Below are 57,671 nucleotides of genomic sequence, written 5' to 3' on the forward strand. Positions count from 1 at the left end.
TGGTGATTCTGATGCCCGCGCCGGGCATGCCGGGCGCACAGATTCACGAGTTGTGCGATGTGGTGTTCGCGGCCATCGATAAAGCAATCAGCCTGCAGGTGGCCTGATCAGGGCTTATCAGAGTCGGGGGCGGGTTTGCCGGGCTTATCGGTTGCATCTGAGTCCGCCTGCTCTCCCAGCTGTTTGAGTACCTCGCCGATATCGACGGTCTTGATGTTCTTCAGATCGTCCATCGACATGTCGGGACGTTCCATCAGTTTGGCGGTCTTGCTGCGGGCAAATTCCTGATCGTTGATGGTGAATCGCCAGATCAGAAAAGCGAGGGTGATGCTGATCACCAGGAACAGAACGACGATGTATTTCACGGCCCCGGAAGAGCTGGGAGCTTGTGGCGTCTCGGATGCAGGGAACCAGCGGATCTGGCCTGCAATCAACAGGGGCGCCGTCTGCAGCTTGCCTGCCTGTGAGGGGTAGCCGTACTTCTTGAAGTAATAGCCCGTGATCTGGACGGCAGGCATCTCCTGGAGATCGGCTCCAGTGGGGAGCCCCTCGGGTAACTGCGTGCACAGAAATCGCCAGGGATGGGTGCCCGAATCTTTGGAAAAGAACCAGCCTTCGTAGAGGGTTGTGATGCCGAACTTATTGTCTTCCGGCTTGAGAGGCACCAGGCGTTTGAGTTGTCCTTTGACGGTCATCAGCTCGCCCCGGTATTTACTGGACTCATTCATGACCACGACGAACGGCGGTGCGGGTTCGGCGGAGCGTTCGAGAATGTTCTGCGGAATCGACGCTGCTTTCGCCAGGAGATAATACAGTGCGTTGGCTTCATAAGGGCGAATGCCTGAAACACTGTCGGTGACCTGTTTGAGCAGACGGGGATCGACGCGGACGTCGTATTCGCCGTTCTCCAGCTGCGGATTGACCGACTCGGGGATATCCACTTCGGGTTCCGGCTGAGAGCGGAACTCGCCCGGTCTGAGGCCCGAATCTTCTTTGACGTTGTAATCGACGTCGCGATCGGGGTCGAGCTGTTGCTCTCCCTGACGCTGTTCTGTCGGGGGACCGGTGAGCCAGTACCAGGTTGATTCGCGGGAAGCGTATAGAATCGCCAGCAGGATCACCCCAAGGGCGGCCACCAGGCGAAAGAGCCGGACCTGATCCCGGCGACTGAAGTAAGAGGGCGTTGAAGATCGATTGTGAAATCGCATGCAGAAACGCCCTTTCTTCAGATAGGTTTCCGTTGGCAGGCAGGCATTCGACCGTCAGAGTCTGCAGTGTCGAATGCTGCCCTGTTCGATGTTTACTTTCGTTTCGGTCGGTACATGTGAGTCGCCTGGCCGAGGAAGCTTTCTGCGGCCTCCATCAGGGTTTCCGAGAGAGTCGGGTGAGCGTGAATGCTCTCGGCGACATCTTCGGCGACAGCAGCCATCTCGACGGCCATCACACCTTCGGCGATCAGTTCGCCTGCGCCCAGACCGACAATGCCGACACCGAGTACGCGTCCTTTTTTCTTATCGAAAATGATTTTGGTGAGCCCTTCCGTGCGGGCCAGGGTCTGAGCACGACCGGAGGCGGCCCAGGGGAAGCGGGTGATTTCGACATCCAGTCCCTGATCTTTCGCTTCCTGCTCAGTGACGCCACACCAGGCCAGTTCCGGGTCGGTGAAGACGACCGCGGGAATCGCGATGTTATCGAATTCAGCCGGTTCACCGGCAATGGTTTCCACGGCGACTTTGGCTTCGCGGGTTGCTTTGTGAGCCAGCATCGGTTCGCCGGCGATATCACCGATGGCGAAGATGTGGGATTCGGCGGTCCGCTGATTGGAATCGTTCTTGATGAAACCACGCTCGTCGAGTTCGAGCTTTGTGTGTTCCAGTCCGATGCCTTTGTTGTTCGGACGTCGGCCGATCGAGATCAGCACGCGGTCGAAAGTCTGTTGTGGTTCGACTCCTTCACCACTCAGGTCGGCGACGATGCCGTCATCGGTGGGAGTCAGTTTTTCGACCTTGGTATTCAGGTGAATGGCAGCGAAACTTTCCTGGAGTCGTTTCTGCAACGGTTTGACCAGATCGCGGTCGGCACCGGGGAGCAGGCCGCCTGTCATTTCGACGACTGTGACTTCTGAACCCAGGGCGGCGTAGACGCTGCCCATTTCCAGGCCGATGTAGCCGCCGCCAACGACCAGCAGTTTTTCGGGGATGTCGGCGAGTTCCAGGGCACCGGTGGAATCCATGATCCGGGGATCATCGAGATCGAAGACCGGGGGTACCGCGGGGGAAGAACCAGTGGCAACGATGGCATACTTGAAGCCGATTGCTTCCGTGGTGCCGTCGTGTTTGGTGACTTCGACGGTGTGAGAATCTTTGAAACGACCGAAGCCTTTGACGATTTCGACATTGCGGGCTCCCGCGAGCTGCCCGATGCCGCCGGTCAGCTGGGTGACGACTTTCTCTTTGAATTCGCGGAGCTTGTCGAGGTCGATCTTCGGTTTTTCGAAGGTGACGCCCCAGTCAGAGGATTCTCTGGTTTCGTTGATCAGCTTGGCCACGTGCAGCAGTGCCTTGGAAGGGATGCAGCCCCGGTTCAGGCAGACGCCGCCGGGGGCTACGTCGTCGTTGACCATGATGACTTTGAACCCTTTGTCGGCTGCGTCAAACGCTGCCGGGTAACCGCCGGGACCACCGCCGATGACAACAATATCGGTTTCTCTGGTTGCAGATCCAGACATAATGTGCATTAACTTTCTTTGTCTATTGATGCTTTAACGTGGTAGCAATGTCTCTGGGCTTAGCAGTCGACCAGCAGGTTGAACGGATCAGACAGCAGGCCGGAGAGTCGCACGATGAAGCGTGCAGCGTCGGCACCGTTGATCACCCGGTGATCGTAGGAAAGCGACAGAGGCAGCATGAGCCGCGAAACCGGTTTGTCGTCGATCAGCTGGAATTCATGGCGTGAGCGGGACATGCCCAGGATGGCGACTTCGGGATAGTTCACAATCGGTGTGAACGAGGTACCACCCAGACCACCCAGGTTGGTGATGGTGAAGGTGCCGCCCTGCATGTCACTCATTTCCAGTTTACGATCGCGGGCCTTGACGGCCAGTTCGTTCATTTCATTGGCGATGGTGATGATGTTTTTCTTATCAACATCTTTGACCACGGGAACAACCAGTCCGTTTTCGGTATCGACGGCGACGCCGATATTGATGTACTGCTTGTAGATGATCTCTTCTGTTTCCGTATCGAAGCTGGAGTTGAAGACGGGGAACTCGTGCAGCGCGATGGCGATGGCTTTCATCGCCAGGGCGGTCATGGTGACCTTGGGACCGGAGTACTTGGGTTTGGAGATAAAGAGCTTACGGGCCGTTTCCAGATCGGTGATGTCCGCCAGGTCATGTTGAGTGACATGGGGCACGACCTGCCAGGATAGACTCAGGTTCTGGGCAGAAACGCGTGAGAGCTTGTTGAGCTTCTTGCGTTCGATTTCGCCGAACTGACTGAAGTCGGGCAGGGGTGGTACGGCAATGCCACCGCCGCCACCTGAGGAACCGCCGTTGGCGATCAGGTTCTTGACGTAGTTTTCCACGTCTTCCTGAGTGATACGACCACCGGGGCCGGAACCAGCGACCTTATAGAGATCGACACCCAGTTTGCGGGCCATTTTCCGGGTCGCAGGACCTGCAGGAGCAGGAGCTTTGTCGTCGGAAGATCCGGCAGCTGGTTGAGGCTGCGACTTGGGAGGTGCAGACAGTGTGGGTTCCGGTTTGCTTTCCGCTGCGGGAGCCGATTTGGATTCTGCCGGTTCTGGCTTTTCCTCTTTCGCTTCAGCTGGCGCTTCTGCTTTGGCTTCTTCCTTCGCAGGAGCTGCGCCATTGGATTCATCAATGGAGAGCAGTACGGTGCCGATCGCGACGGAATCCCCTTCGGAGACATTCAGTTCTTTGATCACACCTGCATAGGGAGATTCAAGAGGGACGACCGCTTTATCGGTCTCGATGTCCATCAGGAGCTGTCCCTGTTCGACGGTATCGCCGACGGCAACAGAGATCTGTCCGACATCGGCGGTTTCCACGCCCTCGCTTACTTCTGGAAGTTTAAATTCAGTAGCCATGTCTTATCGTTCTATCTGATGATGGTAATGTTTGGTTTGAACCGTTGTCACTGGGTCAGGTGCACCGGGATCAGGCCAGCCGGGGATTGACTTTCTCCGGATCGATACCCAGGTCCTGGATGATGGCGGCTAACTTCGATTTATCGAACTTGCCTTCGTCGGCCAGTTCGACGAGTGTTGCCAGCACCACGTTCTCTGCGTCAATTTCGAAGTGACGCCGGAGTGATTCACGGGTTTCGCTGCGACCAAAGCCATCGGTTCCCAGGACACAGTAGTTACCGGGGATGCCTTCACGGATCTGGTCGGCGACAACTTTGATATTGTCGCTGGAAGCGATGAAGGGGCCTGCGACGCCTTCAAAGGTCGTTTCCAGGAAGGATTTCTGTGGTTCTGCATCGGGGTGCAGACGGTTGTAACGTTCCGCATCTTTGACGTCGCGGGCCAGCTCGTTGTAGCTGGTGACGCTCCAGACATCGGTAGCGATCTGGTATTTCTCGGCCAGGATTTCCTGGGCCCGCAGTACTTCGCGGAGAATCGGACCACTGCCGAACAGCTGCGGACGGGCGTCGACGGCTGGTTTGTCGGCTTCCAGGGAACGGAATTTGTAAATCCCTTTGATGATGCCATCGACGACGTCGTCGCCTTCGGGCATCGGAGCCATTTCGTAGTTTTCGTTGTAGACGGAGAGATAGTAGAAGATCTCTTCGCCTTCCTGATACATGCGTCGCATACCGTCCTGAATAATGACCGCCAACTCGTAAGCGTAAGCGGGATCGTAGGCGTGCAGGGTGGGAACGGTAGAAGCCATGATGTGGCTGTGACCATCCTGGTGCTGCAGACCTTCCCCGTTCAGGGTGGTGCGGCCGGAAGTACCACCGAGCAGGAAGCCCTTGGTACGGGAATCAGCGGCAGCCCAGACGAGATCGCCGACCCGCTGGAAGCCGAACATCGAGTAGTAGACGTAGAACGGAATCATGTTCACGCCCTGGTTCGAGTAGGCGGTTCCTGCAGCGATGAAGGAAGAAATCGCACCGGCTTCGTTGATCCCCTCTTCGAGGATCTGGCCGTCTTTGGCTTCCTTGTAGTACATCAGCTGATCGCGGTCGACCGGCTCGTACAACTGTCCCTGGCTGGCGTAAATACCGCACTGCTTAAAGAGGCCTTCCATACCGAAGGTACGGGCTTCGTCGGGGATGATCGGCACAATACGTTTGCCGACGACTTTGTCACGCAGCAGGGTGGCCAGCAGGATGCCCAGGGCACCGGTGGTCGAACCTTTCTTGCCGGCCATGGAGTCCATGAACTTGCCCAGCGATTCCAGTGTGGGTGTTTCCAGACGTTCTTCCGTTGGTTTCCGCTCGGGCAGGTAACCGCCGAGTTCTTGTCGCCGTGCCTGCAGATACTGCATTTCGGGGCTGCCTTCTTCGGGACGGTAGAACGGTGTGTTCTTAACGTCTTCGTCGCGAATCGGAATGCCGAAGCGGGAGCGGAAGTCACGCAGTTCTTCTTCGTTGGCTTTTTTCACGTTGTGAGCCACGTTGCGGCCTTCGCCGGCTTCACCCAGACCGTAACCCTTGATGGTTTTGGCGAGGATGACTGTCGGCGAACCGGTGTGTTCGGTGGCTGCTTTGAAGGCGGCGTAGACTTTTTCCGGATCGTGTCCGCCGCGGTTCATCTTCTTGATCTGATCATCAGAGAGATGCTCGGCCATCTTGAGCAGTTCGGGGTTTTCGCCGAAGAAGTGGTCGCGGATGTACGATCCGGATTCGACGACGTATTTCTGATACTGACCGTCAACGACTTCACCCATGCGTTTGACGAGCAGGCCGTCTTCGTCTTCGGAGAGCAGGGGATCCCAGTCGCTGCCCCAGATGACTTTGAGACAGTTCCAGCCGGCACCGCGGAAGGCGGCTTCGAGTTCCTGGATGATCTTGCCGTTCCCGCGAACCGGTCCGTCCAGACGCTGCAGGTTACAGTTAATAACGAAGATCAGGTTGTCCAGATGCTCGCGGGAAGCGAGGGTAATCGCACCCAGTGTTTCGGGTTCATCGGTTTCCCCGTCACCAACGAAACACCAGACTTTCGACTGTGATGTATCCATAATGCCGCGGTTGTGCAGGTAACGCAGGAAGCGGGCATGGTAGATGGACATGATCGGACCGAGGCCCATCGATACGGTGGGGAACTGCCAGAAATCAGGCATCAGCCAGGGGTGCGGATAGGAAGAGAGTCCACCACCGCGAGGGAGTTCCTGACGGAACCGCTGCAGGTTTTCTTCGGTCAGTCGTCCTTCGACAAAGGCACGGGCATAGACGCCGGGTGAGGCGTGGCCCTGGAAGTAGACGACGTCTCCTGAATGGTCTGCTGTCCGTGAGTGGAAGAAGTGGTTGAACCCGATTTCCCAGAGTGTGGCTGCAGACGCGTAGGTGGAGATGTGACCGCCGATGCCGTCATGATCTTTGTTGGCACGAACGACCATCGCCATCGCATTCCAGCGGATGATACTTTTAATCCGCCGCTCGATTTCCCGATTGCCGGGGAAGAGAGGCTGTTCATCCTGAGGAATGGTGTTGATGTAAGGAGTATTGGCAGTGAAAGGCATCGTCACGCCCTGACGATAAGCACGTTCCTGGAGAGTAGCCAGAACGTGTTGTACGCGTTCCTTTCCATAGCGGATGATGAGATCATCCAGTGACTCAAACCATTCTTCCAGTTCTGCCGGATCGACTCCAGGCACTGCACCTGTAACTGTCTGTTCTGCCATGAGATAAGGTTCTTTCAACCTGACTGAGTATATTCGTTCGTTGAGCGTAACTTCTCTCAGATCACTAACCAGTTCACGATCTGGAAGAAATCACGCAGCTGAGTAATAAAACAATTCTAGGAATGCACCGCTGTTAAGGGAACTAAACCGGGGCTTTTTTGAGGCCATCCCGCCGCAGATTCAGATTGGAATACATCGCGAAAGCGGTGACTGATCTCGTTAATCGAAATGTTAGCCGATTTCCCTTGGTTTTGCGAGTGATAGCAACCGGTCTAAACTCTTTAATAGACATAGCAAACGTCATATATAGCTGAGACGGCGCCGGAGACAGGCTTTTTGAAGGAAATGAGGCAGGTTTTTCGTGGGTTTTCAGGCGGGCCGGGAAGAGTTTCCCTGTTGATATGATCGGCTTTTGAGGTGAGAGGGCGTGAGTCTGACTGGAATTTCCCGTGGTGTTCCTCTGTGCTGGTGCGAATGTGTTCTCAGGCTGGAGATGAAGATCCATCGGTAATGGTCGCTGTGGAACGTCTGTATAAAAATTGTCCAATTTAAGCAATTTAGATTGTTAAAATTGTTTTATTGGATCTGATTCTCTAAGATAGGACCCACAGGTTCTATTTTACAGAATCAATATGCCACAAATTTTCTCTCAGTGAGTCTCGGATATATGTCATACGAACCAAGTTATCCCGCATCAGAATTGGACTCCTTTTCCGATCTGGGCGAACGTGCCATGCACCTGGATCATTCACAGTCCTGCCAGTGCGAACTGCTGGCGGTCAAAAAGGCGGCACGGATGCGAAAAGTCTGTGTGACACGCGAATTACAGGCTCGCGCGGAGCGTCTGTGTTCGAAAGAAATCGAATACGTTCACAGCGAACGCTTCGATCAGCCCGACGCCATGGATCAGGTACTGATCCCGTTGCAGCAACTCTGCGCGGAGCTCAAGCCGGATACCGAGGATGACCTGACCAGCGATGCGGGTCTGCTGCAGACGCGTCTGTATGCGGTTCCCCTGTTGAGCAAAGAGCAGGAAATCATTCTCTTCCGCGGGATGAATTATCTGAAGTATCGCGCGGCGATGCTGCAGAAGCAGGTTGATCTCAAGGCACCCTGCGTCGGTGCACTGGACCGGATCGAGCAGAAACTGAAAGATGCGAACAGCCTGCGGGACTACATTATCCAGGCGAATTTGAGACTGGTGGTCTCGATTGCCAAAAATCTGACCGACCGGGCGAATTCCTTCGAAGATATTGTCAGCGACGGCTACATGCCGTTGATTCGGGCAGTGGAGATTTTCGATATCGATCGCGGTAACCGGTTCAGTACTTACGGAACCTGGGCAGTGCGTAATTATCTGTTTCGCACTACGAAAAAGGGGCGTAAGTACCGTAAGAACTTTGTCAACGGTGCCGAAACCCTCGCGTTGGGCCTCAGTGATATCCGTTCGACAATGCGCTCGCAGGAAACCTATCATCGGTCGATTGAACAGGTCCTCGAACATGTACTGTGTTCCCTGGGCCAGCGCGAGCAGCAGATTCTCAAACGACGTTTTGGACTGCCGCCGGCTGAAGTGCCGGAAAAGTTCCGTGAAATTGCGGAAGACTTTGGCGTGAGTACCGAACGGGTGCGTCAGTTGACCATCCGCTCGCTGCAGCGGATGCGGGACGTGATTGAGGAGCAGAGTCTGGAAATACCGGATATTTCCGAAATCCTTTGAGTTCCCTGCCAAGAAATCGGTTCTGCATAATTGGTATCATCTCTCCGCTGTGGTATAAGGTACGCGGCCAGCAGGCCTGCTTTGACCTGAAAATTTTACCATAGTTGAAAGATCATGAGTTCCGATAACCCCACCCCGTCCGAATCCGATTCCCCCACAGACGACAGCCACCTGATTCGTTTGCAGAAATATCTGGCAGCGACCGGTCTGGGGTCCCGTCGTCATTGTGAAGAATACATCGAAACCGGACGCGTGACCGTCGACGGGGAGATCGTGACCGAACTGGGCGCCCGCATCGATCCCGAAACGCAGGTCATCACCGTGGATGGCGAGCGGGCCCGCATGGAACCCCGTCGATATTTTCTGTTGAACAAACCGTCCGGTTTTCTCTGTACGAACCAGGATCCGGCGGGAAGGCGACGGGTGATTGACCTGTTTCCCGGCGAAGGGCAGCGGCTGTTTACCGTCGGTCGGCTGGATGAAAACAGTGAAGGTCTGCTGCTGGTGACCAATGACGGTGCGATGGCTCAGCGTCTTGCACATCCACGTTATCGCGTCGCACGAACCTATCATGTGCAGGTCGCCGGTCATCCGACTCGGGAAAAGCTGGACGAACTGCGAAAAGGGGTGCGGTTCAAAGAAGGTGTCTTCCGCGTTTCCGGTTTAAAACCGTTGAAAAAGCAGGGGAAAAGTACCTTTCTGGAAATGACGCTGCACGAAGGACAGAACCGTGAGATCCGGCGAATGATGGCCCGCATCGGCCATAAAGTCATGCAGCTGATTCGCGTCCGCTTTGGTCCGCTGAACCTGGGAAAACTCAAATCGGGCGAATACCGACGGCTGTCGGATACCGAACTTAAAAAACTGCGGGAGATGCTGAATGAGCAGCATTCCCCCGATCTCCGCAAGCGTAAAAGCAAGAAGAAAGCGGCTCCCAGTCGCGGAAAACCGGCCCGGCGTGGTGCGGGAAAAAATATTTCAGACAAAGAGACAGGTGGAAAAAAACGGTCTGTCGGCAATAAAGGAAAACGAGGGGCCTCTGCGGTTCCGAAGAAACCCGCTCAGAAGAAGTCCACAGGACGTCGCATTATCGGCGATTAACGAGCGGGAACCACTGAGCGCCGGCAAGGAAAGCAAACATGACAGAGACTCACGCATTCAGCGATTGTGCAACCCCCCAGTATTTGGCAGCAACAGTCACCGAACAGGTCCAGATGGCAAAGGATACCTGGCGGCTGCGAATTCACTGTCCCGAAATCGCGCGGGTGATTCTGCCTGGCCAGTTCTTCATGGTCCGCGAGCCGGGCGTAAACGATCCGCTGCTGGGGCGTCCCTTCGCACTCTACGATACCTGCCTGGACGAAGCGGGACAGCCGATCGGGCTGGACTTTGGTTACGTGGTGGTCGGAAAACTGACCTCCCGCATGACGCACTGGCAACCCGGTGATCAGGTCGAAATCTGGGGACCGCTGGGGAATGGCTTCCCGCAGCCCGGTCCCGGTTCGCTGGTCATGGTGGCGGGCGGGATCGGACAGACGCCGTTTCTGGCGACCGCCCGGGAAGCACTGGGGCAACGTACTTATGGTGAGCCGGTGCGGAAACTGGAAGCGTTTCCCGAGCGAGTGAGCCTGCTGTACGGGGCTCGTTCGGAAGCATACCTGGCAGGGCTGGATGATTTTCGCCTCGATGGGCTGGAAGTCGAAGTAGCTACCGATGATGGCTCGTTTGGACATGCCGGCTATGTCACCGAACTGCTCAAGCAGCGGATTGAAAGCGATGCACCTCCCGAGACCATCTTCTGTTGTGGTCCGGAACCGATGATGGAAGCGGTCAGTAAGCTCGCCCAGGAAGCAGGGATTTCCTGCTGGCTGTCACTGGAGACACCGATGGCCTGTGGCTTTGGCGCCTGTTTCAGTTGTGTCGCGAAAGTCCGCGTCGGTGCTGACGACTGGGACTATCGGCGAACCTGCGTAGAAGGGCCCGTGTTTAACGCCGAACAGCTGATATTTTAGACGCGGAACGCGACCTCGTATTGACAGTTTTGAACGGAAAACCCTATAGTTCAGGCTGATTTCAGGTCGGGACATGAACGTGCAGGATGATGAACACAACCAGACAGGGGCAGCGGCTTTCGCGGATTTCGCAGAAAGACAGTCTCGGTCTCCGCAGTCAGACCGACTTTCGCCGACAGATGACTCTCAAGCCTCCTCTGAGCAAAATCATTCTTCCGTGATTCCGCCCCGCTTTCGTTTGCTGTTTGTGAGCAATCAGCGCCCCGAGTGGGTAGGCTTTGCTTTACGGCTGGATGCTATCGGCTGTGAAGAGCCCCGTCTGGAGTGGGCCTCGAATGCCGAAGAGATGCTCAAACTGCTGAGCAATCACAGCTACGATTGTCTGTTGATTCAGGCCGACGTTGAGGGACGTCATAACTGCGGCGAACTGCTGCAGGCGATTCGCGTCAGTGGTTGTGATGAACCGATCGTCCTGGTTTCACCCGTTCCCGATGATCGACTGGCACTGGCTGCCTGTGAATTCCAGGCGGAACTGCTGGTTTCCCCCGCCGGCTGGGACTCACCCGCATTATTGGATTATGTGCAACGGGCATTGTGGGTACAGCAACTGCAGGAAGACCATCATCGCCTGCAGGTCGAGAATCATCGTCGCCTGGTCCGCGAACGGGATGAAGCCGAGCGGTTGCTGAATCAGCAGCGCTCGATGGTCGAGCAGCTGCAGACGCTGGTCTACCCGGGAGAATTCGAACCGTCTGCTGGAGAAGCACCGGCTGAACAGAGTGTTCCCGAAGTGTCCATGTCGGATGCACAGATTCCTGCTGACATTCCAGAATACTATCATGAGCTGCTGCGAACCTATGTGATCATGGGCTCCGGGAGTCTGAAGGATGAGATTATCCAGATTGCGGAACTGCTGGCAGCGGCCCGATTGACCTCGCGTCAGGTACTGGAGTTCCATCTGGAGTGTGTGGAGACGATTGTCCGGGGGCTGGGGAACCGAAGTTCACGGCATGTCATGTCGCGTGCGGACCTGCTGGCACTGGAGATGATGGTCCACCTGGGTGAGTGTTACCAGAAGAGATTGTCTGAGTAGTATAAGTTACGTGATTGTAACAGCTTATACCCTCCCACGCATATTTGAGCTTCCCGGAGAAAAACTACTGTCAATCGTATCTCCGAGTACCTATAATAATTGACAATATGCTGCCCTCCACGTTCAGTTTATTTGATATATCGAACAGACGGTACGAGCCTGAAGAAAACCTGACAGGAATTGACAGATCGCTGCGGCTGACAACGAGGCGCTCACGGACGGTATTCAGCGATGCTCCTGTCTAATCCAGGTTTCTACCGGGGAACTTTGAGGATGAGTTCAAAACCAACACCCCATTCTGCTGCTAATACAAAATCGATGCCTACTCTGATTTCCAAGGAGATCAGAAAAGATGCCGGCAAATTCTGTCCGCATGCCGGGGTCGTCTCTCGCGGTTCAGGCAGTATGTTTCAGGAGCAGGGACGAACGTTGCTGCTCCAGCGTCTGCGAATGGCATCCCTGCTGTTAGGGCTGGGGGCAACTGCGTTTCTGATCCGCGGTTTCTGGCTGGGTGAGTACAAGAACCCCCACGACAGTCAGATGCTGCTGCTGGATGGCGTTCTGGCGGTGATTCTTTTCTCCGTCTCCGCCTTTCTGTGGTGGAAGCCCTGCCTCTGTAAATACCGCCTGCGGATCTGCGAAGCGATCACTTTCGGTGCACCTGCCTGTTTTTTCATCTGGTGGCACTTCAGTGAGCTCTGTGCCTGCGATCCGGTTTTACTGGGCAAAGTCGCTTTTGAATTTCCCCTGAGAACCGCATTCCCCTGGGTGATATTAATCTTCACTTACGGGATCTTTATACCGAATTCGCTGAAGGGTGTGATCTCGGTGGTGAGCCTGATGGTCATCAGCCCGATTGTGGGCGCGATCATGACCGGAATGCAGGTGCCCCAGGTGTCAGAAGTACTGTATAGCGGCGGTTTGTCGGAGATAATCATCCTGCTGCTGATTGCCGGGAGCACTGCCGTCTATGGTTCGCATCGGGTTGACAGTTTGAGGCGTGAAGCCTTCGACTTGAAAAGCGTGGGGATGTACACGCTCCGCAAGCAGATCGGCAGTGGCGGGATGGGCGAAGTCTATCTGGCCGAGCATCGGTTGCTGAAGCGTCCCTGTGCGATCAAGCTGATCCGGCGGGACAAGGTCGATGATGAAAATGTCCTGCTGCGGTTTGAAAGCGAAGTGCAGGCGACTGCTGGCCTGACGCACCCGAATACAATTGAGATCTACGATTACGGGCATACCGAAGAGGGGACATTCTATTATGCAATGGAATTCCTGCCCGGACTGAACCTGCAGGAAATCGTGGAGCGGTTTGGACCTCTGCCCCAGGAGCGGGTTGTGTATCTGCTCAGACAGGTCTGTTCTGCCCTGGCGGAAGCACACCAGAAGGGACTGATTCACCGCGATATCAAGCCGGGGAACATTTTCTCAGCCGAGCGTGGCGGTCTGTTCGATGTGGCCAAACTGCTCGACTTTGGTCTGGTTAAGTATCATCGTACCGATGACGTTTCGCTGGAGTTAACCATGGAAGGGGCCGTGGTGGGATCTCCGCTGTATACGAGTCCTGAAGTGGTCACTGGAGATGGCAGTCCCGGACCGCGGTCCGACATTTACTCACTGGGGGCGAGCGCTTATTACCTGCTGACCGGGAAACCGGTCTTTGAAGGGGATAACGCTTTGAAGGTGATGTTCGCCCATGCGAGCCAGGCCGTGAAACCGTTGCGGGAACTGAATCCGGAGGTCTCTCCTGAACTGGAAGAGATCATTATGAAATGCCTGGAGAAGAAGCCGGACGATCGTTACCAGAACTCTGCCGAACTGCTGGAGGCTCTGGAACAGCTACAGGTCAATAGCTGGACCCAGGCCCAGGCATCCGAGTGGTGGTCTGAAGCCGAGCATATGGTACAGCATGTATCCGAAGATGACGAATTTGCGTCCGATTATCTGAAAGCCACGACGGTACTCCCCGTTAATGTCTGATTGATACCTGGATCGCCAGCGTTCTAACTGCGGGACTTATGTTGCCAGTTGAGGCGATCGCGGGTCAAAAAGCCGTGCCGAAGGGCACAGTCGACGCAATACAGGTCGTGACCGTTGGTGACAACGATCTCGCCGTGCATCAGCAGGTGGAAATGATCCTCGCCCGGAAACTTGGAGAAGCAGTACTCCTTGGACGAGGATGTTTTCACGAAAATCGTGATGTTTTCCGCATCATTGATGGGCACATAGAGCCGCGCATCCTGCTCGGGAGCGGGCTGGTTCGAATTCGGATCCATTTCATTCGCCATGGCTAAAGCTCCCGGTTTGTAGGCTGATTGAAATCAGACAGCCTCGCGAACTGTCTGGTCAATTCGCGAGGCTGTTGTGTCATCGATGGCTGATCAGTCCTGGACTTCCGGAACGGGAACGTCGAGTTCTTCAGCCAGTTTGGTCAGTGCTTCCCAGTTCCCTTTATCGAGGGAAATGCCTGTTTCATTACGGGTGGCAGCGGTTTTCTTTTCCGGGTCGCCCGGCAGAAAGACTTCTGTAACGCCGTCCTTGAGAGGCACGCTGCGGACATACTTTTCGAGATTGGTAATCTCGTTCAACAGGTGATTTTGACCACCCAGGTGAGTCGGGTCGATCACGACCACAAACACACAGTTCCCCTTTGGTGGTGGAGGATCAGGGAAGGCACACTGTCCACCCGAGAGGGCACCACAGAGCATTTCGACCATGAAGGACAGACCGAAACCTTTGTAGGCCTGATCGCCGCCCATGGGAAGGATTGTCCCTGGAGGATCGCCGTAGAGCATGTTGGGGTCGGTAGTGGGATTGCCATCCGGATCCAGAATCAGGCCGGGAGGAACCTGTTCTCCGGCAATTTTCTTGATGCGGACTTTACCTTCTGCGGTGGCAGAAGTGCCGAAGTCGAGTACGAAGGGACCTTTTTCTCCACCGGGCATGCCGATACAGATCGGATTGGTTCCCAGACGGGGACGCTTGCCTCCCACTGGCGCCACGCGGGGGGCGGAGCCGTGTGTGTTGGCGCAGATGATGGATGCCATACCTTTGGCGGCAGCCATTTCCGCGTATTCTCCCAGGCGGCCGATGTGCGAAGCGTGTTTCAGGGTTCCGACAGAGACACCCAGGTTGCCCGCTTTTTCGATCAGGCGATTCATCAGGTCATGCATCACGGTCTGACCGAATCCCCAGCCGCCGTCGCCGTTGATTGCAGCCGGTGTTTCGTTCAGGATCTTCAGAGTTTCACCGGCTTTGAGAATGCCTTCTTTGACACGGCCCATGTAGAACGGAAGACGCATCACGCCGTGGGAATCGTGCCCCAGCAGGTTGGCGTCGACCAGGCTTTTGGAAACGATGCGCGCTTCTTCTTCAGTGGCGCCGCCTTTGAGCATGAGCGTTTCGGTAAATTTTTGCAGCGACTCGGCAGAGATAACAGGCACTTCTGATGACCCTCTATGTTAATGGATGTTTGAATGAGCAAATTTACATGCCATAACTGATGTAAAGCTGACGTTGACCTTCATCATACAAACAAATCCAGATCCGGTAAATTTAGTGAATCGTCCGATTTTTCCTGTTGAAAAGAAAAATCAGTACGCAGCCCGGCAACCACGTTGAGCAGGGCACTTCAATGTATCAGGAGTGTTCCGGTTAGATAAAAGCGGCATGGTATTCCATGCCTCTGAGGGGGCAGGAAACGACTTAAGTGAATTGCCAGCGGTGTCATTCATCAGTCGGAATTCTAAAAATGCGGATCGCACAGGGAAAAAGTCCGTCCTGATAACGAATAGTGGAACTCCATAATCTTCTCAAATTTTAACAAAGACAACGGCACACAAACTCTTGCGACAGATGCCTCTGCGGTTGGACGATACTCGTGAGGTCAACCTGTCGATTCGAGAATGGTCCCCTTTGACAGTCAGGGAAGAGACCTGAAAAAACAGGTGAACGAGAATCTTTGCAAGAGGTAGCGTGCATGAGCATCAGTGTCGATAATATCCAGTCACTTAACGATCTACGTCAGTACATCCACAAAACACTGTGTGAAAAAGAGAACCTGCTTGAAGAGCAGTTCACGATGTCTGAAATGGCTTTACAACGCCGGGGTCGGGGATGTGGACTTCAGTTTTCGATTAACGGTCCCCGTTCGGTTCGCCTGGGAGCCATCTGGGCTTCTGACTCCAACATGATCTATTTCTACGATGCCCGTGGCGAACGCTACGCGAAAGTGAATCTGCCAAATCGCATCTTTGCCGACGAAGAAGCCGCCTAGGTCCCCTCAAAGCATCATCACTGCCAGAGATCACTCTGTCGCTGAAATCGAGGTCGACTCGGCTTTCAGTTCCTTGAGTCGCTGTTGTGCCGGCAGGCTGCCATATTTGGCGGCGGCGGTGTAGTGCAGGATTGCGATGTTCGACGTGGCATGTTTCTGTTCGGCCTGCTTCCCCAGTTCATAAAACCGTTGTGCTTTGGCCTGTGTTCTGGCTTGCGACGCAGCCTGCTTTTCTCGCGCGATTGAGGAGCCGGGCTGATTGTGCGCCACAGGGGCATGCAGTTGATCGCGCCAGTGATCACTGGGATGGGCGGCTGCTTCACGAATACTGCGCGGAGCGGAGTTAAGCAGGTAACGGTCCATGGCTTCGAAGTCGTGAATATAGACGCTGACGCTGCTGGTTGTGCTCTGGAATTCCTGTCCATAAATTGAGCCACGACGAAAAGGGCCAACCCGGCGGGAGTGGATCCGTCCGGAACTGACGCCTCCCAACAGAGCGGTACCTCGATCCGGCACGGTGACAGTTGTTCCCACCGAGAATTGTTGTACGATGGGTTGTTGAATTCGCAGGACCTGTGCGTGAGCGGGAAGACTCATCAGAGCCAGCATTCCGCAGCACATCAACAGGCAGATCAGTTTACGATTCATCAGTGCGTCCTCCCGAGTCACACGATTGGCTTTGTTCTATCGTATGATTTCAGGCCGAAGAGGACAACTATTTTTTCAACCAGCGTCGCCTGCCCGCGTGCTTTCTTAAGCTTGAATGGGGGTAAGTGGTCTCGCTGATATTGCTTAGCGTGTGAAGGGGAACGTGATGCTGAGAGCACTGTTACAGAGAAACCGGGGACTGATTCCGTGTGGTCTGCTGGTTTTCCTGATCTGCGGGTTCTCACATGAGGGGATTGCAGCAGAGGGAAAACAGCCAAATGTGATTCTGTTGCTGACCGATGACCAGGGCTACGGAGATGTCGGCTTTCATGGCAACGCACAGATCCGCACCCCGCACATGGACGAGCTGGCCCGTCAGGGAATGGAGCTGACGCGTTTCTACTGCAGTCCGGTTTGTGCGCCGACCCGGGCCAGTCTGATGACCGGACGTTATTACTATCGATCGGGAGTCGTACACACCTCTCGCGGCGGTGCGAAGATGTACGGAGAGGAGACCACGCTGGCCGAGCTGCTGCAGGGAGCAGGCTACGCGACGGGCATCTTCGGAAAATGGCATCTGGGGGACAATTATCCGATGCGGCCGCAGGATCAGGGATTTGCGGAGTCGCTGGTGCATCGAAGTGGCGGCATTGGTCAGGCTCCCGATAAACCTAACAGTTATTTTGATCCCTGGTTGTGGAAGAACGGTCAGCGAGAGCAGGGCAAGGGCTATTGCACAGATCTGTTTTTTGATGCTGCTCTGGAGTTCATGGATCGACAGGCCCAGGCGGGGAAACCATTCTTTGTCTATCTGCCGACCAATGCCCCGCACACGCCTCTGGAAATAGCGGACTCCTACTGGAAGCCTTATCAAGAGCAGGGACTGGATGAAACGACGGCCCGCGTGTATGGGATGGTGGAAAACCTAGATGAAAATCTGGGACGTCTGATGGCGCATCTGGATCAGACCAAACTGAAGGAGAACACGATCCTGATCTTTCTGGGCGACAACGGTCCTCAACAGAAACGTTATACCGCGGGGCTGAGAGGGCGGAAGTCGTGGGTTTATGAAGGGGGGATCCGCGTGCCATTCGTGGCGACCTGGCCCGGACACATTCCTGCGGGGACACAGAGTGCTCAGATCGCGGCACACATCGACCTTCTGCCCACGTTGCTCGACATGACGGGGACCCCAAAACCGAAATCATTAAAACTGGATGGCATCGATCTGACTGGCCTGCTGACGGGGAAAGTCAAGACACTGCCCGAACGGAAGCTGTTCTTCCAGGTGCATCGAGGATTGACCCCGCAGCGTTATCAAAACTGCGCCGTAGTGACACAACGGTACAAACTGGTGGGGTATCCCGGCACCTTCGGAGAAGAAAACCTGATGCGCGATGCCGAACCGGTACTGGAACTGTACGATCTGACCAGCGATCCCGGGGAGATGAAGAATCTGATCTCCACACAACCCGACATCGCCGCTGGTTTACGCAAGGACTATGAAAGCTGGTTTGCGGATGTGAAACAGTCCCGCAATTTTCAGCCGGGTCTGATTGTGATCAACAGCGGCAAAGAGAACCCGACCACCTTGTGTCGGTACCAGGATGGCAGTTTCACGCAAGGGACGTCAGAGGGCTGGATGGTTCAGGTAGAGACTCCCGGACGCTATGAGGTGGAAATTCAGCGGGGCGCTGATACCAAGCCGGGCAAGTTGACTGTCAACTGGCAGGGGAAGCGATCGCACGAATTTCTGTCAGCAGATCAGACCTCGTCCCGTTTTGAACTGCAGTCGGGAACCGGCATGCTGGATATCTGGTTTCAGGAAGAGGGAGCCGATCGTGACTATCCCGGCGACAACAGTACGCGGGGAGATGTGATACTCAAACGGCTGGATTGAGCGGTCGGACTGCAGCGCGTGTCAGGTGCATAAAAAAACGGCCGAGAATGATTCTCGACCGTTTGAGATGGTTCGTTTGCAAAACGCGTCTTAGTAGAGCCAGTCGAGACCGACACTCCAGGTACCGACACTCCATGATTCACGCTCGACATCGATCGAGGGGAACAGGCCGCGGGTCGGCATACCCTGCCAGCGGATGCTGTCGTAAGGGCGGGCGATTTCGCCGGCAACGATGTAGGTGTAACCCACTTTCAGTTTCGCTTCTTCCAGCATTTTCATGCGTTTGAGGACAGGCACCTTGTCGAAGATCGCCATTTCCATGAAGATCGACTGTTCGAACATGGGTGATACGTGGGTGTGACTCTGTGAATCGCTGAAGGCGTTCGGATTCGGGTCGGCCGCAGTCGGATCGATCAGAGCCTTGGGACGATCGATGTCATCCGGGTCGGCCCGAATACCCATCCCCACGTTGTCACCATTCAGTTTAATCTTTTCCTGGTTGGCCATGATACCGACTTTGGTCTGACCCCAGATCTTAAACTTGTCGCCACCGAGATCGAACTGGAAACCAACTTCAGGACCAGCCAGATGAGTATCAACGGTGTTGTTGACCCAGGTGGTGTAGGGCTGAACGGGCTGACCAGTTACCGGGTCAACAGGAGCAACGAAGAAGGCGGTTGAGGTACCCGTGGTTCCCCCACCAGTACTGTCATCTTCAACAACCCCTGCGTTGTCGACGATGCCATCTTCGTTTTCATCGGTTCCGGTGGGAAGCGAGAAGAGTTTCAGGTCAGGACGGATACCAGCGATGTTGGTCGCATCACTGTAGAGCAGACCGCTGTCGCGACCGACAAAGCTGAAGCCTTCGCGTACCTGCATGTAGCGGGCACCGGCCAGACCACGAACCTTAAGGGATTTCTTATCCACAATCGGAGTTGACAACCAGGTGGCGTTGGTACCCCAGGCCTGGCTGACTGCTTTAACACGGAAATCCAGATCGTAAGGTACGGTGACACCGTCAATGGTACCGTCATCCAGTGGGAGCCCACCCAGATTCATCAGTTCGTTCTGCAGCACTTCGTTTACCTGAGCAGTAGTCACACCGGGGATCGAAGAGACCACACCAGTACCTGCAGGATCGATAAAGTTGGGCGGTGAGAGCAGGATGTCCATGATGGCCTGATTCGCCGGATTTGGTTTGTGAGTCGATTGTTCAATCGCGGACCAGTCTGAATCAGCCCGGCTAATCCACCAGCCGGTGAATTCAAATCCACTTTCATCATCGTTGTACCAGCCCCAGCGGAGACGGAAACCGGGAGCATTCAGTTTTGGTACATTATTGAAGTACTTCTGATCGAAGTAAGGCAGTCCTGTATTTTCACTGAATTGATCAAAGACTTCATCGTCTGTGGCGTCGATCAGTTCATCTTCTACCATGCCCAGGTAAGACTGAGTACCGACATTACCGATCAGGGCTCCACCCGGGTTCTGATAACGGGCGAACAGAGCTTCCATACTCAGGAAGTGCCGCTTACCGTTATTACTAGCCCGGTAAGACCAGAGACCGTTACTATCGACCCGGTGCTGCTGGAACTGGTGCTCGAAAGGCGAGATCCGAGGAAACGCACTTAATGGCGACTCGGGTCCGGCATTCATGGGGACTCCCGGTGGAGTCGGATAACCGTAGTTGCCTGCCGCAGCCTGGAAGAATCCAGGTTGAACTGGTGCAGGCATGGCCTGAGCGTTCTGAGGATATCCCGGGAAGCTGGCAGGGTTATATGATACAGGCTGTATCATATTCGACTGCATTTCAGCTGGAGGAAATCCCTGCGCGTGTACTGTGGAGTATGCGTGTGAGATCAGAACGATGCTCAAAACCGGTGCTAGCCAATGAAGAAGCCGCATCTATACGTCCTTACAAACAAACAGCGGAAACCTGATAACAATCCGCGCGTCTAAAACGGAAATGCGCGGAGTCTGTTGCTGGTTATATCGGACAGGGCTTCTGGTAAACTGTAGCGATTATTCGGGAGATACCGAATTTTCCTGTTTCAGGAGTTCTAGCGGTTGTATCGAGGGGACTCTTGTGTGTTGGAATGTATAGTTGTGATGGGTGTTCGAAAGTCGGCCTGACTGTGTTACAGGTTGATCCGACAGATAGAGCAAGCCAGGGAACTGGTTATTTCATAAGACGTTAAGATGAATGCTGGGCCAACAGACCCGCTCGGAACGGTCCTGAAAGGGATCAGGAACGAACGGGAGCGGGAATTCTGCTGAAATCCGGGAAATCAGAGCACCGGACCGATACTCCAGGGGCAAAATTCTTCATCGCCGATGCCCTGGGCCTCACTTTTTGTCTTTTTTCCACTCGCGACTTCGATGATTAACTCGAAGATCTCGCGGCCCACTTCTTCCACCGAGGTGCCATTCAGGATGCGACCTGCGTCGATGTCCATGTCGTCCTGCATCCGTTCGAACATGGGGGTATTGGTGGCGATTTTGATGCTGGGGACCGGCTTACAGCCAAAGCAGCTGCCCCGGCCTGTGGTAAAGCAGACCACATTCGCACCTCCGGCCACCATGCCTGTGACGGAGGCGGGGTCGTAGCCGGGGGTATCCATAATGACAAAGCCCTTTTCGGTGACTGGTTCCGCAAAGCGGTAGACGGCACGCAGAGCGGTGCTGCCCCCCTTGGCGATGGCTCCCAGTGATTTTTCATAAATCGTGGTCAGACCACCTCTTTTGTTACCTGGTGAGGGGTTGTTGTCGATCACCACTCCAAATTTGCCCGTGTATTCTTCCCACCATTTAATGCGGTCGATCAGTTTCTGACCGACTTCCGGCGTGATGGCGCGACGTGTCAGAAGGTGTTCGCCACCATAGATTTCGGAGGTTTCTCCCAGAATGGAGGTCGCACCGTGAGCGACGAGCAGGTCGCTGGCGATTCCCAGAGCCGGGTTCGCGGTCACGCCGCTGTTCCCGTCACTGCCACCACATTCGGTCCCCAGAATGAGCTCGGAAACCGGGATGGGCTCCCGAACGACATTATTGACCTTCGGTAAATAGTCTTTGAGCACGTCTGAAACGTAGTCGACTGTCTTTCTAATCCCCCCGATATCCTGGATGTTGAGGACCAGCGGTTCCATGGGATCGGGCTCTTTCAGGTTCTGCAGCTGGACCAGTCCTTCGTTGTCGGAGAGGAAGGAACCTTGCCCTGTTTCACAACCCAGACCCAGAATAACATAAGCGCCGATGTTGGGATGCTTCGCAAATCCCCCCAGAGTCCGCATCAACTGATGGTGGTCTTCTCCATCATACTGCATCGCACAGCCCCCTTTATGGACCAGGGGAATGATGCCATCAATATTGGAATAGTCGGCCAGTGACGTCTGGGCCAGTTCCCGGGCGATGTACTTGGATGCGGTGGCCGAACAGTTGACGGTGCTGATGATCGCCAGGTAGTTACGGGTCGCTGCTTTGCCGTTTGGACGGCGGTAGCCCATGAAAGTGCGTCCCTCCACAGGTGTGGGCGGTGCAGGGACGTCACTGGAGAACGCGTAATCGAGGCTGAGTTCGCCCGCTGCCAGATTGTGGCTGTGAATCCAGTCGCCCGGTTCGATGTCGCAGGTCGCGAAACCGATGACCTGACCGAACTTACGGATCCGTTCCCCTTTTGCGATGGGTTGAATGGCGACTTTGTGTCCCAGATCGATGCTTTCCCGGGCGGTCACGTTCTCGGTGTCGGTGATCGCACATTCCTGGTTTTCTGCCACAGAATTACGGGCGATGGCGATGTTATCTTCCGGATGCAGTTTCAGTAACGGCGAAGAGGCGACTGTGGACATGAAAGGCTGACATTCTCTATTGATAAGGTTGGAAAAACCAACGCAGGCAGGAGTGGCGGTCTCACCAGCCGGTTGATGGACGACCTTGAGGTCACATTTCTTCAACTATCCCGTTTCGGGCGTGCAGATTCAAGTGATCTGCTGTTTTCCTGGGTGATCATCGCACCGTATTGAGCCTGACGGGGAACGCAGCAGACGGACAGACAGCACTTATTTCTTGCGGTAGAAGTCCGGCCCCTTACTTCTGTAGCCGGGGGGAGGCAGATCGTCCCAGGGAACGACGCCGACACGTTCGGCCCAGGCATCCCATTCGCGGGACATGGTTTCCACCCGCTGCGGTTCGCTTTTCACCAGATCGTGCAGTTCACTGCGGTCCTGGCTCAGATCGTAGAGCTCCCACTTGTGACCGTTTTCTTTCACCAGCTTCCAGTCACCCTGGCGAATGGCTTTGTTACCTTCGTGTTCCCAGCAAAGCATGCGGGACTTTGTTGTTTCCGGATGCTGGAAAGTGGGGAGCAGGCTGTTGCCTTCGTAGGGGAAAACAGCCTGATCGTTTTTGGTGGCGGGATATTTCGCACCGGAGATGTCAACGCAGGTTGCCATCACATCGATGATGTGTCCCACCTGGTTGGTCCAGCCTCCGGTCTGGTGAATCTGGTCGGGCCAGCGGACGATGAGGGGCGTGGAGATGCCGCCTTCGTGCACCCACATTTTGTGGAAGCGGAAGGGGGTGTTACTGCTGTTGGCCCAGCCGACCTCTGCACAGCGGAACGATTCCCGGGTGCCGGTGATCGCGCCGGGCTGGTGTCCCCGGTCGATGTACTCGGCACTCGCGCCATTGTCGGAGAGAAACAGCACGAGGGTATTGTCTTTCTGTCCCATCTGGTCAATTTGCTTCAGGACCTGGCCGATGCCTCGATCCATGCTGGTCACCATGGCTGCATAGACGGCCATGCGCAGATCCCATTCCTCGCGCTCTTTTTCCGAGAGACTGTCCCAAGCCTGGGCATCGGGATCGCGCGGGGAGAGCGGGCAGTTGATCAGCCCGAGTTGCTGCATGCTCTGGTGTCGTTGTTTGCGAAGAGCATCCCAGCCGCCCTGATACTGTCCTTTATAGCGGGCGATGTCTTCCGGAAGTGCGTGCAGCGGGAAGTGAGGGGCCGTATAAGCGAGATACATGAAGAAGGGGTCTGTTTTGTGCTGCTCAGCGTGATCTTTCAGATAGTCGACCGCGCGGTCGCTGAAGGCATCAGTAATGTAGTAACCCGTTTTGGGTGGTTTGATCAGCTGATTGTCTTCATAGAGCGGACGGGGTGCGAAATAATTGCCCCCACCGCCGGTACCATAGGCGCGATCAAAGCCTCTGCCCAGGGGCCAGTTTTCATTGGCTTCCCGCATACGATAGGTCAGGTGCCACTTGCCGACGTGATAACAGCGATAGTCGACGGCGGAGAGGACTTCGGCGATGCTGACACAATTCTTACCCAGTTCTCCCTGGTAGCCGGGAAGGTTATCGTTGCGGTTCATCCAGCCCATGCCTGCCTGGTGCGGATAGAGACCAGTCATCAGCGAGGCCCGGGTGGGACAGCAGCGTCCCGCGTTATAAAAACGTTTGAATCGCAGCCCCTCGTTGGCCATCTGGTCCAGGTTGGGCGTTTTGATTTCTGAACCGTAACAGCCGAGATCCGAGAAGCCGAGGTCGTCGGCCATGATCAGGACAATATTCGGGCGTGTTGCGGGAGCGGCCTGAGCGGTCGGAATGATAGAGAGGAGCAGCATGCCGCTGACAACAAGCAGGGTGGAGAACCTGAATATCTTTCTGAGGGGCGATGCGGGGATCATAGGGGGTTTACTTTCCTGAAATACGGGCGCGAATCATCGGGAACTGTTATATTGTCGTGGCATGTAAGAGCTGCGTCAACTTTCGGAGATGATAGTGGAGTCAGCCTCGGCGTCCGTGAATGCTTTGCGGATCAGGTTGTTTTTACGTTCGATACGTCGAGTGCTGCACTTCAATTCGTTTGCGATTTCGGCATTGGTCATGCCGGTCAGCTTCATGGAGATAATGGTCTGGCATTCCACATCGAGTCGATCGGAGGCTTCTTCCAGTTCCAGTTTGAGCTGCTGATTGACTTCCTCGTAGACAATTTCTTCAAATGCGGCTCCGGAAGTGGAGCCGGTATAGTCAGTCGCCGTAATCACATTTCCGGCTCCCCGTTTCTGCGTCTGGATCTGTCGCCAGCGTTTGGTGAGTTTGCGGCGGGCGATGGTCATCAGAAATCCCCAGAGATCATCCTGGTCGGTGAGGGGCGGTTTCGAAGAATCTTCCAGTCTTCTCCACAGGCTGAGAAAAGCACTTTGCAGAATATCGCTGGCGCCGACATGCAGTTGCAGTTGAGGCGAAATCCGGCGTTCCACGTAGTCTTTCAGGATCTGGTGAAATCGATCCCAGATCTGCTCAAAGCGAGGCGAGATGGTGGATTGCATCTCTTCCAGCACGCTTTCCGCGAATACCGAGAGGTCCTGCGAAGAGTCATCAGAGAACACGTCGTCTGGTGGTTGCTGCATTTTTAAAAAATTGGAAAAAGACTGTCGGATGAGGATTTGTTCTGGGCAGTTACTGATTGAGGGGAAGAAAAAAAGCTTCTTTTTACTGCGTCTGTCAGTTCAATTATCACTTTCCGGTTTGGAGTAAGTCAATGACTCATCAAGGTTTTCATCCATTTCTCTGGTCTTTTATCAACGTCTGTTTCTCGCGGGGACTGCTTGTGCTTCTGCTGCTGGGAATCGGCGCAGGTTGTTCCGGGAAACCAGGGGCCGGGGAACTGGCCGAGTTGATGTCGCGTGAGACTCCGCACCCGCTGGCGATCAGCGGTCGGGAACTGACAATTCTGTCGCTGGAAGCTGACGGGGACCAGCGCTGGAATGTGGAAGTCGAATGTGAGGAGACTCCCGAGGAAGACTGGCTGCTGAAACTGGATCCCTCAGCGAAACTGCAGGGGGAGGACTCTCTGAAACAGAAGTACGAGGCTGCGCTTCAGACCTTACAGAACTTACGTGCGCCCGAAAGTCAGAAATGGAATCCGCTGAGTCGAAAGCTCGAGCAGTTTACTTTTCCGGAACTGTTTCAGCTGAGCTGCCGCAAGGGAGAGCCAGTTAAATGGAAGGCGACGGTGCTTGTGGACCGATCGGGGAAAGAGACTCAACTGACCCTGTCTGATCTGCAACTGTCGGATGGGACGTCTGTACGCAATCTGATTGCCCGCTCCTCTCTGCCGTCCGAGGCGGTGCTGGCGGATGGAGGGCCGCTCGACCCCTTACGTCAGTATCGAGAATTGCAGGCAGAAATTGTATCGGGAGTCGCGCAGGCAAGTGCAGAGATGGAGCAGAGACTGCTGAAGGAAAAGCAGGCACTGGAAAAACTGGTTCGACATTCCCTGCCACTTTCGGGAAAACTCTTTCCAGCGCAGTCGGAGTCGGAAGCCGTTGTTTTCCTGCATGAACGGGGGAAGACGGTGACCAGCCTGAATGCGGTGGCCATCGATCAGAAAGATCCGCTGTCACGGGTGGTCTTCCGCGGTGCTTTGTCTCTGCCTCCGGTGAATTCAGACGCGTCACAGAAGCTACGTCGGGTTCATGACGGCTGGATGTTGATCCTCAACAACGAAGATCCCAGTCTCTCGCGGATGGCACGCAAGTTACGGGAAAACCGGATTCTGTTTTACGACCCCACCAGTAATTTGTATCAACTGTCCGATGCACGCCGAAGCGAGACTCTGCAGGCAGCGACCGATTCAGAGGTGTCGCAAGCATTCGTGGGGAGAAGTCGTGAGCAGGACATCGTGGAAGGGGCACAATACACGGGGCGCGAGTCCATCATCGGCCAGGCAGACCGGGCGGTGGTCATCTTGATTACCGGCTATGAAGCGGAGACGGGGAACATGCGCGTGGTCATCGAAGATGCGCAGACCCCTTATACCTTTGCGGTCTTTGAAGGCAAATTGCAGCTGGAGGCACCGCATCATCTGGGAATCCCGATTCGGCTGCAGCAGGTCACCTGCCATATGCATCCCAGTCAACGCAAACCAAAATCGGGACTCTTTAGCCGTAATGCTCGCAGTGAACTGTTACTGATTCCCGTCGAACAGGGATTCCGGGGCCGGTTTGCCGATGCGGAGGTCATGTTCGAACGTCGTTCCGGTGACTCTGAGGTCATCGCTGCCGAACAACGCTGGCAGAATACCCTGGTGCCGGGTGCGGCGTGGCGGGGTGTGACGAAATGGCGAGACGAAGCAGTGAAGCAGGTCACCCTGCGTGTGGCAGAAGTGCGCGATCAGGGAAAATATGTGCGGCTCACCCTTGCGCGGGACGACGAACCGGTGCAGCAGGTCGTTTACGAGGGTTCTCTGCTCAACGGGAACGGGATGATTGATGGCTACGGTCTGGTGATGCAGCAGTATGGGGCCGCGACGATTTATGAACACGACTACTTCGGCGTCTTCTTCAGTCGCTGGGAGTCTGAAGATAAAAAAGTCTTTCGCATCTCACCCGATGGCAAGAATCTGTATGGCGTGAGTTCCGGAGGGGAAATGTTGACTCTGGAGCGGGATGCTGCTGTGGAAAGTACAGATCAACTGGCGACCAAAGCACGTAAAGAGGTCTGGCAAACGGTACTGACTCCAGGGAAGATATGGGAAGGGACCATCAGAAGTCTGAAGCATAAACAGACGGCTGAAGTGAAAATGATTGTTCGTGGTTTTGAATTAGAAGGAAAACAGGTTACCTTGGAACTGGTGCCTAAGGTTCAGCAGAAAGTAAAAGTAGTGTTTGAGGGGAGCCTGGATACTTCGGATCGAGGGACGAACGGTTTTGGACTGGTGTTGAAGAAAAAACAGAAAGTATCGGGGCCTGGAAATGTATTTGGTAACTGGGACACGCAGTTGCAGTTTCGCCTGGATGCGACGGGCAAACGCTTATTGGGACGGACGAACGATCATGGCGATGTGGAATACCTTGATCTGCGGTTGCTGGAAACGAAGTAGAGCCAAAGAACTGGCCTGTCTCATTCGATCCAATTCATTCAGGAAACTCCATGATTGATCAACTGCGGTTCGATGATTATCTGGAAATCGATTCGGTCTGCGATGCTTATGAATCAGGCTGGACGCCGGACAGTGCGCTGACTTTAAAATCTGTCCTTGAGCAGTGCCCGGTACCACTACGGCGTTTTGCCTTCCTGGAACTGTTGAAGGTGGATGTCGAATTGCGGCAGTTAAAAGGAGTACCCGCAGCCCGCATCGATTATCTGAAGCTGTATCCCGAATATCGCGAGGCGATCGATGCGGTGATTGAGACAGCGGCGACGGAACCGCAGGCGACGCTGGTTTCATCCAGTCTGGCATCCGCGGAAGAGGGGCTGACAGAAACGGAAAACGCTGGAGCGACTGAATCCCACTTCGGTCGCTTTATTCTCAAGTCCGAGTTGGGGCGGGGGGCCTTCGGGACGGTGTTCCTGGCCTACGATCCGACACTGGATCGCGAGGTGGCCTTGAAACTGCCCCGTTTCGATCAACAGGATCGGGAGCGAATCGATCGATTTCTGGCTGAAGCACAGATCGCCGCCCAGTTGCAGCATCCGCACATTGTGGCTGTCTGGGAGCGGGGACAGGTTGGGGATCAGTATTATATTTCCGCTGCGTACGTCCAGGGCGAAACGCTAAAAGAGTACCTCGATCGCACACGCCCTGCAATCCGTCAGGCGGTCACCTGGATCCGGGATCTGGCAGAAGCGCTGGCTTACGCGCATGAGCAGAATATCATTCATCGGGATATGAAGCCGGCCAATGTGATTATCAACGCGCGTCAGCGTCCAATGATTATGGATTTCGGACTGGCCAAGCGGATTGACCAGGAACTCGATCTGACCTCCGATGGTCTGATCATGGGGACTCCTGCCTACATGTCGCCCGAACAGGCGCGAGGACAGACTCAGGAACTGGGGAAACAGAGCGATCAGTATTCACTGGGGGGCATCTTTTATGAACTGTTGACGGGCAAGCCTCGCTGGTCGGGCAAGACGCACGCCGTGTTGCTTCAACTGCAGACAGATCCGCCTCCCCCTGAGATCGCAGGTCCCGAGACTCCGATCCCCGTGGACCTGATTGCCGTTTGTCAGAAAATGCTGGAGCCTGCTCGCGAGGATCGCTATCCGGACTGTCAGGCGATTGCCGATGATCTCACCCGCTGGCTGGACGGGCATCCTGTTTCGGTGCGTCGCGTATCGCAGTTCGAACGATTTACCAGATGGTGTCAACGGAACAGGGTGATCAGTAGCCTGATTCTCTCGAGTGCGCTGATACTCGTGGTCAGTCTGACGGTTGTTTCTTTTTCCCTGTTTGCAGCATCCGAAGCCCGTGATGAAGCCCGGCAGAACCTGGCTTATGCGGAGATTCAGGAAAAAGAGGCTGTCAGTGAGAGGGACAATGCCCTGATAGCGGCGGAGGAGCAGCGTAAAGAGTCGGCGCGGAACAGCCTATTGCTGGCGGGATACAATATACGTGCAGGACGCTTTTATGAAGCGGAAGAACTGCTGAAAGCCGTCGATCCGCAGGATCGTGGTTGGGTCTGGAAACTGCAGTCCGCGCGGATTCCACGGGTATTGTGTACGATTCCCCATCCGGATGGGCAGGAGTTTAAAAATGCGAACGTCTATTTTGACGATTCAGGGGAGAAGCTGGCGCTGGCGCATGTGGTCGATGACCGCGCCGTGACCTGGATCTGTGATGCCCGTACGGGAAAATTCCTGCAGCGTGTGGGGGACGATTATCATTTTGTGGCGCCGGGGGGAATCGGTTTCACAAAAGGGGGGCGTTATCTGCTGGTGAATTTGCGGAACCGGATGCCCAACGGACTGCCTTCCGAAGGGAAGCTGGGCGTGTACGACGTCGAGCAAAATAAAATCATTGCCACTCGGGAGAAGATTCGCAATTTTTCTCCCAGCCGATTAGAGTCCGAACAGGTCGTGCTGCAGAAAATCAATGAGAAGGGGCAGACGCATTACCTGTCCTGGAACTTCATTACAGGAAAAGAGGTCGATCATGGGACCGGGCCGTATTGTCTGCCTTTCAATTTCAGCGTGAACCCGGAGGGAACCGAACTGGCACTGCGTCATAAAAACCTGGTCTCAATAGGTACGGCTGACCAGGAGCAGACGGTATCCCGGACAATCATGGTTCGCCTGGGCGCGACTCACTGGAATGTCTCTCAGGATCAGAAGTACGTGGTGGGGCAGCTCAGAGATCCCTGGCCCTGGAACCGACGCAATAAAATGATTCCCGCGGGTCAGGCCGCGGTTGTGCAGTTTCCGGCACGGATGATTTCGGTACTGGAAACTGATGATTCCGTGGCGCATGCCCTGTTTCAGTATGCCGAGTTGCAGAGTATGACATTAAATACCTTTAACCAGGCCAGTGGTTTTGCGCTCTCCACGAACGATCGCTACGTGGTTTTGAATTCCGGGAACACCGAAAGTTCGATTCCCCAGAAAAAAGAGATCTGCTGGTGGCACAGAGAGACCGGGGAATACCTGGGAAAAGCGATGGGGACGGCAGTCAGTCCAACAGGCGAACAGTTCGCGACCATCGAAGCCAAGGCGGTCAGGGTCCGCGAAGCACCACTGCGCATCCGCCGGTTTCACTCAGAGACTGTGGAGACAGAGCTGGCCAAATGGGAGCCCGTTCAGCCTCACAAACGGAACCGCGTCTATCCGAATATCCTGTATGATCAGGAAGAACCCTGGGTGGTAATGATCCATGATCAGGGGCAGGATACTGTGGACCTCGAAACGCGGGTTGTCAGTCTGAAGCATGCCTCGGACATCTTTTATGAACAGGCCCGTCGCGTTGCCTTTCACGCACCCACGGGGATTCTGGCGTTGATCAATGGGAATGATTTCCTGGATCTGTTCTCGCTGAGGACCGGTGAGCAGGTCGCTCATCTTCGCTGTGATCCCTGGCCCGTCAATACTGACCTGGATTTTCATCCCGACGGAAACCTGCTGGCAGTAGGGCACGCCGATGCACTCGTGATCTGGTCGATTCCGGAGCAGAAGATCATCCATCGCAATCACGATCTCAAATTCATGGAGGAAGGAAATGGCAAGCTGCGATTTACCCCGGATGGAAAATACCTGTTCATTTATGGAAAACGTATCGACACCAGGACCTGGCAGCCGACGGCAGAGCAACCCTTTGAAACGAACCGACCAATAAAGTTTTCACCGGACAGCAGGCTGCTGTCGATCGATACCCGGGAGGGACTGGTGCAGATTCACGAGGTCGAAACTGGTCAAATGGTGCATCAGATCGGAACCGATGCGCAGGCGGTTTATTCTCAGTTTCATCCCCGCGAGCCGTTACTGGCGGTCGCACGCAGTGACGGGCAACTGGAGATCTTTGATACACGCACCTGGGATCTCGTACTCGATGAGCCACTGCCTCGCGGCGAACTGGTGGATCTGGTTTTCAGTGCCGCCGGGGATTCCCTGGCCGTGGGGGTCCAGGCAAAGGGGACACGGCGTTGGTTCGAATTTTCCAGTCGACAGTCTGAATGAGCCGAGTGTGCGACAGATGCTCTATGAGAGTACTAGAGCTTCCGGTATTATTGCCTGAGTTACAGAAATGAATCATACGCAGTACGCCAGGCGTTCCCCATGTCATTCGATATACAACCCACACTGACCGGCAGGCTGGTGAAACTGCGTCCTCTGCAGGAGGACGATTATGACGCTTTGTTTGCGGTTGCCTCTGATCCGTTGATCTGGGAACAGCATCCGGCGTCTGACCGTTACCAGCCGGAGGTGTTTCAGAAATTCTTCCGGGACGCGATGGAATCGGGCGGGGCGTTGCTGGCGATCGATCAGGCGACCGGTGCCGTGATCGGTTCTTCACGCTACCACGGATATAACGAGAGTGCCTCCGAAGTGGAGATCGGCTGGACTTTTCTGGCACGTTCGCACTGGGGCGGACCGTTTAACGGCGAAATGAAGCAGCTGATGCTGCAGCACGCATTTCAGTTTGTGGATTCGGTGATCTTTCTGATCGGACCGGAAAACATTCGTTCGCAGCGGGCGGTGGAAAAGATCGGCGGAGTTCGTGACGGCAGCCGAACCGATGGATCGGGGATGGAGAGCTGGCTGTATCGGATCCGTGCGGGGCAAGAGAATTAGTCAGGCCGGTTTATTCTGAACTGTTTAAAAAGCAGAGCCGGCTTAGTTCGTCGGCTTCGCTGATTCTGTCTCAGCCTGTTCGGCAGACGTTTCGACGGCTTTGAGCAGTGATTTCAGTTCGGGCTGCAGGGGCTGCATCTCGGGATCTTCAATTAATGACCGCAGACGCTGCAGGGCTTCGGCGCGGCTGGCTTCTGGCAGAGCGGGCAGGATTACCGGGTAGGTGTCCTGCATGTAGCTGAGGAGCCTTTTGAGTTCCGAGGTGCGATAGAGGTGTGATTCGGTCAGGACTTTCAGATTGGCGATCACCACCGTTGCCAGATTCTTTCGCACGTTGTCCAGGCTTTCCATGCGCGTGGGGTAGGTGGGATCATTCTTATCCAGTGTGGGCAGAAATTCGTTGATGAGCTGCACAATGGTGGCGGATAAACGCAGGGTGGAGCCGATCATTTCGATCAGTTCGCTGTCGGCGACTTTCTGGTCTGCAAATGCGGTGGCATAGAGAACCAGGATCTGATTACTGGACTGCATCAGCAGGATGGCTTCATGCACGCGGACTTCGATGGGGGAACCTTCGTTCTGATACAGGTCCAGATTCTCGGCTGAGGTGATCCGGTCGAAGAGCTTGCCGGACTGAGGGCTCTGGTAACGCGGAAGCAGCGCGGCGTCCTCTTTGGTCAGCTTGCCCAGGGCTTCGGCCGCCTGCTGCATGTCACTGCCGGTCCAGTTGCGATCGTGGGCGGGGACTCCGGCTTCCAGATACTCAGCTAACGGCAATGAATGATCGTCGGGAACCTGATTATCACTGGCTGGGGCGACAGGCAGTGGGGGATCGGTGGCTACAGAATCGGCAGAGTCTGAACAGCCAGTCAATCCGATCAGGGAGAGTAGTATGATCAAAAGTGAGCTGTGGGAGATTGAAGATTGCAAGATTTACCTCGGGCATCAGATTGACCAGTTGATGGTTGGTGCGTGAGGACATTGTTTCAGGTGCCGGCGATTGGATCAATGCCGTTTGCTGACCTGTCATTTTCCGGCTTTTTTTCCAAAACAGGATATTTCACCGCCCGGTTTCGCGAAGCATTACGCCTGAAAGGATGTGGAGGCGGTCGGCGAACTGAGAATTCGGTTTCCATGGGCGAGACGTTTGTGCATAATGACTGATTCGGCCCGGGCAGTTTCTATTCCCGAGGCTTACGGGATCTCCCCATTTCGAAGTAGAGGAAGAAACGAGACACAGGTTAAGCGACCGCTAAATACAGGCAGTGTCTGCTGTCTGATACTGAGGGCCATTCACTGCGAGGCGACCATGTCTGAAGAGCACGAACTGATAGAAGGCGATCTGGATCAGATTATTGCCAGTCTGATGCGGAAGATCGACCAGGGGGAGAAAATTGATGCTCAACAGCTGGTGATGGATCACCCGCATCTGCAGGCAGAGCTCGAAGCTTATCTGGCTGACGTGGCACTGATCGAAAAACTGGCCGGCCCTACTGCATCGGAGCAGTGTTATGCTTCCGAGTGGAATGTGAAGGCAGAGCAGACGGTTCATTATCGGCAGGGCGGTCATTCTGAGTCTGGTACAGAGAGCCAGCTGTTGCAGGGGCGTTTCGGTCGCTACCAGATTGAAAAGGTGCTGGGACAGGGGGCGATGGGAACTGTCTACCTGGCGGAGGATCTGGAACTGGAACGGCAGGTGGCATTGAAAGTGCCCAGGCTGGATGATTCCGAGTCGGCCGAGATGGTGCTGGAGCGTTTCTATCGTGAGGCGCGTTCCGCGGCCACACTGCGCCATCGAGGGATCTGTCCCGTCTATGATGTCGGGTGCGAGGAGGGAGTGAGTTACATCTCCATGGCTTTTATTCCCGGACTGCCGTTAGCGACTTGTATCGCCCAGGGAAAAATCAATTCGCAGCGGAAAATCGGGATCGTGATGCGCAAACTGGCTCTGGCGCTCGAAGCGGCGCATCAGCAGGGAGTGATCCACCGCGATCTCAAGCCGGCGAATATCATGCTGGATGAAGATAACGAGCCCGTAATTATGGACTTCGGACTGGCCCGTCAACTGGGAAAGCAGGAAGCGGAACGTCTGACAGTCACCGGCATGGTGATGGGTTCGCCGGCGTATATGTCTCCCGAACAGGTCACCGGCGACATTGATGCGGTGGGGCCACAGAGCGATATCTACAACCTGGGTGTCATCTTGTATGAACTGCTCACAGGCCGGCTGCCCTTCCAGGGACCAGCAGTGGTTCTGATCGGTCAGATTTTGACAGCAGAGCCCGTTCCCCCTTCCCGTCAGGTAGAGGGCGTCGCACCCGAACTCGAAGCGATCTGCCTGAAAATGCTGGCGAAGAAAATGGACGATCGTTACCAGTCGATGCAGGAAGTCGTCGATGGATTGACTGTGTTTCTTAAAAAGTCGGGACAGACCTTTGCAGCCAAAAGTAAGCGAAAGTCATCCACGACAGCGGAGCGGCAACCGGCGTCTCACTGGTATGACTTCCGGAATGGTTCTGTGTCAGGTCGGGCGGTGTTCCTGGCGGCTGCATTGCCGATCGTATTTCTGCTGGGGGCGATCGTCCTGTTGTTTCGTGCCGGTGAGCGGACCGTGCAGGTGACAATTGATGATCCGTCAGCCGTGGTGACCATCGATGGAAAACAGAGAGTCAGATTTTCAGGCAAGCAGGGTGAGGTTGAGTTGGCGATCGGCTCACACGAAGTGACTGTGACCCACAACGGGACTATCGTCAAAGGCTATGATCAGTTTCATTTTGTGGTTGCGGAAAACGGGAACGAACCGCTGGTCATCGAAGTGCTGGACCAGACCGCGCCGCCTGTTGAAAAACCAGTGGCAAAACCTGCCAGCGAAAGTCCTCCTCTGGACGAACCCGATCCCGTGCTGGCCCGACTGCTGGCGATGATGCGACAGAAGCCGGTCATGGTTCAGGAGTTTGACTTTAACCGTGGTCCTGACAAGATTGGCGTTTCAAATGTTACGTTTCGGAACGGTCGTATGTTGATCGAGATGAATTCGGGTTTCCATGATGGTGCCTGGCCCTGGGCCGACGGGAACGGATCGGGGCTGATTCAGGTGGATGTGAAGCTGCTGGAAGGCGCCGGCTGGCTGGTGAATCTGCACACTTCTGAAGATATCGGGTTTCTCATCGAATTGAAGGATGGGGAAATGGCCGCACGAGCTTCTCTGTTCGGGGATCGGAAGAATACGTTGATGCCCGGTTACAAACTACTTGAGAAAGAAGCACCATCCCGCGGGTTGAACCAGATCGATCAGTTACTGATTTTGATCGAAGGCCGCAAGATCACCGTGTTCTTAAATGGGAAACAGTGTGGCGAGCCGTTTACGCTCGATTTTGATATCGGTAAGTACAGTGTGCTGGTGGGGGCGTTGAATAATAACCGGGACCAGATGACGAAAGTGGAGTACGAACGGATCCGGATCTTCCCGCTGTTGCCTACACCGCATACAGAGACGGAGGCTGCTACCCCCTGAGGGGGCTGACTCCACTGCTTGTGCATCTCACGTGGATTCCGTGTGAAGCGCGGAATGATCCTGAACTACGAAAGACATGAAAAACAGGAAAGTTCCTGTTCTCGTCTACTGCTTCCAGCTAGCATAGCAATAACAGACTACGATTGCTTTCTTCATAATTGTCGCTGCTGAATGAAACGCGGCGACCGTTGATTACAGGACAGGAAACAGAGATGAAGCAGTTTGCATTGATGTTGTGTTTTTGTTTTGTGCGGGAGAGGCGACCTCATCAGCTGCTCCCCAGTCTGCGAGTACAGCCCGCCGACCGAATATTATTCTGATCATGGCGGATGACGTCAGCTGGGAATGTTTCAGCAGTTACGGGGCGGAAGATTACGAGACGCCGCACATCGATGCACTGGCGAAGCAGGGAATCCGGTTTACGAACTGTTATTCCACGCCGCTCTGTACGCCGTCCCGCGTGAAGCTCATGACGGGGAAATACAATTTTCGCAACTACACGCATTTCGGCTATTTGAATCCAAATGAGAAAACTTTCGGTCAGCTGCTGCAGTCGGCGGGTTACAAGACGGCGATCGCGGGGAAGTGGCAGCTGAACGGGCTGTATCACAAGGCGGAAGGTTGCAAGGATAATACGCGGCCGTTCAAAGCGGGCTTTGATGAGTATTGCCTGTGGCAGGTGACGACGGGAGTGAAAGTCAAAGAGGGGGGAGGCGAGCGGTTCTGGAGCCCGCCGCTGGAACAGAACGGCAAATATCTTTCGATTGCAGACAACCAGGGGAAGTACGGTCCGGACATCATGTCGGACTTCCTGTGCGACTTCATCAGAAAGAACAAGGATCAGCCGTTCTTTGTCTACTATCCGAGTACGCTGGTACACAATCCGTTTGTGCCCACGCCCGATACAATTGGATCGGCACCGCGAACACAGGCTGCGAACAAACAGCCCAAAGGGAAAGCGGCCCGGAAAGCCAACTTTGTGGCGATGGTCAGTTACCTGGATCAAATCGTAGGGAAGCTGGTCAAACAGGTGGAGGACGTCGGCCAGCTGGAGAACACGCTGATCCTGTTTACCGCCGACAATGGCACGAACGTGCAAATCAAATCTCAGTGGAACGGCCAGACGATTCAGGGCGGGAAGGGTTCGACTACCGACATGGGCACGCATGTGCCGCTGGTCGCTTACTGGAAAGGACACACGCCGCAAGGAGTGGTGCTGGACGACCTGGTTGATTTCACCGACTTCTATCCCACCTTCGCCGCGATGGCTGGGATCAAGCTGGGGAAAGGCGATCCCATCGACGGGCGCAGTTTTCTACCTCAGCTCAATGGCCAGGCAGGAGAGCCCCGGGAGTGGGTGCTGAATCACTACCAGCCTTACTGGGGCCGGTTCCAGGGGGATCAGTACGTGCGGAATGCGGGTTTCAAACTGTACCGCGACGGGCGATTCTTCCATGTGCCCGTCGATCTGACCGAAAGCCAGAACCTCGCCGCAGGCCAGGCCGGAACAGAGGGGGAAGCCGCACGCGGGATGTTGCAGCAGACGCTGTCGACCATTCCCCCCGCGCCACCGGTCAAGGGAGGCCCGAATGCAGGGGCACGGCCCAACTACCCGGACTGGCGGAATATTGTGAATCCGAATGATTAGTGGTTATTTTTGAGATCAGACCAGAGAGAAGTAAACGTGAAACGCGCTCCTGTCAAAAGATTACTGTTTCTGCTGTTGCTCACCTTGACTGTGGTGCTTCCTGTGCGGGCGGAAGAGTCCGTGAGGAAACCTGGTACAAAGCGGGAGGGGAAGCCGAACATCGTCTGGATCCTGGTAGACGATATGTCGTGTCACTTTGGTTACCAGGGAGAACAACTGGTTAAGACACCGCATGTCGATCAACTCGCGCGGGAAGGTGTCATCTTTAGTAATGCTTATGCGACGGCGCCGGTCTGTTCTGCATTCCGCTCAGCGGTGATCACGGGGATGTACCAGACCACAATTGGTGCGCATCATCATCGCAGCTCCCGGGGAGAATTAAAGATTCATTTACCGGAAGGGATGCAGACGATCCCTGAGCTGTTTCGTGCAGCCGGTTATTTCACTACGAATGCCAACCCGGAGGGGACCCGCCCGGGAAAAGAAGATTACAACTTCGTTTACCAGAAAGCGGATCTCTACGATGGATTCGACTGGAGAAAACGGGCGCCCGGCCAACCGTTCTTTGCGCAGTATCAACTTCAGGGCGGGAAACTGCGAAATGTGGATCGCTGGTATGCAGAAGTCAAAGTCGGTCTGAAACAGCTCGTAACGGCAGACGAAGTCACGCTGCCGCCTTACTACCCGGACCATCCCGTGATCCGCGAAGACTGGGCTGCCTATTTGAACTCCGTGTCCTACACCGATTATCAGGTGGGGAAAATCCTCCAGCAGATGAAAGAGGAAAATGTTCTCGACAATACGATTGTCTTTTTTCTGACTGATCATGGCATCAGTCATGCCCGGGCAAACAGTTCCTCTATGAGGAAGGGGTGAAAATCCCGTTTGTTGCCTGGGCTCCAGAGTATTTACCCGCGGGAGAAGTACGCGATGATCTGATTGCACAGATTGATCTCTCCGCGACGAGTCTGGCTCTGGCGGGAATCGAAATTCCGGAGTGGATGCAGGGACGTCCCCTGTTTGGTTCGCAGGCGAAGCCGCGTGCGTATGTGGTGTCAGCCCGCGACCGTTGTGATGAAACCGTAGATCACATTCGCAGTATTCGGAAAGGCAATTTCAAGTATATTTGCAATTACCTGCCTCAACGCCCGTATCTACAGCCGTGTAAATATAAGGACGGGAAACCGTTCATGCCGGTGCTGCGCGAATTAAATGCTGCGGGAAAGTTGAATGCGGTGCAGTCTCTGCACCTGGCTGAGACGCGGCCGGAAGAAGAGCTCTACGATCTGACGCAAGATCCCTGGGAGATCCACAATCTGGCTGACGACCCGGCGTACAAACAGCAGGTCGCACAAATGCGGTGTCTGCTGGCCAACTGGGAACTCGAGACGGATGACCGGGGTCGTTTCCCTGAATCAGAGGCGATGTACGATAGTGATATGGCGCCCTACCTGGCAAAGAGTCGTAAGCGGGATCCGGCTGAGGCGAAGCAGCTGGAAGCAAATATCAATTTGATGAAACGCTGGCGTGCTGAAGGCAAATGAGAGAAGCGTTGAGGATCAGAATTCAGAGGAGTCACCATGTTTCAACACCAACTGCATCGACGCGATTTTCTTTATCAGAGTCTGCTCACCGGGGCCTGTGCGCTGGGGGCGGGGCGACTGGCTGCGGAAGAACAGCAGTTGCCCGTGTTCGGGCAGGGGACGTTTCGTTATCGGCCTGTCGCCGGGTGGGGTGTGCTGGATGAGCGGACGCCGGTGAAGAACTGCAGTGCGATGGTGGTCGATGCGCGGGGACGGATTTATCTGCTGACCGATCATTGTGCGAATAATGTGATCGTGTATGACAGGGACGGGAAGCTGCTGAAGAAATGGGGCACGCGGTTTCCCGGAGCCCATGGTCTGGAGATCGTGCAGGAAGAGGGGCGGGAGGTGCTGTTCATTACCGATCTCAATCTGCACCGGGTCTTCAAGACGACGCTGGACGGCGAAATTCTGATGGAATTGACCTATCCCAAATCAACGGGTAAGTATGCCAGTGAGAAAGAGTATCGCCCCGCCTGGACGCTGCATCTGCCGAACGGGGATTTCTTCGTACTCGACGGTTACGGCAAAGATTACATCCTGCGTTACAACCGTGCGGGAAAGCTGCTGGATTACTTTGGCGGTCCGGAAGGGGGCATCGCCCACTGGGGGCCTCACGGGGGCGTGATAGATACGCGTGGCCCGGGGGAACCCGAACTGGTCATCGCGATGAGCGATCAGCAGACGATCAAGCGACTCACGCTGGAAGGGAAGCTGATCGAGGAGATATCGCTGCCTGGTTCGAATCCGCGGATGATTCAGATTGTGGGCGAATATATGTTCGTGCCTCACCTGGCGGATAACTGGCCGAAAGACCGGGAGAGCAAGGGGTATATTTCGGTGCTGGATCGTGATTATAAAATTGTGTCGAATATCGGCGGGACGGCACCACGTTATGTGAATGGTAAGTTGCAGCCGATGTCGCAACAGGGGGGCTTCTTCCGGCATCCGCATGACCTGGTGGTTGCTGCGGACGGAGCGATTTATGTGCCGCAGTTCGCGTCCGGGAATACGTATCCGGTCAAGCTGGTGCCTGAAGTCTGATTGAAGTTTATCTGAACAGGATCTGGAAATAGAGATATGAATCGAAGCGCTGCTCCATTTATTTTGCTGCTGGTAATTCTACAGACCTGCCTGGTGCAACCGCTGGCTGCCCAGGATGAGAAGATTGTGCAGCCGGTCGATCCCGGGACGTTGACCGGAAAAGTCATGGTGGGTTACCAGGGTTGGTTTAACTGTCCGGAGGATGGTGCCGGGCTGGGCTGGAAGCACTGGGCCCGGCTGGGGCATCGACAATTCGGTCCGGGAAATGTGACCGTGGATCTGTGGCCCGATGTTTCGGAACTGGACGCCGATGAACGCTATGCGACCGGATTTCGCCGTGCAGACGGCAGCCGGGCGGAAGTTTTCAGCAGTGCGAATCGTAAAACCGTGTTGCGACATTTTCGCTGGATGCAGGGATACGGGATCGATGGGGCTTTTCTGCAACGGTTTGCTTCCGGGCTGTCGAATGCGAGACTGATTCAGAATAAGAACCTGGTGCTGAACCATGTGCGCGAGGGGGCCAAAGAGTCGGGACGCACGTTTGCCGTGATGTATGACCTGAGTGGTCTGCAGGAGGGAGAGGTTGAGCGAGTCTTTGATGACTGGACGGAACTCCGCGAGATCCAGCGCGTGGCTGAGGATGCTCAATACCAGCGGCACAACGGGAAACCGCTGGTGGCGGTGTGGGGCATTGGCTTCAGTGATGATCGGCCGTATTCGCTCCAGGAATGTTATGAACTGGTAAAACTTTTCAAGAGGAACGGCTGCGCGGTGATGCTGGGCGTTCCTTCCTACTGGCGCGAGGGGACGCGGGATGCGGTTGATGATCCGCTGCTGAAGGAGATTATCAAAGCTGCCGACGTAATCAGCCCCTGGTCGGTGGGGCGCTATCGGAGTCCCAAAGAGGCGGATCGGCATGCGGAACAGGTCTGGCAGCCGGACCAACGGTGGTGCGCAGAGGCGGGGCTCGACTTCCTGCCGGTTGCGTTTCCGGGATTCAGCTGGCACAACCTGCACGGCGGGGAACTGAATCAGATTCCGCGGCGGAAGGGGGATTTCCTCTGGTCCCAGATCAAGGCGGCGGAGCGGATTGGCTGCGAGATGCTGTATATCGCGATGTTCGATGAAGTGGACGAAGCGACGGCGATTTTCAAATGTACCAATCACCCGCCGACCGGGAACGGGGGCAAGTTTGTCACGTACGAAGGGTTGCCCAGCGATCATTATCTCAAGCTGGTTGGCAGAGCCGGGCGTCTACTGAAAGGGGAGCCTGAAACCGTAGCGGTCAAAAAGGAAGACGAGCGGCGGCTGCTGATCGGCTACGGGGAAGGGGTTCTCGAACTGGACGGGCAGAATGACATCGTCTGGCATTACCAGCAGCCCGGCATTGAAACCGTCTACGATGCCTGGAAGCTGCTGAACGGGAATGTGCTGTTTGCGCACCGGTTCGGCGTGCGGGAGGTGAATCCTGAGAAAGAGACGGTCTGGGATTACAAAGTCCCCCCGATCAAGGGCAAGCAGGAGATCAATTCCTGCCAGCCTCTGCCGGACGGAAAGGTGCTGATTCTGGATTGCGGCAATCAGAAGCTACTGGAAGTGGACCGGCAGCAGAACGTAACGTGGTCGATTGATCTGCCCGACGGCGGCAAGAATGTTCACAACCGGTATATGCAGGCACGCAAGACGCCGCAGGGGACGTATCTGATTTCGTATCGTGATAATAAGGTGATTCTCGAATTGAACGCCGAGGGGAAAGAAGTCTGGCGGTACAAGCTGAATGAGAACGACCGTGCCTTTACGGCGATCCGGCTGGCAAACGGGCGGACGCTGATTCCCTGTATTACGTCGTATCGAATCATCGAAGTCGACCCGCAGGGGAAGATCACCTGGATTCTGGACAAGCAGGACGATCTTGGTTTCGAACTGTTGTATCCGGTGGGGGTGCAGGTGCGGAACAACGGGAATCTCGTGGTGATCAATTCGGACTATCATCATCGCAAAGGGATGGACAACGATGTGCAGGCGTTTGAAATCACCCGCGACAAACGCGTGCTCTGGACGTTGATGAAAACGGATCTGGAAGAGGATGGCAAAGTCCCCGTGGTCGAGCGCGGCACCAAAATGCCGTCGCATCATCTGCTGAGCATTCAGGTGCTGGGGGAACCGGCCGGGTTGAAGTAAGTTTCCGTGCAGTATCTCTCTGCCTCTGTTGTTATGTAAGTCGAAGACTTCGCTCGATATATGCATTGCTGTTGATGTGTGGTGTTGGTTCCTTTACAATAGAAACAACCCACCTGTCGGCAATGAGTGCCGACCCCCGCAACCATCCCACCTGACACACCCGGGAAAGGAGCAGGAATGTCTCGACGAACCTCTGAATTTTGTGATGGAATCTCGCGACGCTCAGTCATCCAGGCAGGTCTGACCGGCCTGATGGGGCTGTCTCTCCCTGATATTCTGCGTCTCAAAGCCCAGGCTGCCTCGACGAACGGACGCGCGCAGGACGATACGGCGATCATCTTTCTGGAACTGGCGGGGGGACCGACGCAGCATGAGACTTACGATCCGAAACCCAATGCACCTGCCGATTATCGCGGTCCATTGAATCCGATCAGCACCTCTGTCCCGGGCGTGCAGTTCAGTGAGTTCATGAAAGAGCAGGCACAGGTGATGGATAAGCTGGCGGTCATTCGCTCGATTCATCACAATTCGGGCAGCCATCGGACCAGCAGTCACCTGACGCAGACCGGTTATTATCTGCGTGATCGACAGAGTAACGAAAATGAAATGCCGAGCATCGGCTGTATTACCTCCAAGGTCCGCGGCAGTAACGAACAGGGAATTCCCGCGTATGTTTCACTGCCTCGCGACATGCGATTTGGTCGCGCTGCCTGGCTGGGGAAGGGGTATAACCCGTTCATCACCGCCCGCGATGCAGACCGGAAAAACTTCGAGGTGCCCAACCTGACGCTGTTACGCGGCCTGACTTCAGAACGTCTCAAAGACCGCAAGCAGTTACTGAAAGGGTTTGACGCCACGCGCGAGATTATCGACAACAACGGCGTGGGCGATGCCATGGATCAGTTCACCCGGGAAGCCTTCGAGATGGTGGCCGGCGATGCGGCGCGGAATGCCTTTGATATCTCCCAGGAAGATGAGGCGACGCGCGACCGATACGGCAGGAACTCCTTCGGCCAGAATATTCTGCTGGCCCGCCGCCTGGTGGAACACGGAGTGACCGTGGCGTCGGTGCGGGTGACCGGGCCCAGCTGGGACGATCATCGTGATCTGGTGAAACGGATGAAGCAGAAAGCGATTCCCTACGACCGTGCCTTCGCGGCACTCGTGGAAGATTTGCACGCCCGCGGCCTCGATAAAAAGGTGATGGTGGTAGCGATGGGCGAATTCGGTCGAACGCCGAAATTCAACAAGAACGCGGGCCGCGATCACTGGGGCCGTGTGATGAGCGTCGCTTTAGCGGGCGGCGGCATCAAAACCGGCCAGGTGATTGGCGCCTCCGACGCAGAAGGCGGGACGCCGATCGACGCGCCATATCGCCCTGAGAATGTGCTGGCGATGCTCTATCGCCACCTGGGCATCGATCCCTCGACCACGTTCCTGGATCACAGTGGCCGCCCGCGGTACATCCTGGAACGCCGAGAGTTGATCAGCGAACTGATTTGAGACACTAGGGACTGCTTTCTGTCCTTTGCGTTCTGTTTCTCGAAAGGCGGATGTGATGTTGCGCTGGACTTTGCTGCTGATGTTCCTGGTTGGGACTTTGGGTCTGTGTTGTGGTGACAGAGCGATGGCGGCCGATGAGGCTGTGCTGCCTCAGATTCCTGCGATGAGCGCCGATGCGTTTTTTGCGCTGCCGGTGGAAGAGCAGCGGGCTGTGCTGACTGAGGCCCTGGAACAACGACTGCGGTTGTTTGAGAATATGGCTTATGAGACGCGCTGCCGTAAGTACTCCCTGCACGAGGACCTGGTTAGGTTTCCCTATGCAGGGGAAATTCCCGAGCCTGCGGACAGTCAAATGTTTCGTATGAAATATGATACACGTTGCCTAGGGAAATCGTACAGGCAGGAATTCCAACTAAGGCTGCTGGAATCACCGCAGCACGAGCATGGGGCAATGCATCAAGAGATGAGAACAGCTGATGCGAGTGAGGGGGAGTTCCTGTGTGCCCATGAGATGATCAATGAGGAAGGTCAGAGTTCCTCTGGTACCATTAGTCATCTCGAGGACTGGAATCACAAAGAGGGGCTACTCAACTTCTGGGGGAGCGGTACGGATGGAGGGCATGATCTCTATTTTATCCAGGAGACTGTCCACGCGCTGGCATTATTAGATACTGCAGATGATGGATCAGCGCGAGTTCCGTCCCTTAATTCAGGGATGATTGGTGAGCGGAGAACGATTTCGTTTTCGTACCCGTTCCAGTTTAAACGGATGAAGAAATATCCGGGGATTCTGACGGTGAATTTTGATCCTGAACGACAGTTTCTTCCGCTGGCCTATCGCCTGGAATGCTCTGAAGGGCAGGAGCAGGGACGAACGTTGCGCTGGTTTGAGGCCATGCGAGTTGAGCAGGCGGAACAGCAGCAGGCAATCTGGTTTCCACAGCGGTTTCATCTCCTCAAATGTAACGGCCTACCTACAGGTGCTGAGGGATCTTCTGTAGAAGAAGTGCTGGTCAAAGCGGTTTCATTCGGGACGGTGACAGACCAGGACCTGGCGTTCACCTTTCCTGCGGGTGTGGATGTGAGGAATTATACCAACGGCGTTCGTTTTATCGCTGACGGGAAGGGGGGCGTGCAGGGTGAGGTCGAGGGAATTCCCTACCTGAATGGATACTATCTGGGGAGCGTCTTTGGTCCCGGTATTCACAAATTTCTGTTTCCCTGTGTGGGGATCTCCACCTTTTTGTTGGGCTGGTACCTGGTTCGCCGCCAGGAACGGATTGAACGGAAGCAGTCTGTTTCAACTGGCGTCTAGGGTGTATTTCACAATTCGAACTGTCCCTGCCAAAGTCGTTTCAACCGAGGCTCACGCCCTGCCGTTCATTTCGGCATGGGAGTTCGATTGTCTCACTCTGCTTTGCTATGATTCTCCTTCAAACCGGCCTGAAGGCCAGAAATTCCCGCAGGGGGCGTTTGATGAGTGAGTGCATCATGGAAGCGAAGATGACCAGGAAGATGCCGCCGACAATGATCGACATCCAGGTGGGGCCGATGGTGTAGCCCAGCCAGTTTAGCAGCTTTTTCATACCACTGCGGCGTCCCGAGAATTCGCGACTCGGATCGGCTTCGGTGGAGAGGAAGATCATGAATCCGCCGATAGCCGCCGTGAGGACCAGGCCGAGCAGGGGACCCTGCATGACAGACCAGGCATCGGCTTCTTCTTCGCCGGCGGTGCCTCCCAGGTGATGACGGACCGCTTCAAAAATCTGTCTGTGTTCGCCTTCGTTGCCCTCGGTGATTTTCTGTTTTTTGCCGGCCTGATCGATGATGGTGAGCTGCTGCAGCCCTTCCGTGTAGGTGACACGGGACAGTTCTGCGCGCGGCAGGAAGGTTCCCTTGGATTCTGCAGCGATGATCGCGGTTGCCTCATCCGGTTGTGCGTTGATGCGTCCAACGAGTTCTTCGAGGACTTTCGGCTTTTTGATATCGAGCAGCCAGGCAATACCCGTGGGGTCGATCTGCATCACGTGTAGCAGGGTGCTGTCACCCGAACTGGTCGACCAGACCATGACCGTCGGGTCATGCTCAGACCCGGTGACATCGGTGGCAGATTCGGAGGGTACGAGTGCTTCAGGCGTGAGTTCATCATTCATGGGGAATCCAGCTCTACATTAAATTGACGTGCAGGAAAGACAGGAAAACGAACGTTGTTCATGACTCGACTCTTGTTCCGGTGTGTATTTCGCCATTGTTGATTGCAGCTTTCAGGGAGTCAAGAAAATTATCACTGGCTCATCTGAAAATCATAATCCGGTCTGCATTCGTATTTTGGGATGCGCTGCAGTAGACTGCGGGTATGTCTGAATCGCGTCAGAAAACTGAAGGGTGGGAGTGTTTAGAAGAGGAAGGTGCGGGGCCGTTTATTACGCGTCGTCTGTTTCGTCACGCCGACGGCACTTTGTGGGAGTGGCTGTCACGCAAGCATCGTAAGGCTCTGATAGCCCGTGAAATCGGTCTGGCGGAAGCTGTCGGTCAGCTCTTGATTCGCTGTCTATGGATGCCGGGCGAATTAAACTGGTGGATCGGAAGTCTGTTTGCATTCGGTTCATTGCTGTTTGCGGCGGCGAGTGTACTGTTACTTGCACCCGAGTTGGCGAACGCGCTGGCCCTGAGTTCAACTCAAGTCAATGCGATTTACTTTGCCGGTTCGCTTCCCTTTACGACTGCCGCCTATCTGCAACTCTACCAGGCAGCGAATGCCGGGCCACTGCCGGACGAGCCCGATCGTTCCGGCAAGCGGCACCGACTGTTGGGGTGGAAGCCGCGTAAGGCGGGCTGGTTGAGTTGTGCCTTGCAGTTTGTGGGGACAATCCTGTTTAACTTCAATACCTTCGATGCACTGTGGCCCGGGCTCTCGTGGTTCCAGACCGATCTTCTGGTGTGGGTTCCTAACTTTGCGGGCTCGGTGCTGTTTCTGGCCTCCGGTTACCTGGCGTATATTGAGATCTGCCATCATTACTGGGGCTGGCGGTCAGAGAATCTTTCGTGGTGGATTGTGGTGATTAACCTGCTGGGCTGTGTGGGTTTTATGGTCTCCGCCTGTTTTGCGATTTCGCTTCCCGGTCCTTCCGTCGAGTGGAGGGAGACTGTCGCGGTTGCCTTTACGCTGCAGGGGGCAATCTGTTTTTTTCTGGGGGCCGTGTTGATGCTGCCGGAAACGGTACGCGAGGAAACGCAGGCACAGCAACCAGCGGTCGAGAGTGCTGACTCGATTACGCTCATGCGATGAACCGAACGTCGGCCCATTGTGTATCAGCAGTATGGGCCGACGGTTGCACGGGGTTCATTTCTTGAGGGGTGGGTAGATGACTTTCCAGTCGTCCTTCATATTCACGACGGTCCAGCCTTTTTCGCTGGCGTCTTTCAGCGCCTGTACGGCACCGACGTTGTAGGCGTATTCGCGTTTGGCATCGGTGTGATGTACGAGCAGGGCGAAGCGGGCACCGGAAGCGCCGGTGGCCCATTCGAGCATCTGAATGTCACCGTCGGAGTTCCCGAAGGCAGCGATGGGACGCTGACCGATGTGCGAATTAATGCCGACCGGTTTGCCGGCTTTGTCGTCGATGAAGTTGATTTCCGGCAGACGAATCAGCACGGGACCATCTTCACGCATTTCAAATTTCGTTTTGACACTGCTGCCGACCACCTGCTGGGGAGGGATGCCGTAAACACGTTCGGTCCAGGGACGCATGAATTCGATTCCGCCTCCCGAGACGATGAAGGTTTTAAAGCCTTTAGAACGCATGTAGGCCAGCAGTTCGAGCATGGGCTGATAAACCATCTGGGTGAAGAGGCGTCCGGTTTTCGGATGCCGGGCGGTTTTGCTCCACTCGTTGACGATCTTTTCAAATTCGGTGGTGGTCATGCCTGTGTGCGTGGCGACAACCAGTTTCAGGACGGCTGCTTCTCCCCCGGCGAAGGCGGTTTTGTAATCACCTTTGAGGATCGAAGCGAAGGGTTCCTCCGTTTTCCATTCCGGATGCTGGGGGGCGAGGGCTTTGACCCGATCGATGGCAAAGAAAACCTGGAAGTACTGCGGTTTTTCCGTCCAGAGGGTGCCGTCGTTGTCGAAGGTGGCAATGCGGTGTTCCGGAGGGACGTAATCGGGTGAATCTTTGGACGTCACCTTTTCGACGAACTGAATGATGTTCTGTTTGGCGGCAGATTCATTCCAGGAGGGAAGCGGGTCAGCGGCGTTTAGCTGAAACGCGCAGCAGGTCAGAACAAGGACCAGGGTCAGTAAGCGAAGACGTGGCCGAATTCTCATTTGTTTCATCTCTCTGGCGGATAAGGGAAACGGGATTGTTTGAAAGTAACGGGCTTTCTGAAGCAAAGGTGGTCCGCGTGGATATCGGTCAGCACAGGTCATCAGTTACCGAAAGGTATCGAAAATTTCATGCCTTCCTCTTTGAGGGCATCCCTGATGAATTTAAATTTGTGGAAATCCGTCAGGGTAATTGGTCCGTGATAGATTTTACTCTGCATTTTGCGTGGCGGATAATCGACATAACTTTGCAGCAGCTTCCGGATGGCGGCATTGAAGGTCACCAGGGTCCAGGTGCGTTCCGTGAAGTTGTTCATGAAGACGTCATAGCGTTCCTGCGGGTCCTGCAGCAGATCAAAGACCTGCGGTACGGTGGCGACATACTTTTCCGGTCCTTTCCAGCCGAGGTTGGTATCGACGGCCTGGCCGCCGGTCGCCTGTCCGCCATCCCCCCGGAGATTGAAGACGGCTTTATAATTGCCGACACGAGCGGCACCGGGGGCGAGTTCATTCTCCGTGAAGTAAAACCAGGAATTCCGTTTGGACTTGCCTGTGCCGAACAGGGCGGGTGACATATCGTAACTGTCGAAGCAAATCGGTTCACCGGCACGATCCTTTTCCGGAAGTTCCAGACCGGCGAGCGAAGCGAAAGTGGCCATCAGATCCAGGCCGCCGAGGATGTCGTGATTGCGGACACCGCCCTTGATCTTACCCGGCCAGACGGCGATGGCGGGGACCCGACTGCCCCCTTCGCGGACGGTGCCTTTGGTACCGCGAAACGGTGTGTAGCCGGCGTCAGGATAGACGTCCTGCCAGGCGCCGTTGTCGGTGGTGAAGAAGACCAGCGTGTCCTGCTCCAGTCCGAGTTCTTTGAGTTTGTGCATGAGGCTGCCGATGCGTGTATCGAGTTCGACGATGGAATCGGCGTATTTGGTTTTGGAGATCGATTTATGTTTGAATTCGGGAGCCGGCAGATTGGGCTGGTGGTTTTTCATGAAGTTGACGTTGATGAAGAAGGGCTGCTCGGGATGTTGCGCGGCATCCTCCAGAAACTTCAGGCCCGATTGTTCGACGTATTGATCGAGATAAGGGACGCCGACGAATCCCTTTTCCGGCGTGTCGATGTAGTCGCCGACGACTTTCCAGTCCTGTCTGGGAGCCTCTCCCGCTTTGCCTGAGAGGGAACCTTTCGTGACGAGATTGAACATCACCCGCAGTTTGAAATCCATGTCGGGAAACCGCTCTGGATCTCCGTATGTGTAAGCATTGAGGTGGTAGAGGAAGCAGTGCTCCATCACGTCATAGCCGTGGGCATTGGGCAGGGCGTGGTCGGCTTCTCCCAGGTGCCATTTTCCGGTGAAGTACGTGCGGTAATCGGCCTGTTTAAGAATAGAGGCGAGCGTCCATTCCTCTTTGGGAAGTCCGCCCCCCTGTCCCGGGAAGGAGACGGTCGTCATCCCGCTGCGATTGGGGATACGTCCGGTCTGCATGGCGGCGCGACCGGGGGTACAACTGGGCTGTGCGTAGAAGGAGAAGAAGGTCATGCCTGCGCGGGCCATTTTGTCGATGTTGGGTGTGGGCATGCCGCGGCCGACACCACCGCCATAGGGACCCAGGTCACCGTAGCCGGTGTCGTCGGAGACGATGAGCAGGATGTTCGGTTTTTTCTGCTCTGCGTGTATCGGGGAGGCGATTACCAGACATATGGTGACTGCCAGCGCCGATAGAATCAGGGAGCGTAACTGGCACTTTTGAAATCTCATTGCAGTATCCTTGGTTGCTGAGAATAAGGACAGCTGGTAGCTGTCATGTAGATCGGGGAGAAAAAGGGAGCGGTGGTGGTCTGATGGAGCCACTTGTCAGTTGTGAAAGCAGACAAGCGCTGGACCAGCGTGGAATTGAGATCGAAGTTGCACATTGAGGTACTCTCGCTGCGTGTCGAAATGATGTGCCGTTTCACGGACAGTATTCTTAAACAGAAAGATGGAAGATCTCAGTGCCTGACCGCTGCTATTTCCATTATAGAGCAGCGAGGTGAATGTAAAGTAAAAACTCCGTAAAGATACGGGTTTCATTGGGTTACTACTGCGTAGTAACGGCGTTGATCTACTCCGCCTGTGGGTCAGGGGAGGCAGGCTGGTCAGGACTTGTTTCATAATTCGCACGGTCCATACTTATGTCGTTTCAACCGGGGCAAACGCCCTGCGGCTAATTGGTCGGTTCTGCGGTCCCTGGTCCATAAATGAGGAAAGGGGCACCGTATCGGCGTGTATTGATGCTTGCCGGGTGAATGTTCTGGGAATCACAGGACAAATCGATTCTGTTTGAGCACCGGTGCGGAAGGTGCAGCTCGCCTGAGTGGTGCCTTTGAGTAGGATACGCGGTTCAACTGTATTTTTTCTTGAGCTTGTTGTAGTAGGTATCGAGTTCTTCATCCGACATGTTTTCGATCTCCTGGATGGATTTATTGAAGTCCTGGTTCAATTGATATTTGCTGGGTATTTCGAGGCCCATGATTTTATCGATCCGTTCGCGGGCGCGGATGCGTTCGTGGTTGGAGGCGTCGGGATGTTCGATGATGGAGCGGTAAAAGAAATAGGAGTCGGCGCGGTGCTGGTCCAGATCCTGTTCGAGGAAATCCCGCATTTCGCGGCGGGCGCGATTCACATAGCGCGTGACGGAGTGGCGGCTGAGACCGTATTCGGCGGAGATGGCGGTTTTGATTTCGGAGGTGAAGCGGCCCAGGCCGATCATTTTCTTGATGAGCCGGACGATGACGGTCTGTTCGTCCTGCGTGAGGTATCTGCGGGGGGAGGGTGTGGTGGTGGATTGTGGGGATTCCTGATGCATGATTGTGTTCCTTTTTTGTCGAGCCGATATGGGATTGATTCTGTTCTGGTTCTCCCTGCGCTCGGTCCGAATGTTATTGGGGCCGCCCCTACTTTGACTGAAACGGGAGTTCGTTGTTCTGTCTGTCAGTGATGCTCATCTTGTGGAAGGGCGCGCGGGGGTCAAGGGGGATTGTGCTCTGATTTCAGGGGAGGGGATGATGAGGTGTGGACGAGATCGTTTTCAATTGCTTTGAAAGAGCTGCGAGATGATTTGAAATTGCGGGGCATAGATCGCACCGGTTCATTTTGTTCTGGTGAAGATCGGGAAAAATCGACGACGATTCAGGTGAATGTGAGTGACTTGTGCGCTGTGTTCCGGTGCACGCATCATCCGCCTCGCGCGCGAAGCACAATTGCACAAGAATATGGTTCGGGAAGTGCGGATCAAGGTCAGTCTGAGCAGTGAATTCAGGTGTGCAAACCGGGAAGTTCAAACCTGTTCATACTGTGGTTCTGTCAGCTGGTAGGAGTTGAAGGATGTATTTTCAGGGGAAGAGTTTATGGAAATTTTATTCGCGAAAAATGTGTGAAGCAGTTATGATGGCCGTGTTAATAAATTATGAATCAGAATACGAATTCGAAATAATGAAGGCGGGCCAGTCATGCGAATTCTTGTCGGGTGGGATAATCCCCAGGAATGTGAGCTGATCTCCATGTATCTGGGGGTGAGTGATAACGAAGTCAGGATCTGTGCGACGCCGGAGGAGTTTCTCCAGCAGGCAGCGACACAGGATGAATGGGACATCATTCTGATGTCGATTACGAGTCCTGATCCTCAGACGGCTTATGATAACTTTGAGCAGGTGCGGCAACAGCACCTGGATACGCCGATCGTGGGGGCGTGTCCAGGTCAGGATACGTTTCACCTTGCCCGTTTTCTGACGGCGGGGATGCGGGCTTATATCATCCGCGATGACGGCGGTGATTTCATGTTCCTGATGGAAGTGACGCTGGAAAGCGTGGTGAATTCGGTCAAAGCGGAACGCGAGCGGTTTGTGGCGGAGCGACTGCGCGAAGAGGTGGAGTCGGTGCGGAAGCTGCAGGAATCGATCATACCGACGAACATTCTATCCCCGGATCGATTTGATGTGACTGCGCGGTATGAATCTTCACAGATCCGCGTGTTTGGCGGACAGCCTGTGACGCTGGCCGGTGGCGACTATTACGATGTATTCATGCTGGACGATGAGAATCTGGTGCTGCTGGTGGGGGACGCCTCGGGGCATGGGATGAAAGCCTGCATGTCGATCATGACGATGCATACGCTGGTGGGAATGATCCGTTCGAACCGTTACCTGGATACCGCGGCGTTCGTGAAGGACGTGAATAATCGTTTGTGCGAACAGGCGATTGTGAATGATGATGGCGGCTTCATTACGCTGCTGTACGGGATTCTGAATTCCCGGACGAATGAATTTCAATGGACGTCTGCAGGGGCGCCGATTCCGATTGTGCACGAGCTGGAAACGAACCAGATTTATGAGCTCGGCACACTGGATGATGGCGGGTTGCCTCTGGGGATCGTTCCGGATGTGGATTACGACGTGCATACGTCAAAAATTCCGCCCGACAGTCGGCTGCTGATTTTTACCGACGGTCTGGCGGAAGCGTTTCCCGGCGAGAAGGAGCAGTTCGGCGAATTCGGCATTCCGGGAATCATGCAGTCACTGCAGGAATCGCGTTCAACCTGCCTGGAGTCGGCGCTGGAGAATCTGTTTCGGGATTCGAATGCATTTACGGATGGTTCAGGAAGACATGACGACACATCTGTTGTGTTATTGGGACGAAAAAACTAGAGTTCTGATATTCGTCTCGCGCAACTGAATCGATCACCGTAAATTGACAGGTACAGGGAACGTATATCAATGGCAGCTGATGCAGAGCTGAATCTTTCATTTATCGAGAAAAAACTGGGGACCGTCGGGCGTATTGCCTACTATGCAGGACTCGTCGGGTTGTATAGCCTGATTCCGTTGATCAAGAATGATTTAGGCGCAATTGCCGGGGGCTTTTTAGAAGGTATTGGCGTACATCCTGAGCGAATTGTTGAGATTGAAGAGTTTGGTGACTTCTCTTCCAGCCTGCACGGGATCATCGGCCTGGTACTGGGTTTGCTGCTGGTCTTTCGGACGAACAGCTCCTATGCCCGCTGGTGGGAGGCCCGTAAGCTGTGGGGCAAGCTGGTTAACATCAGCCGCAATATGGCGATCAAATTTCGCGAGCTGACGAACTTCACCAAGCAGGAACTAAGAGAACTAGCAGATCTGCTTGTCGCGTTTCCGGAAGCGTTACGAGATCACCTGCGTGAGGATGACGACTTCTCGATGTTTCCGGAACTGGAACAGATCGATCCGCCTCCGCGTCACATCCCGGCGTACATTGCGGATCTGATTTACCGCAGAGTGATTGGCTGGAAGCGTTCGGGGATAATTGATGGCGACGAGCTGCGAATCATCGATTCCGAGACTCGGGAACTGATGGAGATCTGTGGGGCGTGTGAGCGGATTCGTCGTACGCGTTTGTCTCCCTCGTACCGGACATTCGTCAGACACTGTATTACGCTTTACCTGTTAACGCTGCCCTGGGGACTGGTAGCAGACTTCAGGTTGTGGACCGTGCCGATGACAGTGATCATGGCTTACTTCATGATCGGGATCGAGGTGATCGCGCATTCGGTTGAAGAACCGTTCGGTCTGGATGAAGACGACCTGGATCTGGATGGTCTGTGTATTACGATCCGTTCGACGGTGAATGAAATTCTGGACCGGTTCGGTAAGCAGGAACAGGCATAGTTCAGGACTACGGATTGTTCACAAATGAACCTGGAAGAATACAGGCTGGTGCGGTTTGACCGTGTCAGCCTGTTTTAGTTGCTTTTCCTGACTTGCTGCATGAAATCAGAATAAGCGTGCCAGTCGGGGTCGTGCTGGGAGTGAATCTGGATCGGCAGCGTGGGGAGTTCTTCCACCGCTTTGTTGAAGACGGCGAGAGCCTCTTCCTCGTTCCGAACGTACCACTGCCAGTGACAGACCTGGTTCCCCGTGATGAGCATCGTGAGGTGACCCAGGCCGTTTTCCCCCCAGAGGTTGACGAGCAGTTCTTCGAAGTGGCTCATCTGTTCCCGATCGAGGGGACCGGGGAGCTTACTTTCGTTGGCTGACTGGTAAGGCCAGACAATCTCCACACGGTCCGGATATTCGCTGGTCTTGATGCCCAGCGGGACGTGGGGGAGCAGACGAAACAGTACGGTCACGCCTTCTTCGACTGCGGTTGCAGTGAGCCATTCCTGTTCGGGTGGCTGCTCGTTCAACTGGCTGCCTCCTCTGATTTAGGCTGTGTCAGCAGGGAGACGATGATCAGTGTCAGGAAGCCGAGCGGAATCGTCACCAGGCCAGGCTGGCTGAAGGGGACGATAGCGTCTTCGGGTTTGAGTCCATAGATGCCTTTATAGGAATCGGCACTGAGAAGAATCCAGGCGAGCGAAGAAATCATGCCGACAAAGATCGCGACGGTGATACCCTGCTTGGTGGTTTTGGGCCAGAAGAGCAGCATCACCAGGGCGGGCAGGTTCGCGGACGCAGCCACGCTGAAGGCCCAGCCGACAAGGTAATTCACGTTGAATTCCTTGAAGAGAATCCCGAGGACGATCGCGATCAGACCGACGACGACCGACGCGATTTTAGCGATCCGCACTTTGGCGAAGTCGTTCATTTCAATTTTCATGAAACTCGACATCAGGTCGTGCACGACCGCACCACTGGAAGCGATGATCAGTCCGCTGACGGTTCCCAGCACGGTGGTAAAAGCGATTGCAGAGATGATCGCGAAGAGCCAGTCGCTGATGCTCTTGGCGAGCAGAGGAGCGGCCATATTGGAGTTGGTGACATCCATGGCACCGCTGGTCATGGCTCCGAGACCCATGAAGAGCGTGAGAATATAGAAATAGCCGATGCTCCCGATACCGACGATGGTACTCTTACGGGCGCTGGCCTGGTCTTTCACGGTGTAGTAACGAATGAGAATGTGCGGCAGCGAGGCGGTTCCGCAGAACAGGGCCAGCATCAGCGAGAGGAAGTTGAGCTTACCTTTCAGATCGGAACCCCGGATCCCGGCGAACTTGGGATGGTTGCCCGGACTGAGAACTTTCTCGCCTGAGGTTGGCTTGGGGAAGTAGATCGTCAGGTCTGCGCCGTCTTTCAGTTTGATGGTATCGGAGCCCCAGAGGATCACTTCACTTTTGCTGAGCGTGCTGAAGAACTCGGTGAGCCCCAGTGGACCGGTTTCCTTTTTGTCATCCGGCAGCTTGCTGATGCGGCCGACCGGGTAGAAGTCGGTTTCCCCTTCGCCGGTTCCCTGCGGGAGGCCGTTGATGATGATCTTGCCGTCCGCTGTTTTTTCCTTGTATTGTGTTTCCGAGAGGAAGTACTGCTGCTCCGCGTTTTGAGTCAGTTTCCAGAAGGATATTTTATCGGCGCGGGTCAGCTGCAGGTAGCCTTTGTCTTTCCAGGGGCCTTCGTTGAGCGGGGTCAGGGAGTCCTGTTCGGTCAGGCCGAGTTCATTGTTCCAGAGTTCAATGTCATCGCTGGCCGCGGGGCCGAGGATTTCGAACTGGTGCGTCGATTTCCCGTTATTCACCGGATCGGTAGAGAAACCGCGCTGCAGAATCAGGACGGTGAGCAGGGTACTGAAGACAACGAGCAGCGAGCCTTTCAGGAACTGGACGTAGGTGGTGCTGACCATGCCGGCGGTCACGACGATGATGATCACGATCGTTCCGACCAGCAGCACGCCGACGTAGTGCGGAAAGCCGAGCAGGGGAGTGATCAGTGCACCGGCGCCGACCATCTGAGGAATCAGATAGAAGATACTGACGGCCAGGGTACTGATAGCGGCAGCCAGTTTAATCCCCCGCGACTGGAAGCGGCTGTCGAGGGCATCGGCAAAGGTGAAACGTCCCATGCGTTTTAGTGGTTCCGCGATCACGAACAAGGCGACGATCCAGCCAGCCAGGTAACCGATGGAATACAGGAAGCCATCGTAACCGTAGAAGGCGATCATCCCGCAGATTCCCAGAAAGGAAGCGGCGGAGAGGTAGTCACCAGCGAAGGCGACGCCGTTAATGAACCAGTGAATGCCACCCGAGGCAGCGAAGTATCCCTTGGCCGATTTCGCTTTCGCACCGAGCCAGAAACTGAGTCCGAGAGTAATGGCGACGATCACACCAAAGACGAGGACCGCCATCAGAGAGGGTTCGTAAAGCATTATGCGTCCTCCTGATTGCTGGAACCAGAGGAGGCAACATCATTGCGGCACATCCAGCCATAGATGATGGCGAGCACAAAGGCGGCGATGATCAGCGTGAAGCCGTAGACGATGGCCAGGTTGAGTCCGGCGAAGACCACAACTTCCATTTTGGCTGGTGAGAACGTATTCAGAAATACGAAACCGCCATACAGCAACAGATAAACGGTGAACAGGATTAAGCCCAGTCGCGTATTACGAGAGATCGTCTCGTGGTTTTCCTGTTCTCCCGGCTCATTCGGGCCGTGATCAAAACCTGCCATAAGAAGTAAACCCTTTGAGTTGAACGCTATAATCGGGGTTGATCAGTCAGAAGTGTCAGATCAGATATTAAAATAAGGAAAGCCTATTCAACCCGGAATCGGGCGTGGAATCAACTGTCATCGGAGACGAGGGACAAAGAAATGAGAATCTACTGTTAATTTTCGGGGGGATTCGCGACGACGTCTGTCCGTCTGTTTCAGGGATTGACGCCTGGGGGAAGGGGCAGAAAATGTTTTCGATTCGCTGCCAGTTTTTTGGGGCCAATACCTTTGACCTGCAGCAGATCATCAATTGAGCGAAAAGGGCCGTGTACCTCGCGATAGTCAACAATGCGCCTGGCTAAAACGGGTCCGATCTGCTTGAGCTGGGCAAATTCCACCCAGGTTGCCTGATTGATATCGAGCTGATAATCGTAAGGCAGCGGTGTCTGTTTCTCAATTTCGAGTGGCTCAGTTCCCCAGCGGGACAGTCGCGCCAGATGCAGGAGTGACAGGCAGAGAATCACAATCAGCAGTACACCTAAAAAGTACTGATCGCTCCGGTGCAGACCCAGAAAGGTCTGCGGAGTTGATTCATCCGGTGTCTGGTTTTCCATCCGCAGGTTGCCTGAATCTAGGATGCTGTTGGGACTGGTAGTTAGTTCATGGGGAATCAACGGGAAAAAAGTCGGTACACACATCCGTTGTAAGTCTTTGTGGGCGAATATTATGTGTCAGTGCAATCTCTGCACAGAACTGCCGACTTCTATTTGACCTGATCTCCCGTTATCCATAGAATGCATTGAATAAGAACCTGTCTTTTGAATCGCGAGAACAACTGTTTACGTTCAGTTTACAGTTACAACAAGATAATTCCAACGCCGAGGGGGTCCTGTGAGAATGTCATTCGTCAGCATGCAACATGGTCAATGGAAGCGTTCGCTCTTTACGTTTCTCTCAATGGTACTCCTGACTTCCAGTGCAGTGTTCGCGCAGAGTAAGGATGTTAAAGGCCCCCCGAAGCCGCAGGAGTTAACCCTGTCTTCGCAGGGAGGCTGGCCGATTGCGATTACTTATTATGAATCGAGTAACGCAGCGGATTCACCGGTCGTCGTTCTGTTGCACGGTAAGGGGGGCAGCAAGCGGGCCTGGGACAACGGGTTTGCTCCGGTCCTGCAGAAGAATGGCTACGCGGTTGTATCTGTCGACCTGCGTAAGCATGGAAAGAGCCAGCCGAATGCTCCCGGTGGAGGTAACCAGAATCAGAAGGGGGGCAGAGGAGATAATCTTTCTGCACTGGATTACAAAGCGATGGTCGTGTTCGACATGGAAACCATCTGGAAATTTCTGTTCGACGAACACCAGAAAAAGCACCTCAATATGCAGAAGACAGCCATCATTGCTTCTGATATGAGTGTACCGATTGCTTTGAACTACGCGTTACTGGACTGGGGCAAAGTACCCTATGATGACGCCCCCGTGCTGGCAGCTAAGACTCCCAAAGGTCAGACCGTACGGGCGCTGGTACTGATTTCACCTGAATCCCGCGTCAAAGGGCTGACTTCTTCACAACCTTCCGTGAGTTTGAAAGAACCTCTTTTCGGTATCAGTTTCTTTGTCTGCAGCAGTTCAGGTGATTCCTACGATCGCAATTATACAGAGAAGCTCTTTTCGCAACTGACCTCGGCTGCGAATTCCAAGGGGAGAATGTACAAGGAATCTTACCCTGGAAAGCTGAGAGGTACCGACATGCTGGGGAAACGGCTGGGTCTGGAAGTCGATATTCTCAAGTTCCTGGATGCCCACCTGAAAAAGCTTCCCGGTGACTGGTCTGATCGTCGTCCCC

At 54.9% G+C, this 57,671-nt stretch carries 43 protein-coding genes (2 of these 43 cut by a window edge); 23 read left to right on the plus strand and 20 right to left on the minus strand.

The window, feature by feature from the left end:
* Nucleotides 1-107: the end of an adenosylmethionine--8-amino-7-oxononanoate transaminase gene (bioA, locus tag F1728_RS28440; protein WP_155366830.1), read on the plus strand. Its footprint begins 1,261 nt before the window's first position; 107 of the gene's 1,368 nt are visible here — the last part of the coding sequence; its start codon lies off the left edge, out of view; it ends in the stop codon at nt 105-107.
* Here the strand turns inward: bioA and F1728_RS28445 are convergent, their stop codons facing one another.
* From F1728_RS28445 to aceE, 4 genes are all read right to left on the minus strand, one after another.
* Nucleotides 108-1,208, minus strand: a complete 1,101-nt coding sequence (locus F1728_RS28445) for a hypothetical protein (protein ID WP_155366831.1) — start codon at nt 1,206-1,208, stop codon at nt 108-110.
* A 92-nt stretch (nt 1,209-1,300) separates the two neighbouring features.
* Nucleotides 1,301-2,728 (minus strand): dihydrolipoyl dehydrogenase, encoded by a 1,428-nt coding sequence (gene lpdA, locus F1728_RS28450; RefSeq protein WP_155367515.1) that lies wholly within the window; start codon nt 2,726-2,728, stop codon nt 1,301-1,303.
* A gap of 59 nt (nt 2,729-2,787) precedes the next feature.
* Complete coding sequence (locus F1728_RS28455; RefSeq protein ID WP_155366832.1) at nt 2,788-4,110, minus strand: 2-oxo acid dehydrogenase subunit E2; 1,323 nt, start codon at nt 4,108-4,110, stop codon at nt 2,788-2,790.
* Between the two features lie 70 nt (nt 4,111-4,180).
* Nucleotides 4,181-6,874 (minus strand): pyruvate dehydrogenase (acetyl-transferring), homodimeric type, encoded by a 2,694-nt coding sequence (aceE, locus tag F1728_RS28460; protein WP_155366833.1) that lies wholly within the window; start codon nt 6,872-6,874, stop codon nt 4,181-4,183.
* A gap of 667 nt (nt 6,875-7,541) precedes the next feature.
* On the opposite strand from aceE, the gene F1728_RS28465 reads away from it, so the two are divergent.
* From F1728_RS28465 to F1728_RS28485, 5 genes are all read left to right on the plus strand, one after another.
* Complete coding sequence (locus F1728_RS28465; protein WP_155366834.1) at nt 7,542-8,594, plus strand: sigma-70 family RNA polymerase sigma factor; 1,053 nt, start codon at nt 7,542-7,544, stop codon at nt 8,592-8,594.
* A gap of 114 nt (nt 8,595-8,708) precedes the next feature.
* Nucleotides 8,709-9,695, plus strand: a complete 987-nt coding sequence (locus F1728_RS28470) for a pseudouridine synthase (RefSeq protein WP_197993529.1) — start codon at nt 8,709-8,711, stop codon at nt 9,693-9,695.
* A 38-nt stretch (nt 9,696-9,733) separates the two neighbouring features.
* Nucleotides 9,734-10,606 carry a dihydroorotate dehydrogenase electron transfer subunit gene (locus F1728_RS28475; RefSeq protein ID WP_155366835.1) on the plus strand — a complete coding sequence of 291 codons (873 nt, stop codon included), beginning with the start codon at nt 9,734-9,736 and terminating at the stop codon, nt 10,604-10,606.
* Nucleotides 10,607-10,679: 73 nt separating this feature from the next.
* Nucleotides 10,680-11,699 (plus strand): DNA-binding transcriptional response regulator, encoded by a 1,020-nt coding sequence (locus F1728_RS28480; RefSeq protein ID WP_155366836.1) that lies wholly within the window; start codon nt 10,680-10,682, stop codon nt 11,697-11,699.
* 273 nt (nt 11,700-11,972) lie between these two features.
* Nucleotides 11,973-13,679, plus strand: coding sequence for a serine/threonine protein kinase (locus F1728_RS28485; RefSeq protein WP_194242572.1), 1,707 nt, complete (start codon nt 11,973-11,975; stop codon nt 13,677-13,679).
* 23 nt (nt 13,680-13,702) lie between these two features.
* Here F1728_RS28485 and F1728_RS28490 read toward each other — a convergent pair whose 3' ends face one another.
* Both F1728_RS28490 and F1728_RS28495 read right to left on the minus strand, forming a co-directional pair.
* On the minus strand, nt 13,703-13,987 hold the full coding sequence (locus F1728_RS28490) for a hypothetical protein (RefSeq protein WP_228030387.1): 285 nt from the start codon (nt 13,985-13,987) through the stop codon (nt 13,703-13,705).
* A 93-nt stretch (nt 13,988-14,080) separates the two neighbouring features.
* Nucleotides 14,081-15,142 carry an Ldh family oxidoreductase gene (locus F1728_RS28495; RefSeq protein WP_155366838.1) on the minus strand — a complete coding sequence of 354 codons (1,062 nt, stop codon included), beginning with the start codon at nt 15,140-15,142 and terminating at the stop codon, nt 14,081-14,083.
* Between the two features lie 536 nt (nt 15,143-15,678).
* On the opposite strand from F1728_RS28495, the gene F1728_RS28500 reads away from it, so the two are divergent.
* Nucleotides 15,679-15,975, plus strand: coding sequence for a hypothetical protein (locus tag F1728_RS28500; protein WP_145041735.1), 297 nt, complete (start codon nt 15,679-15,681; stop codon nt 15,973-15,975).
* 30 nt (nt 15,976-16,005) lie between these two features.
* On the opposite strand, the gene F1728_RS28505 is transcribed toward F1728_RS28500, so the two are convergent.
* The gene (locus F1728_RS28505; protein ID WP_155366839.1) at nt 16,006-16,623 is read right to left on the minus strand and encodes a hypothetical protein; all 618 of its coding nucleotides are present in this window, start codon (nt 16,621-16,623) and stop codon (nt 16,006-16,008) included.
* A gap of 166 nt (nt 16,624-16,789) precedes the next feature.
* Here F1728_RS28505 and F1728_RS28510 point away from each other — a divergent pair, with 166 nt between their 5' ends.
* Complete coding sequence (locus F1728_RS28510) at nt 16,790-18,523, plus strand: arylsulfatase (protein ID WP_155366840.1); 1,734 nt, start codon at nt 16,790-16,792, stop codon at nt 18,521-18,523.
* A gap of 90 nt (nt 18,524-18,613) precedes the next feature.
* On the opposite strand, the gene F1728_RS28515 is transcribed toward F1728_RS28510, so the two are convergent.
* The 4 genes from F1728_RS28515 to F1728_RS28530 all read right to left on the minus strand — a co-directional run bounded on the left by F1728_RS28515 (nt 18,614) and on the right by F1728_RS28530 (nt 24,936).
* Nucleotides 18,614-20,257, minus strand: coding sequence for a hypothetical protein (locus tag F1728_RS28515; RefSeq protein ID WP_155366841.1), 1,644 nt, complete (start codon nt 20,255-20,257; stop codon nt 18,614-18,616).
* A gap of 554 nt (nt 20,258-20,811) precedes the next feature.
* Nucleotides 20,812-22,368: a UxaA family hydrolase gene (locus F1728_RS28520; RefSeq protein WP_155366842.1), complete on the minus strand. Its 1,557-nt coding sequence runs from the start codon at nt 22,366-22,368 to the stop codon at nt 20,812-20,814.
* Nucleotides 22,369-22,578: 210 nt separating this feature from the next.
* Nucleotides 22,579-24,210 carry an arylsulfatase gene (locus tag F1728_RS28525; protein ID WP_155366843.1) on the minus strand — a complete coding sequence of 544 codons (1,632 nt, stop codon included), beginning with the start codon at nt 24,208-24,210 and terminating at the stop codon, nt 22,579-22,581.
* Nucleotides 24,211-24,285: 75 nt separating this feature from the next.
* On the minus strand, nt 24,286-24,936 hold the full coding sequence (locus tag F1728_RS28530; RefSeq protein WP_155366844.1) for an RNA polymerase sigma factor: 651 nt from the start codon (nt 24,934-24,936) through the stop codon (nt 24,286-24,288).
* Between the two features lie 131 nt (nt 24,937-25,067).
* Between F1728_RS28530 and F1728_RS28535 the strand changes: the two genes are divergently transcribed.
* The 3 genes from F1728_RS28535 to F1728_RS28545 all read left to right on the plus strand — a co-directional run bounded on the left by F1728_RS28535 (nt 25,068) and on the right by F1728_RS28545 (nt 31,594).
* A complete protein-coding gene (locus F1728_RS28535) occupies nt 25,068-27,410 on the plus strand; it encodes a hypothetical protein (RefSeq protein ID WP_155366845.1) in 2,343 nt (780 codons plus the stop codon).
* Nucleotides 27,411-27,460: 50 nt separating this feature from the next.
* Nucleotides 27,461-30,979, plus strand: coding sequence for a WD40 repeat domain-containing serine/threonine protein kinase (locus tag F1728_RS28540; protein ID WP_155366846.1), 3,519 nt, complete (start codon nt 27,461-27,463; stop codon nt 30,977-30,979).
* 99 nt (nt 30,980-31,078) lie between these two features.
* Complete coding sequence (locus tag F1728_RS28545; RefSeq protein ID WP_155366847.1) at nt 31,079-31,594, plus strand: GNAT family N-acetyltransferase; 516 nt, start codon at nt 31,079-31,081, stop codon at nt 31,592-31,594.
* 42 nt (nt 31,595-31,636) lie between these two features.
* Here F1728_RS28545 and F1728_RS28550 read toward each other — a convergent pair whose 3' ends face one another.
* Nucleotides 31,637-32,524: a hypothetical protein gene (locus tag F1728_RS28550; protein WP_155366848.1), complete on the minus strand. Its 888-nt coding sequence runs from the start codon at nt 32,522-32,524 to the stop codon at nt 31,637-31,639.
* Between the two features lie 379 nt (nt 32,525-32,903).
* Here F1728_RS28550 and F1728_RS28555 point away from each other — a divergent pair, with 379 nt between their 5' ends.
* From F1728_RS28555 to F1728_RS28585, 8 genes are all read left to right on the plus strand, one after another.
* Nucleotides 32,904-35,108: a serine/threonine protein kinase gene (locus tag F1728_RS28555; protein WP_194242573.1), complete on the plus strand. Its 2,205-nt coding sequence runs from the start codon at nt 32,904-32,906 to the stop codon at nt 35,106-35,108.
* A 235-nt stretch (nt 35,109-35,343) separates the two neighbouring features.
* Nucleotides 35,344-36,756 carry a sulfatase-like hydrolase/transferase gene (locus tag F1728_RS28560; RefSeq protein ID WP_228030388.1) on the plus strand — a complete coding sequence of 471 codons (1,413 nt, stop codon included), beginning with the start codon at nt 35,344-35,346 and terminating at the stop codon, nt 36,754-36,756.
* Between the two features lie 36 nt (nt 36,757-36,792).
* A complete protein-coding gene (locus F1728_RS31970) occupies nt 36,793-37,632 on the plus strand; it encodes a sulfatase-like hydrolase/transferase (RefSeq protein ID WP_228030389.1) in 840 nt (279 codons plus the stop codon).
* Nucleotides 37,629-38,300, plus strand: a complete 672-nt coding sequence (locus F1728_RS31975; protein ID WP_228030390.1) for a sulfatase/phosphatase domain-containing protein — start codon at nt 37,629-37,631, stop codon at nt 38,298-38,300. The genes F1728_RS31970 and F1728_RS31975 overlap by 4 nt, the downstream gene beginning before the upstream one ends.
* A 36-nt stretch (nt 38,301-38,336) precedes the next feature.
* Nucleotides 38,337-39,383, plus strand: a complete 1,047-nt coding sequence (locus tag F1728_RS28570; RefSeq protein ID WP_155366851.1) for an NHL repeat-containing protein — start codon at nt 38,337-38,339, stop codon at nt 39,381-39,383.
* Nucleotides 39,384-39,419: 36 nt separating this feature from the next.
* Nucleotides 39,420-41,564, plus strand: coding sequence for a glycoside hydrolase family 71/99-like protein (locus F1728_RS28575; RefSeq protein ID WP_155366852.1), 2,145 nt, complete (start codon nt 39,420-39,422; stop codon nt 41,562-41,564).
* A 177-nt stretch (nt 41,565-41,741) separates the two neighbouring features.
* Nucleotides 41,742-43,067: a DUF1501 domain-containing protein gene (locus F1728_RS28580; protein WP_155366853.1), complete on the plus strand. Its 1,326-nt coding sequence runs from the start codon at nt 41,742-41,744 to the stop codon at nt 43,065-43,067.
* Between the two features lie 55 nt (nt 43,068-43,122).
* A complete protein-coding gene (locus tag F1728_RS28585) occupies nt 43,123-44,382 on the plus strand; it encodes a hypothetical protein (RefSeq protein WP_155366854.1) in 1,260 nt (419 codons plus the stop codon).
* Nucleotides 44,383-44,500: 118 nt separating this feature from the next.
* Here the strand turns inward: F1728_RS28585 and F1728_RS28590 are convergent, their stop codons facing one another.
* Nucleotides 44,501-45,220, minus strand: coding sequence for a hypothetical protein (locus F1728_RS28590; protein ID WP_155366855.1), 720 nt, complete (start codon nt 45,218-45,220; stop codon nt 44,501-44,503).
* Between the two features lie 203 nt (nt 45,221-45,423).
* Between F1728_RS28590 and F1728_RS28595 the strand changes: the two genes are divergently transcribed.
* Complete coding sequence (locus tag F1728_RS28595) at nt 45,424-46,356, plus strand: hypothetical protein (RefSeq protein WP_194242574.1); 933 nt, start codon at nt 45,424-45,426, stop codon at nt 46,354-46,356.
* Between the two features lie 54 nt (nt 46,357-46,410).
* Here F1728_RS28595 and F1728_RS28600 read toward each other — a convergent pair whose 3' ends face one another.
* The 3 genes from F1728_RS28600 to F1728_RS28610 all read right to left on the minus strand — a co-directional run bounded on the left by F1728_RS28600 (nt 46,411) and on the right by F1728_RS28610 (nt 50,241).
* Entirely contained in the window at nt 46,411-47,394 is a 984-nt protein-coding gene (locus F1728_RS28600) for an HAD family hydrolase (RefSeq protein WP_155366856.1), read from the minus strand.
* A 101-nt stretch (nt 47,395-47,495) separates the two neighbouring features.
* Complete coding sequence (locus tag F1728_RS28605) at nt 47,496-49,154, minus strand: arylsulfatase (protein ID WP_155366857.1); 1,659 nt, start codon at nt 49,152-49,154, stop codon at nt 47,496-47,498.
* A 622-nt stretch (nt 49,155-49,776) separates the two neighbouring features.
* On the minus strand, nt 49,777-50,241 hold the full coding sequence (locus tag F1728_RS28610) for a hypothetical protein (protein WP_155366858.1): 465 nt from the start codon (nt 50,239-50,241) through the stop codon (nt 49,777-49,779).
* 643 nt (nt 50,242-50,884) lie between these two features.
* Here F1728_RS28610 and F1728_RS28615 point away from each other — a divergent pair.
* Both F1728_RS28615 and F1728_RS28620 read left to right on the plus strand, forming a co-directional pair.
* Complete coding sequence (locus tag F1728_RS28615; protein ID WP_155366859.1) at nt 50,885-52,078, plus strand: PP2C family protein-serine/threonine phosphatase; 1,194 nt, start codon at nt 50,885-50,887, stop codon at nt 52,076-52,078.
* 69 nt (nt 52,079-52,147) lie between these two features.
* A complete protein-coding gene (locus F1728_RS28620) occupies nt 52,148-53,074 on the plus strand; it encodes a bestrophin family protein (protein WP_155366860.1) in 927 nt (308 codons plus the stop codon).
* Between the two features lie 74 nt (nt 53,075-53,148).
* Here the strand turns inward: F1728_RS28620 and F1728_RS28625 are convergent, their stop codons facing one another.
* From F1728_RS28625 to F1728_RS28640, 4 genes are all read right to left on the minus strand, one after another.
* Complete coding sequence (locus tag F1728_RS28625) at nt 53,149-53,592, minus strand: DUF695 domain-containing protein (RefSeq protein ID WP_194242575.1); 444 nt, start codon at nt 53,590-53,592, stop codon at nt 53,149-53,151.
* Complete coding sequence (locus tag F1728_RS28630; protein ID WP_155366862.1) at nt 53,589-55,544, minus strand: sodium/solute symporter; 1,956 nt, start codon at nt 55,542-55,544, stop codon at nt 53,589-53,591. The genes F1728_RS28625 and F1728_RS28630 overlap by 4 nt, the downstream gene beginning before the upstream one ends.
* Nucleotides 55,544-55,846 (minus strand): DUF485 domain-containing protein, encoded by a 303-nt coding sequence (locus F1728_RS28635; RefSeq protein WP_145041700.1) that lies wholly within the window; start codon nt 55,844-55,846, stop codon nt 55,544-55,546. The genes F1728_RS28630 and F1728_RS28635 overlap by 1 nt, the downstream gene beginning before the upstream one ends.
* 197 nt (nt 55,847-56,043) lie before the next feature.
* A complete protein-coding gene (locus F1728_RS28640; protein ID WP_145441069.1) occupies nt 56,044-56,442 on the minus strand; it encodes a ComEA family DNA-binding protein in 399 nt (132 codons plus the stop codon).
* Nucleotides 56,443-56,725: 283 nt separating this feature from the next.
* Here F1728_RS28640 and F1728_RS28645 point away from each other — a divergent pair, with 283 nt between their 5' ends.
* Nucleotides 56,726-57,671, plus strand: partial view of an alpha/beta hydrolase gene (locus F1728_RS28645; RefSeq protein ID WP_155366864.1) — the 5' portion only. It continues 20 nt past the right edge of the window; 946 of the gene's 966 nt are visible here — the first part of the coding sequence; the start codon lies at nt 56,726-56,728; the stop codon falls past the right edge of the window.

Source organism: Gimesia benthica (assembly GCF_009720525.1).
GTDB lineage: Bacteria > Planctomycetota > Planctomycetia > Planctomycetales > Planctomycetaceae > Gimesia > Gimesia benthica.

What these genes read in the sequence shown, in the direction of transcription:
- F1728_RS28590 (WP_155366855.1), bottom strand. Translation starts at nt 45,220, where the DNA reads ATGAATGATGAACTCACGCCTGAAGCACTCGTACCCTCCGAATCTGCC.
- F1728_RS28515 (WP_155366841.1), bottom strand. Translation starts at nt 20,257, where the DNA reads ATGCCTGCACCAGTTCAACCTGGATTCTTCCAGGCTGCGGCAGGCAAC.
- F1728_RS28545 (WP_155366847.1), top strand. Translation starts at nt 31,079, where the DNA reads ATGTCATTCGATATACAACCCACACTGACCGGCAGGCTGGTGAAACTG.
- F1728_RS28620 (WP_155366860.1), top strand. Translation starts at nt 52,148, where the DNA reads ATGGCAGCTGATGCAGAGCTGAATCTTTCATTTATCGAGAAAAAACTG.
- F1728_RS28510 (WP_155366840.1), top strand. Translation starts at nt 16,790, where the DNA reads ATGCTGAGAGCACTGTTACAGAGAAACCGGGGACTGATTCCGTGTGGT.
- F1728_RS28600 (WP_155366856.1), bottom strand. Translation starts at nt 47,394, where the DNA reads ATGAGAATTCGGCCACGTCTTCGCTTACTGACCCTGGTCCTTGTTCTG.
- F1728_RS28455 (WP_155366832.1), bottom strand. Translation starts at nt 4,110, where the DNA reads ATGGCTACTGAATTTAAACTTCCAGAAGTAAGCGAGGGCGTGGAAACC.
- F1728_RS28490 (WP_228030387.1), bottom strand. Translation starts at nt 13,987, where the DNA reads ATGGCGAATGAAATGGATCCGAATTCGAACCAGCCCGCTCCCGAGCAG.
- F1728_RS28505 (WP_155366839.1), bottom strand. Translation starts at nt 16,623, where the DNA reads ATGAATCGTAAACTGATCTGCCTGTTGATGTGCTGCGGAATGCTGGCT.
- F1728_RS28470 (WP_197993529.1), top strand. Translation starts at nt 8,709, where the DNA reads ATGAGTTCCGATAACCCCACCCCGTCCGAATCCGATTCCCCCACAGAC.
- F1728_RS28475 (WP_155366835.1), top strand. Translation starts at nt 9,734, where the DNA reads ATGACAGAGACTCACGCATTCAGCGATTGTGCAACCCCCCAGTATTTG.
- F1728_RS28615 (WP_155366859.1), top strand. Translation starts at nt 50,885, where the DNA reads ATGCGAATTCTTGTCGGGTGGGATAATCCCCAGGAATGTGAGCTGATC.
- F1728_RS28445 (WP_155366831.1), bottom strand. Translation starts at nt 1,208, where the DNA reads ATGCGATTTCACAATCGATCTTCAACGCCCTCTTACTTCAGTCGCCGG.
- F1728_RS28535 (WP_155366845.1), top strand. Translation starts at nt 25,068, where the DNA reads ATGACTCATCAAGGTTTTCATCCATTTCTCTGGTCTTTTATCAACGTC.
- F1728_RS28480 (WP_155366836.1), top strand. Translation starts at nt 10,680, where the DNA reads ATGAACGTGCAGGATGATGAACACAACCAGACAGGGGCAGCGGCTTTC.
- F1728_RS28570 (WP_155366851.1), top strand. Translation starts at nt 38,337, where the DNA reads ATGTTTCAACACCAACTGCATCGACGCGATTTTCTTTATCAGAGTCTG.
- F1728_RS28485 (WP_194242572.1), top strand. Translation starts at nt 11,973, where the DNA reads ATGAGTTCAAAACCAACACCCCATTCTGCTGCTAATACAAAATCGATG.
- F1728_RS28525 (WP_155366843.1), bottom strand. Translation starts at nt 24,210, where the DNA reads ATGATCCCCGCATCGCCCCTCAGAAAGATATTCAGGTTCTCCACCCTG.
- lpdA (WP_155367515.1), bottom strand. Translation starts at nt 2,728, where the DNA reads ATGTCTGGATCTGCAACCAGAGAAACCGATATTGTTGTCATCGGCGGT.
- F1728_RS28610 (WP_155366858.1), bottom strand. Translation starts at nt 50,241, where the DNA reads ATGCATCAGGAATCCCCACAATCCACCACCACACCCTCCCCCCGCAGA.
- F1728_RS28595 (WP_194242574.1), top strand. Translation starts at nt 45,424, where the DNA reads ATGTCTGAATCGCGTCAGAAAACTGAAGGGTGGGAGTGTTTAGAAGAG.
- F1728_RS28630 (WP_155366862.1), bottom strand. Translation starts at nt 55,544, where the DNA reads ATGCTTTACGAACCCTCTCTGATGGCGGTCCTCGTCTTTGGTGTGATC.
- F1728_RS28520 (WP_155366842.1), bottom strand. Translation starts at nt 22,368, where the DNA reads ATGTCCACAGTCGCCTCTTCGCCGTTACTGAAACTGCATCCGGAAGAT.
- F1728_RS28530 (WP_155366844.1), bottom strand. Translation starts at nt 24,936, where the DNA reads ATGCAGCAACCACCAGACGACGTGTTCTCTGATGACTCTTCGCAGGAC.
- F1728_RS28555 (WP_194242573.1), top strand. Translation starts at nt 32,904, where the DNA reads ATGTCTGAAGAGCACGAACTGATAGAAGGCGATCTGGATCAGATTATT.
- F1728_RS28605 (WP_155366857.1), bottom strand. Translation starts at nt 49,154, where the DNA reads ATGAGATTTCAAAAGTGCCAGTTACGCTCCCTGATTCTATCGGCGCTG.
- F1728_RS28465 (WP_155366834.1), top strand. Translation starts at nt 7,542, where the DNA reads ATGTCATACGAACCAAGTTATCCCGCATCAGAATTGGACTCCTTTTCC.
- F1728_RS28500 (WP_145041735.1), top strand. Translation starts at nt 15,679, where the DNA reads ATGAGCATCAGTGTCGATAATATCCAGTCACTTAACGATCTACGTCAG.
- F1728_RS28585 (WP_155366854.1), top strand. Translation starts at nt 43,123, where the DNA reads ATGTTGCGCTGGACTTTGCTGCTGATGTTCCTGGTTGGGACTTTGGGT.
- F1728_RS28635 (WP_145041700.1), bottom strand. Translation starts at nt 55,846, where the DNA reads ATGGCAGGTTTTGATCACGGCCCGAATGAGCCGGGAGAACAGGAAAAC.
- F1728_RS28540 (WP_155366846.1), top strand. Translation starts at nt 27,461, where the DNA reads ATGATTGATCAACTGCGGTTCGATGATTATCTGGAAATCGATTCGGTC.
- F1728_RS28575 (WP_155366852.1), top strand. Translation starts at nt 39,420, where the DNA reads ATGAATCGAAGCGCTGCTCCATTTATTTTGCTGCTGGTAATTCTACAG.
- F1728_RS28580 (WP_155366853.1), top strand. Translation starts at nt 41,742, where the DNA reads ATGTCTCGACGAACCTCTGAATTTTGTGATGGAATCTCGCGACGCTCA.
- F1728_RS28640 (WP_145441069.1), bottom strand. Translation starts at nt 56,442, where the DNA reads ATGGAAAACCAGACACCGGATGAATCAACTCCGCAGACCTTTCTGGGT.
- aceE (WP_155366833.1), bottom strand. Translation starts at nt 6,874, where the DNA reads ATGGCAGAACAGACAGTTACAGGTGCAGTGCCTGGAGTCGATCCGGCA.